The following is a 57,671-nucleotide window of genomic DNA, read 5'->3' as shown; positions in this document are numbered from 1 at the left end:
GATGCTCAGCTCGGGTGTTGCCTATGCCCAAGCCGTGCAGCTTGCCAAGGCGACTTTTGCAAATTATGGCTTACGTGACCTGTTTGAAAAAGCATCTGTTAAAGTACTGGAAGGAAATAAACTCTCCAATGCACTTCAAATGGCAAAAGGTGTAAAAATAAAACGTAACTTTATGCAATCTTTGGCTCTGGGGGAAGAGTCAAGTGAAGTGGCACAGATCCTGGACAATACCTCTGCACTATATGCCGAAGAGAATGAAGACAAACTCAAACTGCTTCTTAGTCTACTTGAGCCCTTTATGATGCTCTTTATCGGTGTGGTCGTGGGGGTCATCGTGTCAGCGATGCTTCTACCGATCTTTACTATGACACAAGGATTACAATAAAATGGCGAATGTAAAAAAACTTGCACTCTACCTACTGCTTACACTAAGTCAGATGCATGCGGATACGATAGGGGGAGAAATTTCCCTTGGTTTTTTCAATCATCAGCCTAACGGCGATGCTTCTTATAAAGGAAGCGCTACAGATATGGAAGAAACGCTAGGCTTCAGTGAGGAACAGGATATCTTTTTAAAAGCGTATTTGGAACATCCTTTACCTGTCATTCCCAATATAAAATTGGGATATACCACACTTTCACATGAAGGGAGCAGTAGTGTAGATAACTTTACATGGGGAGATACTACCTATAATGGTACGATAGCCAGCAGCTTGTCGCTTGACATGACGGATGTCACACTCTATTATGAATTTCTTGACAATTGGGCTGAAACGGATGCCGGACTTACCCTGAGATATATCTCTGGAGATATGGATGTGCACAGCGTGGAAGGGAGTAATGTTGCAGACTTTTCAACCTGGGTACCGATGCTCTATGGTAAAGTACGTTTTACACTACCTGTCACGGATCTCTCTTTTCAGCTTGAAGCCAATGCCATCAGTTATTGGGATATCACCGCTTATGATTATGAACTCTCTGCCCGCTATACCCTGGCTATGGGAGTAGGTCTGGAAGCAGGATATAAGGCATTTCACCTGGACAGTGATGATTTGATCAATCGATTCAATGCAGACATGGACTTCTCAGGTCCCTATGCTGCTGTTCTTTGGGATTTTTAATGGCTAAACAACGTTTTAGAGAGATCAAACAAGGGAAGGTCCAAGAACAGACACCCAAAGTGAATTCTTCATCAGATCAGAATAATTATGCATCCGTAGGATTGAAAATCAAAGCTTTTTTGACCGATGCCTTCATGCTTCTTATGCCTATTATGTATGTTGTTTTTTATCTTGTCATGGATGGCAGGGAAGATTTTGCCGAACACAAACTCCTGGGGTGGTTCTATATACTTCTCCCCTTGATCATCGTGCAGACGCTTTTTATGTATAAGACGGGGCAAACACCAGGGTATCGTGCCTATCACATTACACTGATTGATGATCATACCAAAAAGAAACCTGCTCTTTTTGTCATCCTGTTTAGAAATCTGACTGCGATTCTTTCTTTGTTCACCTTTCTGGGTTGGGCACTGATGTTTTTTAGAAAAGACAACAAAACACTGCATGACCTCTTGTCTGCAACGGCAGTTGTAAACAAAAAATGAAACCAGCCAACACATTACTTTCACCGCTTTTAGGGGGATACTACTTTTTTTACTTTGCCCTTGTGGGTGTCTATGTCATCTTCCTGCCAAAAGTATTGTTGGATCTGGGATATACCCCTATGGAAGTGGGTATCATTTTTGCAGCTGCGCCCTTCATGCGCTTTTTACTGCCTTTTGTTTTTCGACACTTTCTCTCTTTAAGCCCTAAGGTCTACCAACTTTCCTTGTTCTTTACCTTTGTAGGTACCTTGCTTTTCTTGGCCACGGTACATGATTTTTGGGTTTATCTTGCTGCAAACCTTCTCTTTGGTGCCGCGATGGGGATCTCTCTTCCCTATGTTGAAACCATTGCTCTGGCTTCTCTGTCCAGACACATTTACGGCAAAGTACGACTGTGGGGTTCTCTTGGGTTTATGGGTATTGCGCTATGGTTGGGGAAAGTACTTGAATCACCTTATGAAGCCCTCTATTACTTAAGTGCAGTGGCATTCTTAACCCTTCTTTTTGGTGCTATGCTTACAAGATATGACACGATCTCCCATTCTTCAGCACAAGATGATGCCTCATTTTCACTCACAAAATATTGGGCATTTTGGGTTTCTATCTTTTTAATGCAAGTGGGTTTTGGCGGCTTCTATAACTTTTTTACCATCTACGAAACCGCACATGGGATCTCACTTGAAATGACAAGTTGGATGTGGAGTTTTGGCGTGATCTGTGAAATTTTTATGTACTATTTCCAAGGTCCTCTTCTGCAAAGAAACCTGCTTCGTATCTTGCAGTTTGCTACACTGATAACCGCACTCAGGTGGATGATATTGTATCTCTTTCCAGACTCGATCACATGGACCTTTGCATCACAATCTTTACATGCCATCGGTTTTGCACTCTACCATACTGCAGCCATCACCTATGTGTTTTCACTCTATACCCAGAAAAAACTTGCACAACAGTTTTTTCTGGGTATCTCATTTGGGTTAGGGGGTTCAGTGGGTGCTGTACTTTCCGGTCAAGTCTATGGAGAATATATTTTCTTAATCGAGTCTCTTATCACTTTTATTGCATTTGCCGTCTTGATAATACATCAACAACGTAAAGCGCGTGTAACCATATGAGAGGAATCACAACTGCCGTCATCTTTGCAGGTGGGAAAAGTTCTCGTATGGGCGAAGACAAGGCTCTGCTGCCTTTTGCTCATTACCCTACACTGACTGAGTTTCAACAGGATAAACTCAGTACCCTATTTGACAAAGTATATATCTCGGCAAAGGAGAATAAATTTGATTTTGACTGTATAGTGATCAAAGACAACTATAAAGAGAGCTCTCCTCTTGTGGGGCTCATCTCTATTTTTGAAACACTAAAAGCAGAAGAGGTTTTTATTTTAAGTGTGGATGCACCCTTCGTCAACAAAGAGACCATAGAGAAGATCTTGAAACATAATGAAAGCAAATTCGATGTGATCGTAGCACAAAGTCCAAGTGGTGTTCAGCCTCTCTGTGGACTCTATAAAAGGTCACTCTTGCCTTTGGCCTATACACAATTAGAAAAAGAGAATCATAGATTGGGTGATCTGCTACGCCTTGCCAATACACTCTTTGTAGAGTTTGATGAAGATGCTCCCTTTACAAACCTGAACCATCCCAGAGAATATCAAGAGGCCCTTAAAACTTTTAAAAACCATTAATGGCTAGTCTGTTTGTCCCTCTATCATCTGCATCATCAGTTTTCGAGAGAAGAAGACAAACTTTTCGAACAGTGAGCTATGATACTTGTCTTTATGATAAATCATCAGGAAATCTCTTTTACACTCAAAGTCTTTTACAGGCACTTTATAGAGTTTCCCTTCCTCGATTTCATTTTTCACTGAGATCTTTGAGATACAGGTCAAACATTCACGGTTCATCAAAATACTTTTAATGGACTCTGTATGTCCAAGTTCCAAGAAAATATTCAGATCGTCTACTTTATCTTTAATATAACCCAAAAAGACGTCTCTTGTACCAGAACCCTCTTCTCTAAGTACCCATCTTTTGTGTTGCAGTTCATCGATTGTACATGGTTTACAAAGGTTCTTGTCTGCTGTGACAACAACCAGTTCATCTACCCCTATTTTCTCTTTCACTATCTCTGAACCTGGCACTAGCCCTTCCACAAAACCTATATCAATCGTTCCCTCTTTGATCATATCTGCGATCTCTTTGGTGTTACCCTCTTTGAGCGTGATCTTCACATCAGGATAAGAACTCATATAACTACAGATAATGGCAGGCATCAAATAGTCCACGATGGTGGTACTCGCACCTACCCGGATCATCCCCTTGTTTTCTGAATTCTTAAATTCATACTCAATGTCTGAAAGCTTTTTAAAGATGGGATCAATCTCTTTATAAAATGCACGTCCCACTTCATTAAGCACAAGCTTTTTATTGATCCGGTCAAACACAGGTCGACCCAAAATATTTTCTAATTCTTTAATGGACATAGAGATCGCTGATTGACTTAGCTTCATATCTTTAGCCACATTCGTCAAATGCCCAGAGACCACAACATTTAAGAAGATCTCCATTTGTCTAAGTGTTAATTTCATATTTTTCTCTTCTTTAGAATTGATTTACTTCATTAGTTCAATGAATGGTTTGGAAATTATATCAAAATTATAGTAGAATTCTAAAAATGTTATCAATAATTTTGAATAAAAGGATTTTTATGCCGTTTTCTCCACAAAAACGTAAAGGTACCCTAAGTGGTATTTTCTTTGTTGCTATCTTCGCTGCAGCTGCAACATTTATCTCAGATTTCCCTGCTGTAAAGGCCTTGGGTATCTCACCGCTTGTGATCGGTATCGTCATGGGTATTTTTTATGCCAACACTTTGCATAACCAAACTCCCGAAGCATGGCAAGGAGGGATCACTTTTTCAGCGAAAAAGATTCTTCGTTTTGCGATCGTTTTCTATGGTTTTAGACTTACCTTCCAAGAGATCATCGATGTAGGGTTGGCAGGATTCCTTGTTTCTCTTATCATGCTGGCTTCTACCTTTATCCTCGGTACATGGTTAGGGCACAAAATCTTCGGTATGGAGAAAGATACTTCTATGCTGACCGCTTCAGGAGCATCAGTATGTGGTGCCGCAGCGGTACTTGCTACTGAGCCTGTACTGAAATCTGAAGAGTATAAAGCTGCTATTGCGGTATCGATGGTTGTACTTTTCGGTACGATCTCGATGTTCCTCTACCCTGTACTCTACACGGCGATCATTGAACCTGCAGCTGGATTCCTTCATATGACTGCAAAAGAGTTTGGTATCTACGTAGGTGGTACGATCCACGAAGTTGCGCAAGTGGTTGCGGTACCTGCTTCCGTACCTGGTGCACCTAAAGAGATGGCTGATGCGGCTGTGATCGTTAAGATGACAAGGGTTATTATGATCGCTCCAATGCTGATCATTCTTGGTATCTACTTAAGCTACTCTGCTAAAAAAGAGGGGGGTGCAGGTGAAAAAGTGAAACTTGTGATTCCTTGGTTTGCAGTTTACTTTATCGGTGTGGCAGGGTTCAACTCACTGCATCTTATACCTACAGATATTGTAAGCCTTATCAACGAGATCGATACTTTCCTTCTTACTATGGCAATGACTGCGCTAGGTATGGGAACACGTTTTGCGAAGTTCAAAGGACTTGGACTCGCACCGGTCTATACGGCATCAGCAATGTTCGCATGGCTGGTACTTGGTGGATTTGTCGTTACTAAAGCGGTTTGTTCGGTATTTTAATACTGAACAGATCGATCCTTATCTATCCCCTTCTTCTATAACTGAGGGCCTCTAATATATCTGATCTTTCTATCAACGTGTGAGCATTCAAATCAGCGATCGTTCTGGCTATTTTTTTCACTGATGCAATACTTCTATGTGAAAGTGCAAATTTACTGATGGCATTCTCTAAAATCTGACTTGCATTATTCCCTAAGAGACAATATCTCTCTATCTCCTCTTCACTCAATTTTCCATTGAGACGTTCCTGTCCACGTGCTTTTTGCATCTTAAATGCTTCAAGTACTTCTTGGTGCATCTGGGCAGAGCTGATGTCGCCTTTATCCTTACTATCTACTTCCTGCATCACAATAAAAAGGTCTATACGGTCCAAAAATGGGTCAGAGAGTTTGTTCTGGTAACGCTTTATCTCCACTTCACTGCATCTGCAAGCTTTACTTTTGGAAAGAAGATTACCGCAAGAACAAGGGTTCTGCGCGGCTACGAACATGATATCCGCTTCATACTCGATCTTGGCATTGACCCTGGCGATGTGTACTTTTTTATCTTGAAGTGGTTCTCTAAGGGCTTCAAGGACTGCTTTGGAGAAGTGGGGAAGTTCATCGAAGAAGAGTATCCCCTTATGTGCCAAGGCCACCTCTCCTATCTTGGCTACAGAGGAGCCTCCACCGAAAATAGATGCAGAGGTGGCTGTGTGATGAGGAGACCGTATAGGGCGCAAGGCTGAAAAGCTTGGTGTTACGCCATCTAAAAACTGATGTTTGGCTATGGAAAGTATCTCTTCTTCAAAGAGTGGAGGCAAGATATCTTTGATACGTTTGGCTATCATACTCTTACCACATCCCGGATTTCCTTCCATCAAAAGATTATGCATTCCGGCTGCTGCAATGAGCGAAGCTCTTTTGGCTATGGATTGCCCTTTGACATCACTAAAATCACTTTCATATTTTCTTTCGAAATAATACGATCTCTCTTTCAGTGTTAAACATTCAGATTTGTAAGAAAATGCCTGTACATTTGCTTTAAAGTTCTTGCTCTTCAATATCCCCATCGCCTCATTAAGTGAATCTACCGCAATAAAATCTACCCCAGAGATATGACTCAAATAGGGAATGGACTCTTTAGGAACAATGGCCCGTCTGATCAAGCCTTGTTCCTTAAGAGATAAGACCAACGGGAAAAGCATGGAACTTGTTTTCACCTTTCCATCCAATCCAAGTTCACCAAATACAAAAAGTCCTTCCTCGTCTACTACGGTTTTATGCATAGCAATGAGCAATGCCATAGCCAAATCCAAGTGGGTCCCTGACTTCTTGAGATCCGAAGGACTCAAATTAATCGTAATCTTTAGCGGAGGAAAAACAAAGTCATTGGTAAGCAGTGCAGACTTTGTTCTCTCTTTTGCTTCCTGAATGTCACTGCTGGCTAAACCTACGACCGTAAATCCCGGAAGCCCCTTGGTAAATGTGGCTTCGACTTCTATTACCTGTGCATTCACACCCTCAAGTGTTGCACAGGTCAATCTATTCACAATAGCCTCTTTTTTGGGTCTTTGTTTTCCTTGGTTCTCTTGCTTTTGAGGTGGGGTACCACTATCCGTTTTTGCATTCATACAATCATGATGCACTAATTTTGAAAAAAAGGTTGAAAATATGTCAAATTGTAATATAATTGGGTTTACATACATACAAAGGAATGACATGGAGTATATTGAGCAAGCCATGACGCGTGCCGAAAAAAGTAACTGTAAAGGAGACATCATTTTTTTTCAAGCACTAAGAGAAGTGCTCGATACGATACAACCGCTGATAGAAAAACATCCCGAATATCTGCATCAAAATATCATAGACCGTATTATGGTTCCCAATAGAGAGATTCACTTTAAAATAGAATGGATGGATGATGACAATATCATCCATGTCAATAACGGGTACAGAATTCAATTTAACAATGCTTTGGGCCCTTACAAAGGCGGTGTACGTTTTCATCCTTCGGTCAATCCGGATATCTTAAAGTTTCTTGCTTTTGAACAGATCTTTAAAAATGCGATCACCGGACTTCATATAGGAGGTGCAAAGGGTGGAGCCGATTTTGATCCTAAAGATAAAAGCGATAAAGAGATCATGAAGTTCTGTCAAGCGTTTATGTCTGCTTTTTATAACAGTATAGGTGCAGACATTGATATCCTGGGTGGAGATATCGGTGTAGGGGCCAGAGAAGTGGGCTACCTTTTTGGACAATACAAACAGCTCACCAACTCTTATGACAGTATCATCACCTCTAAGCCCCTTTCCCTAGGTGGAAGTTTAGGACGTACCGAGGCAACAGGGTATGGACTAATCTATTTCACACAAACCTTCCTGGAGGATATGGGAGAAACACTCAAAGGTAAAATCTGTACTATTAGCGGCAGCGGTAATGTCGCGATCCATGCGATAGAAAAACTTTATGAGATCGGTGCCATTCCTGTCACCTGTTCAGATTCCAAAGGTGCTATCCATGACAGTAACGGTATAGACCTTGAACTTTTAAAAAAGATAAAGCTAGAAAGAAGGGCTTCACTGGAATATTATGCACTCGAAAGAAAGAAAGCCGTTTATGTGAAAAGAGAAAGCTATAAGGAGGGATGCAGTTTTGTATGGGACATACCCTGTTTTGCAGCATTTCCTTGTGCCACACAAAATGAATTAGGTGCAAGCTCTGCAAAATTACTCATAGACAATGATGTGAAGATCGTTGCGGAAGGTGCAAATATGCCTACCACACCTGACGCTATCAATCTTTTTACAGAGAACAACATTCTTTTTGCCCCTGCCAAAGCAGCCAATGCCGGTGGTGTAGCCGTCTCTGTATTAGAGATGAGCCAAAACAGTTCACTGAATTATTTTTCCTTTGAAAAAGTAGATGAAAAACTGCGAGACATTATGTCAAATATCTATAGTGACCTTAAGAAAACATGTGATGAACATAAGCTCGATATGGATCTTATCTCTGCTGCTAATATTTTAGGATTTAAACGTGTCGCTGATGCGATGATCATGCAAGGGGTATAAATAATACATTTTAAAGGAAGCATTTTCCAAAAAACTGGAAATGCTTTCAAAAAGTGTCAGAAGTCGTAAGGTTGTGCTTTGAATTTTACAGGTGTACGTGAAGTACTCCGAAAAATTCAAAGTTCAAGATTGCTGCTTATGCCTCTTTTAATCTTCGTTTCCACTCTTTTTCGAATTTCTTTCTCTTCATATAAGAGAGTTTTTCAATGAATACTTTTCCATCCAAATGATCTATCTCATGTTGTATGGCAATAGCAAGAAAGTCATCATCTTCTATCATATGCTTATTACCCTCTCTGTCAAGATACTCTACTTTTACATGTTTTGCACGTTCAACTTCTTCATAGATACCCGGAACAGAGAGGCATCCTTCTTGAAATTTTTCTGAACCATCTTTTTCAAGTATCATAGGGTTGATCATCTCTAGTGTATTTTCTTTAGGCTGATCATGTTCTCCGTCTGCACCCTCTAAAGGAATGTTGATGATCAGTGCCCTTATATCAACACCGACTTGAATGGCTGCGAGACCTACACCGTTACGTGCACGCATCGTATCATACATGTCATCAAGAAGATCATGCAATGTACCATTAAAAGACTCTACCTCTTTTGAAATAAGTTTGAGCCTTTTGTCCGGATATACTACTATTTCTCTAACCATATACCGTCTCTATTATATAAAGCTTTTTGTGAGTACTTTGTCTATAAGCCCGTATTCCAATGCTTCTCTAGCTGACATAAAGTTATCTCTCTCTGTATCTTTTTCAATACGTTTGGTTGTTTTACCTGTTTGCTCTGCCAAGATCTCATTCAATGTGTCTTTGAGTCTTTGTATCTCTTGTGCTTGTATCTGGATATCTGTTGACTGTCCTTGCGCACCACCTGAAGGCTGGTGGATCATAATACGTGCATGTGGCAGCGCATAACGTTTACCCTTTGTCCCCGAAGAGAGCAAGAAAGCACCCATAGATGCTGCTTGACCTATACAGATTGTTACAATATCCGGTTTGATGTAGTTCATCGTATCGAACATTGAAAGTCCAGACGTGATCACACCCCCTGGAGAGTTAATGTAAAAATAAATATCTTTATCCGGATCTTGTGCTTCAAGAAAAAGAAGTTGTGCCACTACAGTAGAAGCCACTTGATCATTGACTTCACCACTTAGCATAATAATACGGTCTTTAAGTAACCGTGAATAGATATCGTAAGATCTTTCACCTCTACCTGTCTGTTCTACAACGTATGGAATATAACTCATTTTTTGCCTTTAAATAGTATATAGTTAAATAGATTTTTTATCCACTCAACTATACACTCTATAGGTTAACAGAACAAATAACAACTTACGTTGCTATTTGTTTGCTTGTTTTATTTATCTAAACCTAACATCTTACCAAAGAGTTTATCTTCGATCATACCCATCTTCACAGCTGGGAGAAGATTGTTCTCCTGGTAGTATTTGATCACTTCTTGTGGATCTTGACCACTCATCATCGCTTCGTAGTAAATGGCTTGTGATACTTCTTGATCATCTACAGATACATCTTCTTTTTTAGCCAAGGCATCTACGATAAATGTCGCTTTTACAGAGGCTACTGCATCTTCTCTTACTTCTTCACGGAGTGCTTCAACTTTTTCAGGATTGTCTTTGAAAGAGTTAAGTTCCTCTTCACTCATTTGCTGTGCTTTTGCATTGATCTTTGCATCGATCTCTTGTTCAACAATATTGTTTGGCAATGCAAAATCAAATTTAGCCACCAATGCTTCAACCAATTTTGGTTTGAGGTCTTCGTTATAAAGTTTTGAAATCTCTGTTGATTCGATCTGAGTTTTAACTCTGTCAGTCAACATTTCAAGTGTTGCATTCTCTTCACCTTGAAGAAGTTTTTGTGCCAATTCATCGTTAAGCTCTGCTGGTACCTGCTCTTGGATTTCATGAAGTTTTACTTTGAATTCTGCTTCTTTACCTGCAAGGTCAGCTGACTGATACTCTTCCGGGAAAGTTACTGTCACTGTTTTCTCTTCATCATACTTCATACCGATGATCTGTTCTTCAAATCCTGGGATGAATTGTCCAGAACCGATCTTAAGGCTGAATTTTTCAGCTTTACCACCGTCAAATGCTACACCGTCAACAAAACCTTCAAAGTCGATCACTACCATGTCACCGTCTCTTACCATACGTTTTCTTTTGATCTTTTCATAAGGTGCTTGCTGTGAAGCGATCTCATCAAGTTTCTCTTGGATATCTTTTTCTGATGCTGTTGGTCTTTCAAAGGCAGGAAGTACATCCATATGACCTTCCGCTTCGAATACCGGTCTAGTAGAGATCTCTACTTCCACATCAATACCTGAATCAGTTTTTTCATACTTTTTAAAGGTAGGCTGACCGAGCATATCTGCAGGATTGATACCGGCTTCTTTCATACCCGCATCAATAAGCTCTCTGAGTACTTCACCTTCAGCATCCTGTGCAAGCTTGTCACCATGCAGCTTTTTCACTACGTGGGCAGGTACTTTACCTTTTCTGAATCCATCTACTTTCATCTCTTTACCAGCTTGAACAGCCATCTTGTTAATGTTCTCTTCAACAGCACTGTTTTCTATAGTACCGCTTACGATAATATTTGCGTCGTCTACTTTGTTTACTGTAACTTTCACTACAATCCTTTATATATAATTACGTGATTTTATCTAAATAAAGTTGAAATACCAATAAGCGTTAAAATGATAGGAGGAAAAGGGGTTGCTAGAAAAACTCTCCAGAGCGACTCTGGAGAGCTAAAAAATCAAACTATTTATAACTTCTTTTAATGTCTTTTTCTATATTACCAGGAGCAGAGGCTATCTTCATAAACTCTGTCATACTTAAAAGAGGCAGAGAAACCGCCAAATAATATTTAGGGTCCAGCATCACGGCCTTACCCTCTTTGATGATGCTTCTATATGGCAGTATCTGTGCATTATGTACTGCATCGATCTTAACAAGAAACTTATTAGTTCTGCTTCTTAGATTATGCCCGACAAGCGTTGAACCATTAGGAAGTTTAAGGCTATAACTTATATATTTATTGTCTTTGAGTTTTGTTTCCAAATCTTCACCTTCAGCTACTCCGATCGTATCTTCTACATGAGCCATACCCATCATAAACTGATAGTTAGGAAGTTTTGCAAGTTTAAACTCATCTTCTACTGTATAAAGATCACCCAGTGCTTTTTGAAGAGACTTCAATGTCCCGGCAAACTGACCATATTTAAACGTGTCTTGAAGGTATGCTGCACCAAAGTATGATGGATTTTGTACACGCACTTCTTTTTCATTGACAAGTACATTCAAGGTTGCCAACCAAGTGTTTGTAGCTTTTAATTCTTTATTTGTCACTGTAATAACAATAGAACCTTTGATCGGTGCAGTCACAGCCAAAATGGAAAAACCATTGGCTTTCAATTTTGACTGTACTTTTTTGGCATCTTGTGCTTTGGCTGCATAATAGGTACTAAGCACTTCAGGTGCAGGTGCAGATATATCCAGTTTAGTACTTTCAGCTTGTGCAGTAGCCAACGCCAATAAAAATGCTAATATTATGTTGATCAATTTCATCTATGTATCCCTTTTTTTAATTTTTTTCATCACTCTTGCTTCAACTTTCTCGATCAGTCTTTACCGAGTGTTACCACTTCAAAGCCCATCTCTTTAAAGGTTTCAACGACTTCTGCATCGATCGCTCTCATATAATCGATACGTTTTTGGTCTTTAAAGTTGAGTGCATTGATCCAATTATCCACAGATGCATACCCTACGTGAAGTTCATTGCTCCCTTTAGGAATATAGAAGTAGACTGAACATGGTGCGAACATACCTGCTTCAGGCATACCTCTGTTAAAGATGGAGTTTGAAAATTCAAAGTGACAAAGCATAGAGACCCAGTAAGCATCATATTTGTCAAATTCCAGTTCCATATCAGCATATTCAAATTTAAAATCAATGAATCCGGCAATAATAAAATTATGTTGAGAGAAACGTCCGTCATGGTCCATGACAAAATCTTCAACAAATGTTTCTATATCATCTGTTCTTTCAAACTTTTTCACCATTCTTGTCAATCCATTTTTCGGTAATGGCTTCGTATGTTCAAATCTTTTTGATTTCATAGGCTTCATCTCTTTTTCTACCAATGCATCAAAGGAATGTATCATAGCTGTAAACTCTTTCCTTGTCTCCGGATCTTTCTCCCCAATGATGTCCAACATCGTATCTGGAGCAAGGTGTCCATACCAAGTGTTATCATCTTTTTCTTTATCAAGCGTTTTATAGCCAAAGAAGTTAAAGGGAGCATAGGCACCAAAATCCGGGTTTTTAAGGAAAAGTGGTCTAAGTGCTTCTGGATTTACAAGACCATAGAAAGAGATCATCTCCAAAGTTTTCTCTTTGAACATGTTTTGATAATGTACCTGTATATTTTTGTTAGCTTGCACCACAGAATAACCAATTGACTCTGACTTTTTGATCAACGCATCCAACTGGACCGCTTGATTACCTTCATTTCCCCAAAGTTCTGCTGTAAGTTTTGTTTCTGCCATGTTTGAATGCACATCTGCCTGTGCGACTCCAACAAGCATCAAAAATGCCAATATCACTTTATTTAATTTCATACGTCTTCCTTATAGTGTTCAATAGAATCTCTTATGGTAATGAAAATTGCATTAATATGTGTTTAACCATCAAATAAACTGTACTTTCATCAAATTCTCTCTTACAAAGTACTTTTCTGTATCATTTTTATCATTCACTTTTTTGCAAAAACCTCTCTATCATTGCCTCTTTACGCTTTCACTAAATATATCTTAGAGAGCTTTATCATACATTCTACACGTACAAAGCTACACATGCTATAATCCCATCATGTATAGACAAACCCACCAAAATATCCAAAACTGGTACCAAGAATATGGACGACTGGACTTGCCCTGGCGTAATACGGATGAAACCTATTATATCTACCTCTCAGAAGTGATGCTTCAGCAGACACAAGTGAAAACCGTGTTGGAGAAATACTATATTCCTTTTATTGAACGTTTTCCTACCCTTAAGAGTTTAGGTGAAGCACCTCTGGATGATGTGCTAAAGATGTGGGAAGGGCTTGGCTACTATAATCGTGCCAAAAATTTACATAAGACTGCTACACTTGTAGATGAACTGCCAAGTGATATAGAGGAACTCATTAAACTTCCCGGCATAGGTCAAAATACTGCACATGCAGTGGCAGCCTTCGCCTTTAACCAACCGGTTCCCATTATGGAAGCCAATGTAAAACGTATACTTTGCCGTTTACATCAACTCATCACACCCACGGATAAAAAACTTTGGGAAATCGCTTACGACCTGGTAGACAAAGTCAATTCTTTTGACTACAACCAGGCGATGATGGATATAGGGGCAACCATCTGTTTGCCTAGAAATCCAAAATGTGAGATCTGTCCTCTCGGTGACATCTGTAAAGGAAAGGAAGAACCTACACGATACCCTACAAAAAAAAGACGTGTGGTCCCCACCAGAGAACAGAATATTCTCATCCGTGTATATGAAGATAAACTTTCACTGACGCAAAGAGAAGGTAAATTCCTGCATGGCCTATGGGGATTTGAATCTGTGGAGATCCCAGAGTGTGCCTCTGAGTATCTAGGTGAAGTCACCCATGCCTATACACACTTTAAGCTCATCTGCAAAGTCTATGTCTATTATGAGCATAGTCCTGAAAAATCTGACTACTTCAGTGAAGATGAAATACAAAAACTCGCTATCTCCAAAGTGGATGAGAAGATTGTTAAATTGTTTTTAGCTACAATGTGAAAAATAAATGCATCCGTCATTCTCGGGCTTGACCCGGGAATGACACATAGGCAGGATATACCATGATGAATAAAGAAGAAGAATTTGAACAAGCTGTAACCAAAGTCCTTGAACTTTTAGGAGAAGATCCGAAACGTGAAGGATTACTTCAAACACCCAGCCGTGTGGCCAAAGCTCTGAAGTTTCTTACAGAGGGTTATGACCAGGATCCAAAAAAAATCCTTAATCAGGCTCTTTTCAGCACAAGCAATGATGAAATGGTACTCGTACGTGACATCGAATTCTACTCTATGTGTGAACATCACATGCTACCTATTATAGGGCGTGCACATGTGGCATACATACCCGACGGAAAAGTAGTGGGTCTCTCCAAGATCCCTCGCATCGTCAATGTCTATGCCAGACGTTTACAGATACAAGAACAGATGACAGAACAGATAGCAGATGCCATTTCAGAAACGATCAAGCCTAAGGGTGTAGCAGTAGTCGTTCATGCACGTCATATGTGTATGGAAATGAGAGGGGTCCAAAAGATCAATTCAACGACAGTCAGTTCTGCACTACGCGGTCTCTTTAAAAGTGATGAACGTACCAGAAATGAATTTTATAACCTTATTAATACACCTACCCCTTCAAATTTTTAAACCAAAACGGACACTCTCCGTATTTGGCTCTTGTTACTTGCCTATACATTCTATAGACAGCCCCTATTTAAACGCTCTCTTTAGATATAAATCAGAGTAGAATCATCCTCTTTCACTTAGAATTTATCTTAATTTAAGAATAACATCGTATTATGCGTTAAACCAATTAGGACTAAAATAGTCTTAATTAAAATGAGTATCGTTACAAACAAAAAATTAAATAAAATTGAATGGATTTTGTTCTATTCAAAGGAGAAAATGAATGAAGGTCTATTTAGACAATAATGCAACAACTATCGTTGACCCTCAGGTCTTCGCTGAGATGGAACCTTACTTTGTACAAAAGTACGGCAATCCAAACTCATTACACATATTTGCAAGTGATACACACCCTGGTATCAAATCCGGTATGGAAAGAATCTATGCGGGTATCAATGCTCCTAGAGAAGATTCTGTTATCATCACTTCTTGTGCAACAGAGAGTAATAACTGGGTACTCAAAAGTATCTATTTTGAACAGATCCTGACAGGTAAAAAGAACCATATCATTGTGTCTGAAGTAGAACACCCTTCTATCATTGCCACTGCGAAGTTTATAGAGAGTATGGGATGTAAAGTCACGTACCTTCCTATCAACCATGAAGGACTCATAGATGCACAGAGTGTAGAGGAGAGCATTACTGACAAAACCGCTCTTGTATCGATTATGTGGGCGAACAACGAAACCGGTGCTATCTTCCCGGTAGAAGAGATAGGTGCTATCTGTAAAAAGCACAATGTACCTTTTCACACAGATGCCGTACAAGCTATAGGTAAAACACCTGTCGATGTACAGTCATTTAATGTTGACTATCTTACATTTTCAGCACATAAATTCCATGGACCTAAAGGTGTAGGTGCCCTCTATATGAAAAAAGGCAAAGAGCTTATGCCTCTGCTTCATGGTGGTTCACAAATGGGTGGATACCGTTCAGGTACACTCAATGTGCCTGGTATCGTAGGTATGGGTAAAGCAATGGAACAGGCTATCGATGCCCTTGACTATGAAATGTCAGAGATCAGAAAGATGAGAGATGCTTTTGAAGATGAACTCCTCAAGATCGAAGATACATTTGTTGTAACACCAAGAGAAAAAAGAACACCAAACACCATCCTTATCTCATTTAGGGGTATCGAAGGTGAATCGATGTTATGGGATCTTAGCCGTGCAGGTATCGGTGCAAGTACAGGTTCAGCTTGTGCAAGTGAAGATCTGGAAGCAAACTCAGTAATGGAAGCTATCGGTGCAGCAGAAGACCTGGCACATACAGCTATCCGTTTTTCACTGAGCCGTTACACGACACAAGATGAGTTAGACTACACACTCAAAGTAGTTAAAGCAGCTGTCATAAGACTTAGAGGTATCTCAAGTTCATATGCATATGCACCAGAAGGTCATGAGAGTGGATTAGACTCTCATCACCATTAATAGATAAAAATTTAATAAAGGATATAAAATGGGTATAGATAGTTTAGTAGGCGGTACCATCTGGGATGAGTACAGCAATAAAGTAACAGATTTAATGAACAACCCACAAAACATGGGTGAGATCACAGAAGAAGAAGCGGAAGCGATGGGTGCTAAACTCATCGTTGCTGACTTTGGTGCAGAGAGTTGTGGAGATGCCGTAAGACTTTACTGGGCAGTTGAGCCTGAAACAGACAAGATTCTTTCATCTAAGTTTAAAAGTTTTGGTTGTGGTACTGCTATTGCCTCTTCTGACACGATGGCTGAACTTTGTAAAGGTAAAACAGTTGATGAAGCAGTAAAGATCACGAATATTGACGTTGAAAAAGCAATGCGTGATGATGCAGATACGCCTGCAGTTCCACCGCAAAAAATGCACTGTTCTGTTATGGCTTATGATGTGATCAAAAAAGCTGCTGCACAATACAAAGGTGTAGATATAGAAAGCTTGGAAGAGGAAGTGATCGTGTGTGAATGTGCACGTGTAACCCTCTCTACACTGCAAGAGGTAATTCGTCTAAATGACCTTACAACAGTTGAACAAATCACAGATTACACAAAAGCGGGTGCATTTTGTAAATCATGTATCAAACCTGGTGGACACGAAGAAAAAGATGTGTATCTTGTAGACTTGTTGGAAGAACACGAAAAAGAAAAAATGGCTGCTGGTGCAACACTTGGTAATGAAAGTGGTGCCGGGGCTGATTTTGCCAAAATGACTATCGTTCAACGTATCAAAGCGGTGGACAAGGTAGTAGATGAAAATATCAGACAAATGCTTGTCATGGATGGCGGTGACATGGAGATCCTGGACATCAAAGAGAACGGTGAGAACTTTGACATTTATATCCGTTATTTAGGTGCATGTTCTGGTTGTGCAAGTTCAAGTACAGGTACACTTTTCGCGATAGAAAATATCTTAAAAGAGAAACTGGATGAGAATATCAGGGTTTTACCAATCTAATCTCTCTTCCTTTTTCATTTTACACCTGAGGCTTTTGCCTTAGGTTCATTTAAAACTAAATTATCCATTTGAAGATCATCAATCATTTCAAAATTACCTACATTTCTTTTAATTGATTAATAAATATACAGAAACAACTATATTGATTGAATTATCTAGGTTATACTAACTTTCCATAGCATTAATTCCTAATCTATGGGCGTTAAAACAGATAAATTACAATTTTTTTATTGTAATCTCCTTTTTGAATACAACACTCGTCATCTGTTTTAACGTTTTTTTATGCATGGGTACTTTTAAAATGCATGCACTTCCTCTTTTTTGAACACTTCTTATTACAATCTACACAAAGTGCACACTAAACGTATATAGTAGCCTATAATTCATCAGTAAGAAAGGATGATGATGCAACAGCTTAACCCTATAGACATCACACCGGAAATACTTTTTAATCAAAGAAGAAGTTTTTTAAAGTTGGGTGCTGCCTCTATTATAGCTTCATCAACACTGATGGAACTTATGGCAAAAGAGAATCTTCCTCTCCCTAACCTCACATTTAAAAAAGATCCAAATAGAGATCATTTGAAATTGAATACATTTAAACAAATCACTTCTTATAATAATTTTTATGAATTTACCACCAGCAAAAGAGGGGTTAAAGCTTTAGCCAAAGATATGAACACTGAAGCATGGACGATAACCATAGACGGACTGGTCGAAAAGCCGCTTACATTAGATGTGGAAGAACTTATGAAGAAGTATGCTTTAGAGGAGAGGATCTATAGATTTAGATGTGTGGAAGGCTGGGCAATGGTCGTACCATGGATAGGATTTGAATTACAAAAACTCATACAGGATGTCAAACCTTTAAAAAGTGCAAAATATGTACAATTCTGGACCAAATATGATGAAGAAATGTTTCCTGATCAAAGAAGAGGAATATTTGCTACACTCACTTACCCCTATACTGAAGGCTTGAGAATGGATGAAGCATTGAATCCTTTAACCCTTTTAGCCGTCGGTCTCTACGGTAAAACATTAGAAAACCAAAATGGTGCCCCTATCCGATTGGTCGTACCTTGGAAATACGGTTTTAAATCCATCAAATCTATAGATAAAATCTCATTTATAGAGAAGCAACCTCTCAATACCTGGCAGAAGGAAAATCCAAAAGAGTTTGGATTCTATGCCAATGTAAATCCTGAGGTTGACCACCCCAGATGGTCTCAAAAGACAGAACGTGTACTGGGAAAATTTGTGAAACAGAGAACTTTGCTTTTCAATGGTTATGAAAAAGAGGTAGGAGATATGTATAGAGAGATGGATTTGAGAAAAGAGATATGATAAGAGGCCTCATCTTTTTGCTTTTATTAATACCTTTTATCTATTTGGTATTAGAACTTTTCATTTTTCAAAGGGCCATTGACCCCATAAAATATATCTATACGGTTACAGGGGCTACAGCCATTACACTATTATTCTTTACCACAACCCTCTCCTTATGGTTCAAAAAACTTATTAAATACAGAAGAATGATAGGTCTATTTGGTTTTTTTTATGCTTTTTTACATATGTGTAATTTTTTTATTTTAGATATGAATGCAGACCTTCTCTTTGCCTTTAAAGAGACGATTGATAAGCCTTTTATCTATTTGGGAATGATCTCTTTTTTACTCTTGTTCTTCATGGCAGCTACTTCGACAAAAAAACATTTCAGAAAATACCGTAAATACCACAAAGTCCTCTATATCGTTCTCATTTTAACCACTATCCATTTTGTCATGGCACAAAAATCTTTATCTGTGTCACAGTATGGATATTTGAGTATTATGTTTGTTATAGCCTTCTATAAGATCAAAAACATTTTAGTGACAAAAAGAACTTAATCACAGACACGTACCTTATCTACCATCAGCTGTAGAGTCACTTTCCCTCTAAAATGGTTCTCGTTTACGGTATAAGTGATATCCACTATTGATCCTATTTCAAATATTTCTCGTGTCTTGAATTTTACACCCTGCATCACGATTCCTTCTTGGGCAAAAGAGAAACGTAAATGTTCTCCCTCTTTACCCATCGTGTCTGCCTGGAGTATCTCTACATTCGTAGAGATAAACTTCGGTGTGCTGTTTCCCTGTCCGTAAGGTTCATACTTTTTTACTATGTTTGTCAAATTAAAAGAGATCGCAGAAAAATGTAAGTTTCCTACAATTTCAGGATCAAAGAGTTCTTTCACATAATTACCTTCACCAAAGTTTCTCTGTACTTCTGTTTTAAAGGATTCTAAGCTCTCTTCTTTTAAAGAAAGACCAATGGCTGCCTGATGTCCTCCAAACTTCTCCAGATGCATTCTAGTACTGTCTACGATAGCAAAGAGATCACACTCTCCAAAACTTCTACCACTTCCTTTAAGTAATCCTTCCTCACTTTGGGTAAGTATGATACAAGGTTTTTCACATGCCCGTGCAACTCTGGCTGCTACAATGCCTACCACACCCTCATGCCACCCTTCACCGACTACAATGATCACTTCGTCATCATGATCCACCTGTATCATAGCTTTTTGTGTAATAGACTGTTCGGTAGCTTTTCTAAGGGTATTGAACTCTATGAGACGTTCGAGTCTTACTCTAGCATCATAGATGTTGGTTGAAGTTAAAAAATCTACGGCGAAAGAAGCATCATCCATCCGCCCTGCACTGTTCAGTATAGGTGCAAGAATAAACCCTATATCTTCTGATGTGATCGTCTCTTTTTGACTCTCTTCAAGAAAAGCTCTGATCGCCGGTCGTTGACTCTTATTGAGTGCTTTTATCCCTGCGAGGACCATCGCTCTGTTAATGTGCTGAAGAGGCATCATATCTGCAATAATAGCAATAGAGACCAATTCCATATATCCCATCATGTCAATTTTGATATTGAGTGCATTTTTGAGTGAAGCAATAAGATACCAGGCAATTTGAGCACCACACACATCTTCATAAGGAAAGGTGCATGATTCTTGTTTTTGGTCTATAATTGCATAGGCTTCTGGCACTTCGGGTGCTAAAAGATGATGATCTGTAATAATGAGATCTATGCCCTCTTCTTTACAAAGTTGGGCTGCATAAACAGCAGAGATACCATTATCTACTGTAATGGCTAGATCTGTACCAAGTATACGAGGTATGATATTTGCAGAGAGTCCATACCCATCTCTAAAACGGTTAGGTATGATCCACTCTATAGGATACTCAATTTCATCGAAAAAAAGTTTCATCAACGTTGTAGAGGTGACGCCATCTACATCATAGTCACCGATAATGGTTATTTTTTCTCTGTTTTGCATGGCAGAAACAATACGTTCTGTCGCTCTGTCCATATCTTTGAATAAGGAAGGTTGAGGAAGATCCCGCAAAGAGAGGAAACCCTCTTCAAAGCGCTTATTTAAAATTGAATCTAACCCTGTGAGTGTTAATGGTTGGACCATCTATTTTTTATGTTGAACTGCTGCATTTACAAAAGCCAAAATCGATGGGTTGGCATTTTGAAGTCTAGAAGTAAATTCCGGGTGGAATTGCACACCCAAGAACCAAGGATGATCTTTCACTTCTACGGCTTCTATCAGTCCACCAGATTCACCTGTAATATCCATACCCTTTGCTTCTAATGCTTCTCTGTATTTAGGATTCGCTTCATAACGGTGTCTATGTCTTTCAAAAATAATACGTGAATCATAGGCTGCTCTCAGATTTGAACCCTCTTTCGTTTCACATTCATATTCACCAAGACGCATGGTTCCACCCATCGGAGATGTCGTAGTTCTTACTTGTTTTGAACCACTCGCATCTATGAATTCATCGATAAGATAAATAATAGGATTTGGGGTATTTTCATCAAATTCTACTGAATTTGCGTCTTTGATACCGAGTACATTTCTGGCAAATTCTACCATTGCCAGTTGCATACCAAGACAAATACCTAAAAATGGTATTTTATTTTCTCTTGCGTACTGGATAGCTTGAATTTTACCTTCAACACCACGTCCTCCAAAACCGCCTGGAACCAAAATACCATCACAATCATTTAAATATTTTTGTACACCCTCATCTTCAACTTTTTCACTGTCCACCCACTTGATCTCTACTTTTGTATCAAGATGTGCACCTGCATGAATAAGTGCTTCTGTTAAAGATTTATAAGATTCTTTAAGATCCAAATATTTACCTACAAATGCTATCTTCATACTCTCACTAGGCATAATGATCTTGTGTACCAAATCTCTCCACTCATCCATCTTAGGTTGACAATTTTCAAGATCCAATTGCTTACAGATAGGTGTTAACATATCTTGATCCAAAAAGTTCAAAGGTACTTGATAAATTGTTGGTGCATCTGCAGCAATGATCACAGAATCTTCATCTACATCGCAGGAATAGGCTATTTTTCGTTTAATTTCAGTTGAAACAGGTACTTCAGCACGCAGTACTAGCATATGAGGTGCAATACCTATACGTCTAAGTTCTTGAACAGAATGTTGTGTCGGCTTTGTTTTAAGTTCCCCGGCAGCTTTGATATAAGGTAAAAGAGTGACATGGATGTTCATCACCTGTGTTTTGCCAAATTCATGTTTCATCTGTCTAATGGTTTCTAAAAATGGCAAACCTTCGATATCACCCGTAGTACCGCCCAGTTCTACGATAAGAATATCTTTATTTTCACCCGCTTTAACAATACGATCTTTGATCTCGTTTACAATATGAGGAACGACTTGGATCGTTTTCCCAAGATATTTTCCTTTACGTTCATTTTCAATAACCGTTTTGTAAACAAGTCCCGTTGTAAAGTTATTGTTTTGTGTTAATGACGTGTCTAAAAATCTTTCATAATGACCCAGGTCAAGATCTGTCTCTGCTCCGTCTTTGGTCACAAAAACTTCACCATGTTCCAGAGGTGACATGGTGCCAGGGTCAACATTGATATAGGGGTCAAGTTTCAATACGCCTACACGTTCTCCTGTATGTTTTAATAATGTTCCTACACTTGCAGCTGTAATACCTTTTCCTAAAGATGAAAGTACCCCACCTGTAACAAAAATATATTTTGTTTTATTTTCACTCATATAACGCTTTTCCTTTTATGCCACAATTGGCATGATGATTGTAATAAAATTGTCGTCTTTAACAATAAATGGCAATGACGGTTCGTTGAATTCAATAGTAAAATCATTTTTATTGGTTTGTGAAATAAAATCCAAAATATATTTACTGTTGAAAGAGAGTTCGAATTTATCATTTAAACCCGTATTGAGTTCTAACTCCGTTTTAGCTTCTACATTATCTGCACTTAATGAGTTAAAAATAATGGTATCAGATAAAAGTGTCATTTTTATTTCTTGTGAAATAGTTGTGATCATTTTTATCGCGTCGATCATTTCTTTTTTTGGAAGTGTGATCTGATGTTTGGTCGTCGCTGGAATAATACGTTGATAATCCGGGAATTTTCCATTGATTAACCTTGTATAGAAATAGTAATTTTCATTTGCAATAATAAGGTTTGTTTCATCAAAAAAGATATCGATTTGATCTAAAAAAAGTTTTTGAATTTCCAAAATAGCTTTTTTAGGGACAATTAAAGAGAGTTCTTCATTATTATTACCTGGTATGGTTGTTATGGCCAATCTTCTGGTATCAGTACCTACTAGATCGGTACCATTATTTTTTATATTGATCAAAGCACCATTAAGTTCAAACTTTGGATTGTTTGTATCGATTGCTGGAGAGATTTTTTTAAGATTTTGAATGAGACTTAGAGAATCTAGAGAAATTTGGGGTTTATCATTGATTGTTGGGAATGATGGATAAGAGTTAGGATCAAATGTCGGAAGTTTAAATTTAGAATTTTTTTGTTTGATAATGAGTGTATTGTCTAAAAGTTCTAATGTAATTTCATCGTCTTTAAGTATACGTATAATATCGAGAAGTTTTTTACCGTGTGAAGTAAATGATCCTTCTGCTTCTATATTAATATTATCAGTAACAATTTGTAAACCTATTTCTGAATCTGTAGCTTTAATAATACATTTATCGTTTTGTGTGGAAAACAATATATGTGAGGTTATTTGACTTGCATCTTTTTTTTCTAAAAAAGGTTGTAAATTAATGAGTATAGATTCTATAATTTGTTTTTGTGCTCTTATCTTCATTGACTCTCCTTATTTTTAATAAAATTAGTACGTAGTAGTAGTGTGACATGAATATGTGAAAAACTACTTTATTGCTGCTGTGACCGTTATTTAAATGGATGTCTAACTTTTTTTCAACATTCACATTTATTCACTTCTAAAATTATATCTTTTTTTTATTCAAGTTTTCTATGATGAAATATAGTTTATAGAGTATCACTTTGAGTATGTGTATTTACTTTGTTGGAGAGTTCCTCTAAAATGACTTTAAAATTTTCATCACTTTCTATAATTTCATTGATTTTTTTCATCGCATGTGAAATAGCTGTATGGTCTTTCATTCCAAAATATACAGCAATTTGAGGCATTGAGTTGGGTGTAAGGTTTCTTGCCAAATAAATGGCAATTCTTCTGGCATTGACCACATTTTTTGTACGTTTTTTTGATTTCATATCAGAAGGTTTGATATTGAGCTCTTTAGAAATAATTTTTACAATTTCATCTATCGTAATATTCTCTTTTTTCTCTTTCAGTTGATCTTTGATGGCATTTTGTGCAAAATCAAGTGTTATCTCTTGGTTAAGCATAGAAGAAAGTGCGTTAAGTTTGATAATGGTTCCTTCTATTTCACGTATATTGTCACCCATATGTGTAGCGATATAATTGACGATCTCATTATCGAGTTTGATACCGTCAAGTTCACATTTCTTCTGGATGATGGCAATTTTTGTTTCTAGTCCAGGCGGTTGTATATCTGCCATAAGTCCCATTTCAAAACGGCTTCTCAGTCTATCTACCAGTCCGGCGATTTTATTGGGTTGTCTGTCTGAAGTGATAACAATCTGTTTATTATTGTTATAGAGTTCGTTAAAGGTGTGAAAAAACTCTTCTTGGGTTTGTTCTTTTCTGCTGAGAAATTGTATATCATCTATAAGAAGAAGATCACACTCTCTAAACTTGTCTCTAAACCTGTCCATCGTTTGAGAACGTAGATGTGAAGTAAAAGAGTTCATAAATTGTTCCAGTGTGGTATAGATAACCGTTTTTCCCAGATCTATATGATAATTACCTATGGCTTGGAGAAGATGGGTTTTACCCAGTCCTACACCACCATAAAGAAAAAGAGGGTTATAGAGTTTACCAGGTTTTTCTGCTACGGATTTTGCAGTAGTATAGGCAAATTGGTTGGAATTTCCCACGATAAAACTTTCAAAGGTCAAAGAGGGATTGAGGTAAGTACTTTTAGAATGGCTTTTTTCGCTAGCCTGTTTTGCAGCTGGTGCTGAACGTTGATCTTTTTGTTTACCCACGGTAATTTCTATTTCTGGTTTTATTTCGTTTTGCAATTCAAAAAGATGCATGAGTTTTTCAGTATATTTACTTTTGATCCATTTTGCAATGATCATATTGGGGGCATTAAAATAGACAATATTACTTCGAGAACGTTTGGTATCATAGGTAAGGTTTTTAATATATCGTTCATATTCTACTTCACTGATCTCTTTTTTCAGTTCAAAAAGTACTTTCTGTCCTATATTCATCTGTGCATGCCTTTGATATTTTTAAATGTGTGAATAAATTTTCACAGTTTTAAGAAGTTAAAATTCTCAATGTGAATAACTTATAACATTTTAGCCAACTTAAGCTAAAATAGCGTTATTAAACAGAGTTGAATAATTTTATTCACTATGTGAACAAAGGTGTGAATGAATATTTTAGGAATAGACCCCGGAAGCCGTAATTTAGGGTATTGTATCATATATTGGGATGGAAAAAAGTTTTCACTTATTGAAGCAGGTTTACTCAAAATAAAAGCAAAAGAACTACAGGAACAGATCGTTGAGCTTGTAGAGGGTATAGACGTCATTTTAAAGGCACATAAAGTGGATGAAGTGGCCATTGAAGATATCTTTTTTGCTTATAATCCCAAGTCGGTTTTAAAGCTTGCACAGTTTAGAGGAGCACTTTCATTAAAGATACTTCAAGAGGTAGGTTATTTCTATGAATATACACCATTACAGGTAAAAAAAGCAGTTACAGGAAATGGAAAAGCAGATAAAGAACAAGTTGCTTTTATGGTAAAAAGATTGTTCGGTATCAAAAAGGAGATCAAACCTTTGGATATCACAGATGCTATGGCTATAGCACTGACACATCTTCAAAGGGTGAAATTACGAAAAAAATCTAATTAGAAAGCGGCCGTGCATTTTTTTTTACAGAGATCATACGCTTTTTAGGTACAGTAAATGTAGCCTTTTTATTTCCCACCACGGATTCTTCAATGATCTTATCATACAGATAGATGTCATTTTTAAAATAAGCCAAACCATCTTCTTCATACACGGTAAAATAAAGCATATGTATAGGTACGGTTTGTCTGAGTCCAATAATCTTTGGCTCATTGCTTTCAAGTATTTCATCTATCTCATTTTGAGAATAACTCTTTCTTACGTGTTCAAGCAGCAAGGATACAAGATCAAAAGGTTTCTCCAGACGCATACATCCGGAACTATAGATCTTATAACGTCGAGAGAGAAGTGATTTATTATCTGTATCATGCAGATAGACATCGTATTTGTTGGGAAACATGAACTTCACTCTTCCTAGGGCATTGTTGTCACCCGGAAACTGTACAAAACGGTAAGGCACCTTTTCCTCACTTTTTTCATAGGGGGCGAGCATCTCTGGTGTGACCTCAACCTCTTTTTTGCCTCTAAATGCATGTATATTGTTCTCTTCCAAATACATAGGATCTTTTCTAAACACAGGTATTAGATCCCGTTTTACCAGATTATCGGTAATGGTCCATGTGGGGTTGAGCACCATATAGCGTATCGCATTGGAGAAAAGAGGGGTTGGTCTGTCTATGCGACCTACTACAATACCTTTTTTCATGATTTGTTCACCCTCTTTATAGTATCGCAAATTAAAATCGGGGATATTCACTTCAATATACTCATCTTCAAATTGTTTTGGATAGAGTTTTGTTTTGTCCAAATTTGTAATGATGGCCTGTATATTATTTTTTGCAGGAAGATTAAGATAATAGGTCGTTGTTCTGTCAACCATACCGGTCACTTTGATAAGGTAACGTTTTTGGTAAGTCATAACAGCTCTTTTAAGCGTTTGATCAAACTTATTGTCAATAGGTGCTTTTTTAGGGTAATCTCCAGTGATCTGCAGGCGTCTCTTTATCTCTTTAATACGACTTGATCTGTCACCTAGTTTTAAAGTTTTCTTACTATATTTTATCTTTGGAAATTTATCCATCCTACGATAATCATTTAAAAGTGTAACGAGTTTTCTATATCGTTTTTCCATTGGAAGCAAAGAAGTTAGATACGCATAGAGTGTATCGTTTTCTATAGCAGAGATAAGTTCGTCATGATCTGGAAATGGTTTAGGTTCCATTTCCCATCTGGCTGTAATATCATCACTTTGTTCAAGGCTGTTCAGTTTTTCCTGTACCATGTTCCAGTCTACATCACCCTGAACAATAAATCTGACTAAACGTACGAATGAACTGGTAAGTACAAGGTCAAGTTTTGCATAGGCAGAGGCTTGTTTTGCTTGGCTGATCTCTCCATTGTCAAGCTGATAAAAGAGATGTTTGATAGATATTTGATCAAAGGATTTATTTTTATAGTTAAAAAGAGGATCATTGAGTGCTTGTATCAAATGACTTGTTCTTGTCTTGTTTTGATTGCCGATCCATAAAGGTTTATCACCGGTTTGTGCATAAATATCTTGAATGATAGGTTTATTTTGACCACTGATACGTGTTTGGAGTCCTTTTTGGATATGTGCAGAGATATTGTCAATTGAAAGTGCTTCTGCATGAAGAGGATTTAGTGTCAATAGTAAGAATATAAATAGTGTTAAAAAACGCAAAAAAGTGCTCCAAAATTTAAAATATAAAGTATTATGAAAACGTATTATAGTGAAATTTAGTGTAATTTTAATTGTAGTAGAAAAGAGTGAATTAAGTGAGAATTTATTGAGGGCTAAGACCTAGGGCTTAGCTCCATTTTAGAATGTATAGGTAAATCCTACATTGATAGAATCAGCCAGAACATCTTGATTTGGTAATGCACCATCAAATCCTGTGTCATCATAGAGGTTTGTATAGTCTACGAATACACTTATATTCTCAACCACTTCATAGTTTGCACCTAGACCCCACTGAAAACCAGATTCAGATAAGCTTTGTCCACCATCATAATCTACTTGCCCGTATCCAAGCAATCCATAAAGTGTAATTCCGTTCATTGGATACATAGGTTTAAGATAAATGGCGGCATTTTCAAGGCAATCTGTAAGTCCAGAATACCTACCTTCTACACCGATATATTGGTTAAAGTTATATCCTGCCAGTAAAAGTACTGCGTCTCCATTTGCCTCAGGACTATTATCAGGATCTATATTCATATAAGCATAACCTAGACCTGTATAAAATGAGCCTGTAGACTCCTCTACCATTGGAGTTTCTACTACTGGTTCTACTATTGCGATATCTCCACCCGCTGTTGCGAATGCACTCATTGTCAAAAACGCTACTAATGAAAGATTGAATTTTTTCATTTACTACTCCTTGTATGAGATATATACACTGTTAAAGTATATCATAAATGTATATCATATTATCATAGATAATGTCAATTTATTTTCTATAATTATACTTTTGAAATAGATGACCATATTGCATCTATGATTTTTGTTTATAATTTTTATCTATGAGTTTCAAGTATTTTAAAGGGGTGACTTCTTTCATTGCTTCAGCCAGCCATTGTATCTGGAACCATGCTGCACCGGAATCTCTAAGGTCAAAATAGTTTTTAAGACTTCTGATATTAAATGTGACCACCATATCTACTTTCCAGTTATCTGAGACAATGTGTTTAAATCCATCTCCCACATTTCTTTTTTTCTTTCCGTTTTCCAATGCTTTAAAGAGTGCTTCAGCATTGTCTTTGTTTTCTTCTATGAAAGGTATAGAAGATTTTGCTACGGCAGTCTGTATGAAATCACTGTCTCTTTGATATTGAAAATATAATTTATCATAGATCGCTCTGATCTCAATATTTAAATACGCTTTGTCTGTAATGACGAAGAGGTTTAAAGTGAGAAGTGTTTCAAAAAAGAAGGCAAAACCGTCTTCTGCCTCAATTGAAGCTACAAAAGCATTGATAACGCTTGACATGGTGTAACGTGTACTTCTCACAGAAATAGCTTGAAGTCTGTGTCTTGCATGTTCCTGAAGCACACCTCGTGAAGTTCCCTGTATCAAAAAGCTTAAAGACGCATGTTCGATAATGGAGTGATGGTGATGTACCCACGCAAGGTTTGAAAGCAGATCTGAATCCTCGATATTATTGATGGCATCCGTATCTAAATCGTCCATTGCATGCTTTACACATGCATTTTCACTGTTTTCAAAACTATCATAGCATGTTCTTGCAGCTATCTCTGCAACACCAAGGCCAGATTGTTGCAAAAGTGTAACTTTAGGTTTTTCATACTCTATGTGATACATTTCCATTGTTTCCATGGGCTCACTCCATCATAATTTAGATACAATTATATCACTATAAATTTAGAGCAATATAAGGATTAAGCTGTGAGACCCGATGAACGATTTTTTAGTTTCGAAAAAGATTTTAGAGACCCTTATGCAAGAGACAGAGATAGAGTAGTCCACTGCAGCTCTTTTAGACGGTTAGAGTATAAAACACAGGTTTTTTTGAACCATGAGGGTGACTATTTTCGTACACGATTAACCCATTCACTTGAAGTAAGTCAGATAGCCAGAACACTTTCACGTATGTTGGAGCTCAATGAGACCCTTGCAGAAGTGATTGCACTTTCACATGATCTGGGACATACACCGTTTGGGCATGTGGGTGGAGACGAGTTAGATAAACTTCTCAAGGCAGATGGCAGACCATTGGGCTTTGAACATAATTTTCAGTCGTTCAGGGTTTTGACCAAACTGGAAAAACGTTATAAAGAGTTTGATGGGCTTAATCTCACGTTTGCTACGCTCGAAGGGGTACTTAAACACTCCTATCCTTATAAAAAACCTTTTTTAGACGGATTAGATCCCCATTTTGATTTAGAAAAACATCCTTCACTTGAAGCGATGGTAGTGGATCATGCAGATGAGATAGCCTACACCTCACACGACATAGATGACGGTATCAAATACGGACTCATTACTTTTGATGATCTGTTAAAAGATGAGCTTTGTTTAAGAGTGGATGAAGTGGTACAAAATGAGGGCGTTACACGAGAAGAAAAACTCTATAGACACCGTTTTGTAGCAGGGCTTATTAAGCTGCTTGTAGAGGATTTTATAGATAATTCAAAGGATGGTGCAAAAAAATATCGAGAAGAAACACCTATTTGTGTGACCATCGATGCACAAGAGAAATTACCTGTAGGATTTTCAAAAGAGACAGGAATACAGCTTAAAAAACTCAAAAAACTGCTACATCAGAAACTTTACAGACATCAAAAAATTGTACGTAAAATGCACGCAGGGAAACAGTGTATTCAAGGACTCTATAAAGCATTTACAGAAGATACAGATCTACTTCCTCCCTATCAAAAAGAGCTTTTTGAAGTACGTACAAAAGAACGGGTCATTGCAGATTATATTGCAGCAATGACGGACCGTTATGCGATGAAAACGTATCATGAAATGTACGGGTTTTCACTATAATACATCAGTGTAAAATAGATGTCTTGATAGATATTAAGAGAGTGATTTAGGTAATTTTTTACATAAAAATCTCTTATATAGTAAATTTTGGGTATAATTCGCGAAAATTACATAGGGCAAGAGGCCTTATTTCAGGACATTTTATGCAAAAAATTAAAAACATTGCGGTTATCGCTCACGTTGACCACGGTAAAACTACACTTGTGGATCAATTACTTCAGCAATCAGGAACATATGCTGCACACCAAGAGGTGCAAGAAAGAGCAATGGACTCTAATGATATCGAAAAAGAAAGAGGAATTACGATTCTTTCTAAAAACACGGCTATTACTTATGGTGATCACAAGATCAACATTATTGACACCCCGGGTCACGCCGACTTTGGTGGTGAAGTTGAGCGTGTACTTAAGATGGTAGATGGTGTATTGATGCTAGTTGATGCACAAGAAGGTGCGATGCCACAAACAAAATTCGTTTTGAAAAAAGCGGTTGAACTTGGACTTATTCCCGTTGTTGTGATCAACAAGATCGACAAAGATGGAGCAGATCCGGAAAGAGTACTTGACGAAATGTTCGACCTTCTGGTTGCGCTGGATGCAAATGAAGAACAATTAGAATTCCCAGTCCTTTATGCAGCAGCAAGAGATGGTTATGCAAAATGGGAAATGGAAGATGAAAACAAAGACATGACACCACTTTTCGAAGCGATTTTAGAAAAAGTACCATATCCACAGGGTTCACCGGACAACGATACACAGGCACAGGTATTTACCCTTGATTCAGACAATTTTGTTGGACGTATAGGTATTACACGTATCTTTAACGGGAAAGTGAAAAAAGGGGATGAGTATCTTCTCGTTAAAGCAGATGGTTCTAAATCAAAATCTAGAGTTTCTAAACTTATCGGATTTAAAGGACTTGATCGTATCGAGATCCAAGAAGCTGAAGCAGGTGATATTGTAGCGATCGCAGGGTTTGCTGACATTGATGTGGGTGACTCTATCTGTGATCCTGTAAATCCGGTAGCACTAGACCCTATGCATGTTGAAGAGCCTACACTTTCAGTTATCATGTCGGTCAATGACGGTCCTTTGGCAGGTACAGAAGGTAAACACGTCACCTCTAACAAGATCCGTGAAAGACTTGAAAAAGAGATGGAAACAAACATTGCTATGCGTATGGAGCCTACAGGTGAAGCAGCATTCAAAGTATCAGGCCGTGGGGAACTACAGATCGGTATTTTGGCTGAAAATATGAGAAGAGAAGGGTTTGAATTCCTTCTTGCACGTCCTGAAGTTGTTGTGAAAGAAGAAAACGGTGTAAGAATGGAGCCATTCGAACACTTGGTTGTAGATGTTCCGGAAGAGTTTCAGGGGGTTGCCATTGAAAAACTCGGAAAAAGAAAAGCTGAGATGACTTCACTCACACCTATGCCAGACGGTACTGTAAGACTTGAATTTGAAATTCCTGCACGTGGACTTATCGGATTTAGAAATGAATTTTTGACAGACACTAAGGGTGAAGGTATCATGAACCACTCTTACTTAGAGTACAGACCTTATTCTGGAACTGTTGTTAGTAGAACACCGGGTGCATTGGTTTCTATGGATAACGGTGAAGCCGTAGCCTTCTCTATCTTTAACCTTCAGGCTAGAGGTGTGATGTTCATTAAACCACAAGACAAAGTATACTCGGGTATGGTTATCGGGGAATCTGCAAGACCGGGTGACTTGGATGTGAACCCGCTTAAAGGAAAGCAGCTTACAAACATGAGAACTTCGGGTGCTGATGATGCCATCAAGCTTGTACCACCAAGACCTATTACCCTTGAAAGCGCAATGGAATGGATAGAAGATGATGAACTTATCGAAATTACTCCTATCTCGATCAGAATCAGAAAGAAATATTTGGATGAGAATATCCGAAAGAGAATGGCAAGAGACAAAAAGAACGCTAAATAGTTCTTTTCTGGCACTAAATGCCGATACCCCTGTCGCTAAAGCGTAAGTGGGGTATATTTCACTCCATCTCTGACTGAACGGCTTCGTTCCGTTTGGTCATATACTTTAGCGTAAGCTTCTTCACTTTCCTTACCCCATTCAAGCATATCTATAACAAACTAAACGACCATGAATCTTTCACTATATTTTGAAAATAATTTTATAGATTATTTCCTATCCGTAATCCGCTTATCCAGGCGAAGTGAAAGTTAAATCCTCCCCTGTCTCCATCGACATCGAGTATTTCTCCTGCAAAGTAAAGATTGGGTACGAGTTTTGATTCCATCGTTTGCGGGTTTATTTCAGTGGTGTTGACACCGCCTGTGGCGACTTCTGCACCTTTGAACCCTTTGGTATCGTTGATGGAAAGTTTGAGGTTTTTGATAGCGTAGACAAGTTTGCCTATCTCTTTTCTGTTTAAGTCATTTTCTTGTTTGGCTTTACACTTCGACTGTTCTAAAATGATTGAGATGAGTTTTTTGTTTATGACACCGTGAAGCCATATCTCTATAGGTTTTTCACTTCCCTCTTTTATGCGACCTAGCAGTAAGTTGGTGAGTTTTTCTTTGCTAAGTTCTGGCATGAGATCCAAGTTGAGTTCACAATAGTCATAATTTGCCAGTCTTGTACTGACCTCCCGGCTAAGATCCAGGATGGCCAATCCGCTGATTCCATAGTTTGTGAAAAGCAGGTCACCCTTTTTCTCTGTGATGTACTCACCGTTGGCATAGAGTTGTGCCACTCCGGACACTTTCACTCCTGCACAGGCTTTCACCCATGTTTCATCTGAACAGAGTTGGACGAGAGAAGGGTGACGCGGTATGAGACTATGTCCCATCTTTGTGGCAAAGGCATATCCGGAGTTCGAACCCCCAAGTTGTGGTGCGGCAGGTGAACCTGATGCCAAAAGGAGTTTTTTGCAACGCTTGATTCCTTGAGATGTTTCTAGAGTAAAAGTATCACCTTCTTTACTTAAGGATGTGACTCCACAGTCACATAGTATCTGTACGCCTGCCCTTTTGGCTTCATACTCAAGCATTTCAACCACGGAACTGGCTTGCAATGACATAGGAAACATTTTGCCTTCTTTTCCTTCGATGAGCTCAAGTCCTATGGATGTGAAAAACTTTTCTACTACGTCAAAGTCATATCCTTTTAATATTGCGTCTATAAAATCAGGATTTTCTCCATGAAAGCGATGTAAGGCGATGTATTTGTTGTCTATGTTACATTTTCCGTTACCAGAAACAAGTATTTTTTTGCCGATTTTGCTGTTTTGTTCCAGTAATAGTACCTTCTGCCCTGTTCTTGCAGCAGTGATAGCAGCGACGAGCCCTGCTGCCCCCGCACCTACAACAATCATATCCGCCATTTTCATCCTTTAACCCGAACTATGCTGGATTATAACCTATAATCTGTTATAACATCAAAAATAAATTAAAGAATAAGGATGATCATGTCAGCATTAGTAGAATTCAGTATGTTCCCAACGGAAAAAACCCAAAGTAAAAGTGCCTTTGTAGCAAGAGTCTTAGACATTGTAGATAAAAGCGGATTGGCGTACCAGCTTACACCTATGGGTACGATCATAGAAGGTGAAACCGTAGAAGAAGTTTTGGCTGTGATCAACAATGCCTATGAAGAACTCCAAAAAGATTGCGGTCGTGTCTATAGCTCTATAAAGATTGATTGGCGTGATGGTCCAGTGGGTAGACTGGGTAACAAAGTAGGTTCTGTTGAAGAAAAGCTAGGACGAAAACTTCGTTCTTAACACAACTGGTTGTTTGAGCCATCTGCTGAAGAGGACACAGTGTTAACGTAGTTTTTAGGGCTTTGCTCTAAAAGCGTTCTCCTTAATGGTAAGGGAAGTTAAACAGCTAAAATTAGATATAATACGCCCAATTTCTCATAAGGATCTTTAAATGTGTGCTGAAAAGATACAACGTTTAATACAGGCTAGTATACTGGGCTTTGTTATGGGTTTGGCAGGTTCTGGCATGTATGCAGCTGCATTTATTTTGCAATTTGCCATGATGGTCACGCTTGTTATCGCAGGATTGACAGGCTTCTGTCCAGGGCTCATTATGCTTAAAAAGATTTTCCCTGCGTGTAAATGTGAAGAAACCAATGAAAAGGACAACAACTAATGTCAAATATATCATATAAAGATGCCGGTGTCGATATCGATGCGGGTAATGAGTTTGTAGAAGCGATCAAGAGCGATGTAAAATCTACTTTTGATAAAAATGTCATCGGCGGTATCGGTTCATTTGCAGGTGCCTATGCACTTCCGACAGGTTATAAAGAGCCAGTCATACTTTCTGCAACAGATGGCGTGGGTACGAAGCTTCGTATCGCCATAGAGAGCGGTAAACTTGATACCGTAGGTATCGACCTTGTAGCTATGTGTGTCAATGATCTTATCTGTAACAACGGTACACCGATGTTCTTCCTAGACTACTATGCAACGGGTAAATTGCTTCCTGAGAATGCAAAAGATGTGGTTGCTGGTATCGCAGAGGGTTGTCGCAGATCTGAATGTGCGCTTGTAGGGGGTGAAACAGCTGAAATGCCTGGCATGTATTCAGATGATGACTTTGACCTTGCAGGATTTGCAGTAGGTATAGCAGAACGTTCAGAGATGGATACGGTTGCCAATGTGAAAGAGGGGCAGGTCCTTATTGCTATGCCAAGCTCTGGAGTACATTCAAACGGGTATTCATTGGTGAGAAAACTTCTCTTTGACAAGTTGGGTATGAGTCTTGAGACAGAGTTTGAAGGCAAACCGCTTGTAGAGACCCTGCTCGAACCGACACGTATCTATGTAAAAGAGTATAAAGCCAATAAACACTATGTGAAAGCCTTGGCCCACATCACAGGAGGAGGGATTGTAGAAAACCTTCCTAGAGTCCTTCCTGAGGGTATGAGAGCTATTGTAAACAAAGATGCCATAAAAGTATTGCCTATCTTTGAATTCATGAGCAAGTATGTTGAAGAAGAAGAGATGTACAGAGCCTTTAATATGGGTGTAGGAATGGTATGGGTTGTAGAACCTGAAAATGTAGATGCCGTACTTGCAAATACAGACGGTTATGTCATCGGTGCACTTGCACATGGTGAAAAGGGTGTGGAGATGGTGTAATCACCCTCCTTGCTTCTAAAATATTTGACAGGTGAGATACCCGGTCGAATATTACTCAGTTTTGCACACCCCTTTTTCTATACACTCTCTGTCTAACTCACCACTTTTCCATTTTTTAAGATACGCTTTGAGGTTTGAGTGAACAACACCTTGCAGCATATAGAGTCCTATAAGGTTTGGCAAGGCCATCCCCAAGATGAGAAGATCGGAGAATTCTAACAGCGTGGAAGCGCTGGTGACTGATGAGATGACGGTAAATGAAACAAAGATCAGTTTATACAATAAAGTATATTTTTCTCCAAAGAGGTAAGTCCAAGAACGCTCGCCATAATAAGACCATGATATCATCGTGGAAAAAGCAAAAAGTACAATGGAAAATGACAAGATAACAGGGAACCATGAAATCACCGTTCCATAGGCTGCTGCTGTAAGCGCCGCACCCTGTTTTGAAGCGACAAGGTTCGCAAACTCGCCACTAGGGTCATAGACCCCTGTAGTGACGATCACAAGCGCTGTCATACTACAGATAACGATGGTATCTATAAAGGGTTCATAAAGCGCTACCATCCCCTGTCTGACAGGGTATTTGACTGAGGCAGTAGAGTGTACAATGGCAGCTGAACCTATACCCGCTTCACTTGAGAAGGCAGCACGTTTAAAACCTTGTACAAGAACACCTATAAGGCCACCTGCAGCGGCAGTAGGAGCAAAGGCTTCATGAAAGATGGTTGAGATAGCACCAGGCACTTGAGAAGCGTTTGTGAGGAGTATCCATAAGGATGCGGCCAAATAGATAAATACCATTGTAGGAACGATCTTCTCTGCGGTACTTGCGATCCGTTTAATCCCTCCGATAATGACAAATCCTACAAGTGTGGCCAAGATAAGACCAAAAACGATCGGATACTCTTGAAAGAAAGGGATACGTTCTGAGAGTGCACCCATGGCTTGTGAAGTTTGGAAAGCATTCCCTGCACCCAAACTGCCTCCTATAGCAAGCACAGCAAACATCACAGCGAGTACTTTTCCCAGTTTGATATAGCCTTTAGAGGCCAGCCCTATGGAAAGATACTGCATCGCTCCACCCATGATACGTCCATCAGGTCTTCTCTCCCTATAGATCTGTGCAAGGGTCACTTCTGTAAATTTGAGTGTCATGCCAAAGAAGCCTGCCAAGATCATCCAGAATGTAGCTCCAGGACCTCCTACCGCAATGGCAATGGCAACCCCTGCAATATTCCCAAGTCCAACTGTGGCGGATAGGGCGGTTGTCAAAGACTGGAAAGGAGTGATCTCTCCTACGTCGTCAGCGGTCTTATATTTGCCAGTGATGATCTTAAAGGCATGACCGAACATACGTGCATTAATAAAGCCAAAACGAAAAGTAAGAAAAAGTCCTCCAACGATCAGCCATGCAACTATAAAGGGCATATTTGTACCTTCCATGCTGCCGAAAAAGATGTCAAAAAAGAATAAAGAGCCCAAGAGGCCATTGATTTGTTCAAATATACTGTTCATATGTTAACCCTGCCATGTAGATGGAACTATTATACTCATTCACGGTTAAAGTACCTCTAATATAGGGATTAAAAGCATATTTTTCATTTTTTTTCTAAAATCTATTGACAAATGAAAGTCTTTTGACTATAATTGCGTTCCTTTTTATAAGGTAACGGAGTGTAGCGCAGTCTGGTAGCGCACCTGGTTTGGGACCAGGGGGTCGAAGGTTCGAGTCCTTTCACTCCGACCATTTAGGTATTTAACATTATAATAATAAGTAATCATTTAATTATGGTGGGCGTAGTTCAGTTGGTAGAGCGACAGTTTGTGGTACTGTTTGTCGCGGGTTCGAGTCCCGTCGCCCACCCCATTGGTAATTAAACAGGGTAACCACCCAAATGATGAAGCGCTAGTGGCTCAATTGGATAGAGCATCAGACTTCGGATCTGAGGGTTAGGGGTTCGAGTCCTCTCTGGCGTACCATTTAATGTATCAGTTTTGGTATTTATTATTATATTTTTTGTGCACTCGTAGCTCAGCTGGATAGAGCATCGCCCTTCTAAGGCGAGGGTCTTAGGTTCGAATCCTAACGGGTGTACCACTTACTTTTTATTGTTTTGTAAAACAATCACATGCGGATGTGGTGAAATTGGTATACACGCCAGACTTAGGATCTGGTGCTTTACGGCGTGGAGGTTCGAGTCCTCTCATCCGCACCACTTATAAAGTCCTTTTTCAAGGCATTTAATCATTTTTAGGTATGAGAAGATAAATTTTACTTGAATATTTCTGTATAGCCCTTTGATTAGTATGACTTTCTTTTTTCCTCAAATTTTTTCAACTCTTTATTATATTCTTCTTTGAGCTGTTGTCGCATAATTTCATATTTATTCTCTCTTAAGTGTTTAATCTCTGTTGATAATGCTTCAATTTCCTTATTTTTTTCGTTGATGATATTGATATATCTATCGCAATTTTTCTCTATGGTAGTTGTATAGTAATGGTGGTAGATCATGGGTCTTTTTCTTGGCTTTTTTCTTAGTTTTCCCCTTGGTTTTTTGGTAATTTTTTTTGCTTTAATGAGATTTGGCAGTATCTTGGGTTCAAGGTCGGGATCTATCACTTCTGCACTCATACATGTATGGGTACTAGTAAACAGTATTAGGGTAGCTAGCAGTATATTTTTCATCTTTTCTCTCTTTTTCTTTCGCTTCTCATATATCTTCATCTATTTTAATAGATTTAGAATTAAAACCATTACTATAATTAACATATGTCAAAAATTATTGTATACTTTACATAGTAAATATATATTTAGGATTTTATGATGGACAAAAGTTTATTTTTCTTTATTCTCATAGGTATTGGATTTCTTTATTTTATCACCAACTTTGTAGGTGATATACAGGAAGATGAGAAATTTCAAAATGAAGAGTATAAGCAAAAGCACCAATTTGATCAGTATCAAAGTGTTGATAGTATAGGGCGGGAAATACTTGATATGACCGATGCACCTGTAAATATACAAGTGCAAGCATGGAATAATTCTGAGTTGAAAGCAGAGTTTTTAGAGCTTTTTCCTGATTTTTCTGAAATGAAAATATTTGTAAAAGAGAGACTGAGAGGAGAGATCCTAAAGGTAAAACTTATTGCTTCTATTGATCATGTCGAAAGTCAATATTTTTCTGGGGCAATGAATGCAGAACAAGCCAAGCGAGAGCTTAGCTCATTGAAATAGCCGAGGTTAACGACAAGGATCAGACATTCTGTTTCTGTCTGCATAGAGATAGACTTCTACACGTCTATTAAGTGCTCTGTTTTTGGCAGAGTCATTCGGTACAATGGCTTTATTGTACGAACATCCTTTTGTGTATGGTCTTCCATTTACAGCAAGAATATTGCTTACAGTAGCTGCACGTCTTTTAGAAAGATCAAGGTTGTAAGAGTAGCTTCCTACATTATCGGTAAATCCTGCTACACCTACAATGGTTTGAGGATAGTTACGTAAAACTTGTGCCACTTTGTTGACTTTGTGTTTTGCATTGGGTTGTAGTCTTGATGATCCTGTAGCAAACATCATACGATCTCTAAATATGATTTTTACATGATCATTGAATTTTGAAACAACGATGTCTCTACGTGGGTCAAGTGCAGCTAGAGGGTCATTGTTGACTCCAGTACCGAGTGCACGCGCAACTTCATTGGCTTGTTGGTCCATACTGTAGCCTACAGCTCCACCCACAGCAGCACCTAAAAGACCACCAATGATGGCACTTTTTGCATCACGGCTACCTGTATTATAACCGATCACAGAACCCGCAAGTGCACCAGTAGCTACACCTGTTTTTGTACGATTGTAGCTTTGATCTTCAACAAGACCAGGCTGATTGTAACATCCTCCGAGCATGAAGGCCGCTGCAGATGCAGCTACTATTTGTTTTTTTAATTTCATTCTATTTCCTTTTTACTTTTTTAATGACTAAATATTTATTGCCATCCGCCTGTTTCTACGGGTTCCGGATTACTATTGTCTACAGCATTTCCTATACCTGCACCAAGAGCTGTACCTATTAGGGCTCCTACTGCAGCATTTTTTCCACCGCCACTACCTGTATTGTACCCTATGACTGCACCTGCTACAGCGCCAGTTGCCGCACCGGTTTGTGTTGCATTGTTAGGGGCTACTTCTTGTCCTGTACAGCCATTTAATAAGGCAATACTTGTACTTGATACAAGTATGAACTTAAGTATATTTCTTTTCATGTAAATTTCCTTCTTATATTAAATAGTGTAAATTATAACACAGAAATGTGTTATAAAAGTGGTACATTATTTAGATTTTATTTTCTCATGCCATTGCCAAAGGGTTTTTTCAAAACCTATCTGTTTAGACTCATAGTATTTTTTGGGTACTGAAAGGTAGGATTGTTCTACCCATCCACCAAAATCATGGGGATAGAGATATGCTTTTGCATGGGTCTTTATATGAGAGGGAATAGGGTGTATCTCTCCCTCTTTTATAGAGTTTAGCGCAGTGTTGATTGCCATATAAGCGCTGTTAGACTTGGGCGAAGAGGCAAGATAGATAACCAGTTGGGAGAGAGAGATCCTTGCTTCAGGATACCCTATATGTTTAACGATGTTCAGTGTAGAACTGGCAAGATTGAGAGCAGGGGGGTTTGCATTTCCGATGTCTTCACTGGCTAGAATGGCTAGGCGTCTTGCGATGAACTCTGCAGGCTCTCCTCCATCTATCAGTCTGGCAAGATAATAGATAGAAGCATCTATATCAGAACCCCGAATACTTTTGATCATGGCAGAAGTCAGTTCATAGTGGCTTTCGCTCTCAGCACTTCCTGCCTGCATGGCATGAGGACGTATCTGTTTGAGTGTTGCAAGGCTAATGGACTTCTCCACTGCAGCAGCACTCTCAAGCAGGTTTAGCATTGCGCGGACATCACCGCCACTTGAAAAGACGAGGTACTCTTTTGCATCCTCTTCTATGGTGAGATCTTCCAGTTTGATGATCTTTTCAAGATAGGCATGTAGTTCCTTTTCATCTATGGGTGCAAGTTCAAAAAGATGGGAACGAGAACGCATCGCTGCAGTGAGTGAATAGTAAGGGTTTTCTGTGGAAGCTCCTATGATGAGTGCGGCATGGTTTTCCATAAAAGGCAAGAGTACTTCTTGCTGGTTCTTGCTCAGTCTATGGACTTCATCTATGAAAATAAGAGGTTTTTGTAAAGCATTGGTATACTCTTTAAAGATCTTACGCAGATCCTCGATCTTAAGAGTAGTGGCATTCATCTCGTAAAAAGGTTTATCAAGAAGGGTAGCGATCACCCTTGCAAGTGTTGTTTTCCCGCAGCCCGGCGGTCCGTAAAAGAAAGTATGGGAGAGGGTGTCTGTGGTAATGAGCTTTCGTAATATGGCACTGTCACCTAAAAGGTGTGACTGACCTATCAGCGTATCAAGTGTTTTGGGACGATATTTCAGTGCAAGGTTTGGCAAAACTTAATCTTTCTTAGAAAACTTCTTTGATTTGTCAGGGCTTTTATCTTCAAACACTTTTTCTTGTTTGTTTTTCTCTGCCTGTTTCAGGGCATTGGCTTTATTCTTGGCCTCTGCTTGTGTATTGGCTCTGAAACGTTTCATGAATTTATGTATATCATCGTATTCTCTGCGCGTAAAGTAACGTGTTTTGTTCGTAGGTAGATTGTTTAATTCTATCCCTCCGAAGGCGACACGTTTGAGGTCAAGCACTTTTGCTTCAAAATGTGCAAAGAAACGTCTTAACTCTCTGTTCTTTCCTTCAGTGATGGTGACACGAAGCTTTGAAAAGTTCTTTCCCTCTGCTCTTATTTCAAAGTGCGCAAAAGGGGCAAATTCCATACTGTAGATCTTACTTTTTTCATGTGCACCGGCACGGGCATCATCAAGGACAAGCCCTTCTTTCATAGCAGTGATCATCTCTTCAGTGACAGGTTTATCTATTTTCAGGTTATAGGTTCGGTCCAAGCCACTCTCCATAAGGGCCGTTGCTACTTCTGGGGAGTCTGTTAAGAGTAAAAGTCCTTCAGAGGCATAGTCCAGTCTACCTACAGGTACAAAGTGCCTATATTTGCCTGGCAGTTTATGATAGATAGTGGCACGTCCTCTGTCATCTTTTTTTGTGACCAGAACACCTTTAGGTTTGTTGTACACGATGACAGTCAGTTCTGTACTTTTCTTGACCGGCTTACCTTTGATATAGATCTGGTCACCTTCTTCTACTTCATAGCCAAAATCTTTCAAGACTTTTTTGTTTAAAGTGACTTCTCCGTCTTCTATAAGCTTATCTGCTTCTCTTCTTGAATATTTAGTATTATGTGATATATATTTGTTTAGTCTCATTGTTTCTCGTTTTATTTGCTTTTAATGCCGGCATTGATCAAATCATGGATGTGCAATACACCGATGATCTTTCCTGCATCATTTGTGATTGGCAAAAGTTGTATGCGCCCATCTTCTATAATTTCAAGGGCATCACTTGCCAGCAACTCTGTATTAGTATAACTTTTAGGATTCCTGCTGGCATATTCTATAGCCAAGTGTTCTAAGCTGAATCCTTCTTTCATCAGTGCCCGTCTAAGGTCACCATCACTTAAAATAGCGATAAATCTATCTTCTGCATCTACGATAAGTACTGTACCAAGTTTCCCTTCGCTCATGGCGACAATGGCATCTTTCAGGGTAGTAGTATCTTTGATGATAGGCAGATCTGTTGTTCTCATGAGATCTTTTATCTTCACAAAAAGTTTTCTTCCCAGTGAGCCTCCAGGGTGGAAAGAGGCAAAATCCTCTTGTTTAAATCCTCTTTGTTTCATCAGTGCTACAGCCAAGGCATCACCCAGTGCCATGGTCAGGGTAGTGGATGTCGTAGGTGCCGCACCCAGCGGACAAGCTTCCTTCTCTACAGAAATGTCAAGAAAAACATCCGCGTAGGAGCCAAGTGATGAATGCTCATTTCCTGTCAGACCAATAAGTGGAATATCAAAGCGTTTGATATGAGGAAGAATTTTGGTCAATTCTTCACTCTCTCCACTACTGCTTATAGCAAGCAGGGTATCGCTTTTTCCTATCATTCCCAAGTCGCCATGCAGTGCTTCTGTCGGATGTAAAAAGAAACTTGATGTACCTGTACTTGCGAAAGTAGCGGCCATTTTGGCACCTACAAGACCGGACTTTCCTACACCCGTAATGATGAGCTTTCCCTCTGTTCTCAATATAAGTGAAATGGCATCCAGAAAATTCTGGTCCAGACGTTCGGCAGCTTTGTATAGTGCATCTGCTTCTGTGTGAAAAGTTTCTTGTGCAATTTTAATGAGATCCATAGTTCAGTCTTTATATATTTTTAAAGGATTATAGCATAATTAGCAGGGGAGAGGAGATGTTTGTTCTTCTTTCAATGAAATAGATAAAGTAAATAATCATATCTCCTGCCTAAAGGCAGAAGGTTATTAGATGATGAAGATCGTAGGAATAATAAGCGGATATCTTTTTTTAGTGCGAACCACATGTTTTCTCACTACATTACGAATCTCATTTTCAATATCTCTATGGTTTTTCAGTGCTTCAGGTTTCATGTTAAGCATCATAGTCTCAAGCAATACTTCGATCTCTTTTGCAAACTTTTTATCTTCTTTGTCCGGTACCAGTCCATGACTTGTCACCACTGGTTTACCAACAACTTTCTGGTTGCTTTGACTTATCTGTGCTACCACATTCACGATACCGTCTTCAGCCAGTTTTTGTCTGTCAAGGACCACATCATTTTCAATCGTCATATTGTTTTGATTATCGATATAGGTTTTACCGCTCTTGACTGTTTTCACTTTTTTAAGGTACTTCGTGGTGATCTCTACTTGATCCCCATCACTCATAAGCAAGATATTTCTTTCATCTACACCACACTCCACAGCTGTTTTAGCATGCTTAGCGATATGGTTATATTCACCGTGAACAGGCAAGAAGAATTTAGGTTGGATAAGTCTCAAAATGAGCTTTTGCTCTTCTTGTGATGCGTGACCAGAAACATGAATGTCTCCAAACTCTTTATAACGTACTGTTACACCAGCTTTGATAAGCTTGTTCATGAGGCCCGAAACTGAAGCTTCATTTCCTGGGATCGCTGAAGCAGAGATGATGACGGTGTCTGATGGTTTAAGTTTGATGTGTCTATGCTCATCCGTTGCCATACGGTTCAATGCAGCCATGGTTTCCCCTTGAGACCCCGTAGTGACGATAAGTACTTCATGGTCAGCATATTTTGGTACTTCGTGTACCTCGATGAAGTGTTTTTCTTCAATGTCTACAAAACCAAGTGCTCTATTGGTTTCAACATTTCTCTCCATTGAACGACCGATAACACAGATCTTTCTACCGTGTGTTACTGCTCTTTCCATTGCCTGGAAGATACGGTGTACATTGGATGAGAAGGTGGACATGATCACTCTCCCTTTTGCAAGGTCAAAGAGTGAGTCAAATGTTTTTCCAACCACTTTTTCACTCTTTGTGAATCCTGGGTTATGCGAGTTTGTAGAATCCGAGAAAAGACAAAGTACACCTTTTTCCCCGTAATGGGCATAACGACGTAAGTCCATAGTATAGTTATCTACAGGTGTGTGGTCTACTTTAAAGTCAGCCGTATGCATAATGATCCCTGCAGGTGTCTCAATAGCAAGCGAACAGGCATCGATGATAGAGTGGGTATTATGCAGCCATTCTATCTTCATATCACCGATTTGATACTGTTTTCTCAGTGTGACAAAGTTAAATTTATTTGTGTGTTTACTCAGTCCATGTTCATTAAACTTGTTTTCTATCATTGCAAGTGCAAGCGGTGTTGCATAGATAGGGAATTGTAATTCTTTAAACAAGTAAGGCATTGCACCGATATGGTCTTCGTGACCGTGCGTGATGATGACATACACATCTTTTGTTTCTTTAAGTGTATGCAAGTAAGAGAAATCAGGTACCAAGATATCTACACCGTGCATTGTTTCATCAGGGAAGCTCATACCCACATCGATGATGATAGCGGTAGTCTCTGTTTCAAGTACAGCCATGTTCCCACCGATTTCACCTAGCCCACCTAGTGGAGTGAAACGTATTTTACCTTTTGCTGACATATCAATCTTTTTCCATGGATTCATGGTAGCGTCTTTCACGCGGGCATTTTCGTCGATAGAAGCTCTCATTGTATCATTGACAGTAGTTACATTTTTTCTTCTGCCTCTGTTTTTATTGCCGCCTGGCTTACCACCTGGCTTACCACCAGGTTTAGCACCCGGCTTACCACCTGGTTTATTGCTTGGGTTTGGTTTTCTATTTGGATTATTTCGGTTTTGGTTAGGGTTGTTCCTATTAGGGTTTGGCTTTCTATTTGGGTTTTGCGCGTTTCCTTGACCCTCTGTACTGGCTACATTCCCATCAGGTGTTCTGTTAGGGTTTGGTTTTCTGTTTGGGTGAGGTTTCCTATTTGGATTTGGGTTATTTTCACCCTGCATATTTGGTCTGTTTTGTCTATGCGGATTTGGCTTTCTATCTCTGGGTGTTCTTGGCCCTTGATTTTGAGAGTTTTCGTTGTTCTGATTGTTGTTTTGCATCTAAATTATCCTTTAGTTCATTATATATGTGATGATAAATAGATGTCCCAGCTTCATGAGGTCGTAAGTTAGAATCAAGTTCCAACTTTGCGAAAATGTTATTGACAATATCTTTAGAAAAAACTGCCATAAGGTTTTTAGAGAGTTTTTTACGCGGTTGCGCAAATGCGATCTTTAAGAACGCTTCAAACTTCTCGTCATCCAGTGACCGATTCTTCTCTATTAAAAGCACGGCGGAAGTAACGTTTGGAGGCGGCACAAATGCTTCGGGCTCAACTTCGAAACAAAGTGTCGCTTTTCCTACACTTGCAGCAAGAACAGAAAGAGCAGAAAACTCTTTCTGTTTGACACTTGCAGCAAACTTAACAGCTACTTCTTTTTGAACCATCACCAGAATAGACTGGCAGTGTTCATCTTTAAATGCTTTTAAAATAATATTGGTTGCGATATAGTAGGGCAAGTTGGCTACCAGATGATAAGGCTCATCCAACAGACTTCCTGACTCCCAACGCTCAAGCACATCTCCACACCGTAATTCAAAGCGCCCTTCGTGGATAGGTTCTTTGAATTCAGTCGTAAGATGCTCACATAATCTTTTATCAACCTCAAATGCTGTGACATTTCGAACTTTTACAAGTTCTTTGGTTAAATCACCTAAGCCAGGCCCAATCTCTGCGACTTTTAAATCGTCATTGGGCATCGCTTGGATGATTTTATGAAGATAGATATCATTCTTCAAAAAGTTTTGACCAAATTTTTTACTGGCAAATTCGGCTAAATTTTCAATAATCATACTATAATCTACCTTTATACTTCATACTAATCCCGAGTTTGGGATAATTTTTGTATAATCTTATCATAATTTTGAGAGGAACACGGCTAATTAGATGGATTATTTTGCAAAACGTATCATACCTTGTCTGGATGTAGATAACGGACGGGTAGTGAAAGGTGTTAATTTTGTTGGTTTGCGTGATGCAGGAGATCCTGTTGAAGTGGCCAGACGTTACAACGAAGAGGGTGCAGACGAGATCACTTTTCTGGATATCGGTGCGAGTCATGAAGGACGTGACACGATTGTGGATGTGGTGAAAAAAGTAGCGCAGGAAGTTTTTATTCCTCTGACTGTAGGAGGAGGGATCAGAGAGCTTTCTGATATCTATAGCCTTCTCAATGTAGGTTGTGACAAAGTCAGTGTGAATTCGGCAGCCATTAAAAACCCGGCATTCATAGAAGAGGGTGCAAAACGTTTTGGATCTCAGTGTATTGTAGTGGCGATAGATGCCAAAAGAGTTTCAGAAGACACATGGCATGTCTTTACCCATGGTGGACGTAACGATACGGGTATCGATGCACTGGAATGGGCAAAAGAAGCGTATGAAAGAGGTGCAGGTGAATTGCTCGTCACCTCTATGGATGCAGATGGAACCAAAGCAGGTTTTGATAATAGCTTAAACAGAAAGATCAGTGATCTTGTGAATATTCCGGTGATTGCATCAGGCGGAGCAGGGACGATGCAGCACATTGAAGAGGCATTTACGATCGGACATGCTGATGCTGCTTTAGCGGCTTCGATCTTCCACTTTAAAGAGATTGACATTATGGAATTAAAAAGCTATCTTAGAGGGAAAAATATCCCAGTGAGAATGTAGTCATGATCATTTGTGCAGGAGAGAGTGAGCAGTTTAATTTTGCTTTACCCGTTGGCATTGGGTTGACAGACGTAGCGATTAATTTAACGCGTTTATGTCTGTCTCAAAAACCAAAATTTTTATTGTTCGTAGGTACGGCAGGTTCTTATGGAGAAAAGAAAGTGTTTGACATTATAGAATCAAAGACAGCAGTGAACATAGAAAACAGTTTCTTCACAGGGGGGTCCTATACCCCTATAGATAATATGGTTTCCACGGCTGAAGATGTTTCACGTGAAACAATTGTGAACAGCTCCAATTATATTACGACGGATAAAAGCATAGGAAAAGCGTATCTTTCCAAAAATATACATTTGGAAAATATGGAATACTATACCGTATTGAAAGTAGCAAAATCTTTTGATATCCCTGCAGCAGGTATTTTTATAGTGACAAATTATTGTGATGAAAATGCACATAAAGACTTTATGGACAACCATAAAGAAGCAATGCTTAGATTGACCAAGTATATAAAAGAAAGTAAATAAATGAAGAAAATAATACAAGATCTGACAAAAGAAGAATTAAGTGAGCTGATAAAGCCTTCTTTTCGTGCAAAGCAGATATACAACTGGATCTACCATAAATATGCAGATTCGTTTGAAGAGATGAAAAATCTTCCAAAAGAGATGAGAGAAAAACTGGATGAAGAGTATACTCTTACCCCTCTCAAAACAGTCATGGTACAAAATTCTAAAGACGGAAGCCGTAAATATCTTTTTGAACTGCATGATAAACATACTGTGGAAGCAGTACTACTTTTAATGAGAGATAAGGAGTATCATGAAGATGGCTCTGTAAAGCATCAGGAACGCTATACGATCTGTATCTCATCTCAGGTAGGGTGCAAGGTCGGGTGTGCTTTTTGTTTGACAGCAAAGGGTGGTTTTATGCGCAATCTGACAGCGGGTGAGATCGTTGAACAGGTACGAATGATCAAAAAAGACAATGCGATCGATGCCAACCGTCGTGTCAATATTGTCTATATGGGAATGGGTGAACCGCTTGACAACCTGACAGAAGTGGCAAAGTCCGTAAAGATATTCGCAGATCCGGAAGGTATGGCAATAGCGACACATAGACAAACCATTTCTACTTCCGGACTCAGTACCAAGATCGAAAGACTTGGAAAGATGGAACTAGGCGTGAACTTGGCTATCTCTTTACATGCAGTTGACGATGAGCTGAGACAACAGTTGATGCCTATTAACAAGGCGTACAATATTGAGTCTATCATCACTGCAGTGAAAAACTTTCCTGTCAATGACAGAAAAAGAGTGATGTTCGAGTATCTTGTCATCAAAGATGTCAATGATGATATCTCTGCAGCAAAGAAACTTCTCTCTCTTCTGGATGGTATCAAGGCCAAAGTGAATTTGATCTATTTTAATCCGTATGGAGGGACTGAGTTCAAACGTCCAAGTGAAAAAGATATGAAAGAATTTCAGGAGTATTTGACTAAAAGAGGTTTGCATTGTACCATACGCGAATCTAAAGGATTGGATATATCAGCAGCTTGCGGCCAGTTAAGAGAACAAGAATTAGGAGGTGAAGTCTAATGCCTAGTTTAGAGATCTTTATGTTAGGATTTATTGTCCTGGTAGCGGCTATAGGTGTAGGTTGGTTTATCTATGATTCCCGGAGTGACGAGGAGAAATAATCTCTTTCATTTTTTTAATTTCTTTGTTCACAACAAAGCAGAAGACGAACACAAAACATGCACCTCGGCATATTTAAAATAAAAGTGTGGGAACCTGACGTGGGCTAGGATATTCTATCTTTGTTAATATTCTTGGAGGGGTTTACATTCCCCTTTTATGCGTTAAATACTCTTTTTTCTTTCTCACAGATCAGATCTCTCATCTGAGAAAAATCACTTTTGCTCTCTATATGAAATCTTGAACCCATAGTAAAGGTCAAACTCTGTGCATGTAGCATCAGTCTGCTTGCACCCATCTCTCTTATACGCTCTTCCGGACTGAGTTCCTCCTCGAGGTAGGCATTGGCAGCTTCAAAAGTCGTACCATAGATAGGATCACCCAAAATAGGATGTTTCACGTGAAACAAATGGACCCTTATCTGATGGGTTCTCCCTGTATGAGGATAACAGGCTACAAGCGTAGCATCCAGTGTTTCATCATACTCCAAAGGAATAAAGTCAGTGTGTGAAGCCTTCCCTTCATCAGAGATAAAGACCTTGTGTTTGGTTTGGCTATAGTCATTGTTTATCTTGATACGCTCGCTCGAAGAAAAGGGTTCTGTGAGTTTTCCATCCACCCATGCAAGGTAAGACTTTTTAATGCTTCTGTCTTCAAATGACATCTTTAAAAAGGATTCGGACTTTTTATGTTTACTGGCCAAAAGCAATCCGGATGTTTCCATATCTATACGGTGTACAGCATTGGCATTATCACCGGCAACACTACGAATTTCATCGAGGAGAGAGTAAGGTGTTGCCATGGTATTGGGGTGGACTAAAACACCGGAATATTTTTCAAAGACCATAAAATCTTTATTGTGAAATAGAGGTTCTTTCCCTTGTGAAGCAGGCTTAAAATAGACGACTTCTACTTCTCCTTCTATGGACTGCCCTGTATTAAATATGGATGCACCATTGATAAGTAATCTGCCTTTTGCAAGTACACGTTGTGCTTGACCCTGGGTAAAGTTAAAGGTACGCATGATAAATAGAAAAGCGGGCATTTTCTTTGGTACAGTAAACTTCTCTTTAACAAATGGCATCTTTTCTTCACCTTTTTAGAAAATAGATTGTTGACGCTTGGTCATACGACTCAGCATTTAGTGCTTCGCTTGTACTGCATTTTAATGCGTGATTACAGCAGTTGGCTCATACGACTAGTCGTATTATTAACTGCTATTTTGGTAGAATTGTATCAAATTTTTATACACATAAGGGTATGCAATGGTAGAAAGATACGCAAGAGAAGAGATGACAAAACATTGGACACAACATGCAAGATATGCAGCATGGCTTGAGGTTGAAAAAGCAGCTGTGAAAGCATGGAATAAACTGGGGCTTATTCCTGATGATGATTGTCAAAAGATCGTGAAGAATGCTACATTTTCAGTAGAAAGAATCGAAGAGATAGAAGCGGTTACAAAACATGATCTCATTGCTTTTAATACAAGTGTCAGTGAAAGTCTTGGAGAGGAGTCTAGATGGTTTCACTATGGTATGACATCTTCAGATGCAGTGGATACAGGTGTTGCACTTCAAATGAAAGCTTCACTGGAAATCATCATTGCTGATACAAAGATGCTTATGGAGTCGATCAAGAAACGTGCCGAAGAACACAAAATGACTCTCATGGTAGGAAGAAGCCATGGTATCCATGGTGAGCCAATTACATTTGGTTTGACTTTGGCCGTGTGGTATGATGAGATGGCTAGACATCTTAAGAACCTTGAGGAGACCATGGAAGTGATCGCTGTCGGTCAAATCTCTGGAGCCATGGGTAACTTTGCACATGCACCACTAGAACTTGAAGAGTTAGCCATGGCTGAACTAGGTTTAAAACCTGAGCCTTGTTCAAATCAGGTGGTACATAGAGACAGGTATGCAAGATTGGCAACGGCTTTAGCGCTTATGGCTTCTTCTGTAGAAAAATTTGCAGTACAAGTGAGACATTTGCAAAGAACAGAAGTATATGAAGCTGAGGAGTTTTTTGCAAAAGGTCAAAAGGGATCTTCTGCTATGCCGCATAAACGAAATCCGATCCTTACAGAAAATATCACCGGTCTTGCCAGAATGATCAGAGCTTATGCTGCGCCAGCAATGGAAAATGTAGCACTTTGGCATGAGAGAGATATCTCTCACTCATCTACTGAAAGATTTTGGCTTCCTGATGCGTTTATCACTACAGACTTCATGATGCACAGAATGAACAATGTCATTGCAAACCTCACAGTCATGCCTGAGAATATGATGAAAAACCTTAACCTTACTGGTGGACTTGTTTTCTCGCAAAGAGTACTGCTAGAGCTTCCTAAAGCTGGTGTAAGTAGAGAAGATGCGTATAGAATTGTTCAAAGAAATGCTATGAAAGTATGGGAAGAGATCCAGCAGGGCAAACCATCTACTAATGACGAAGGTGAATCTTTATACTTAGGGCACTTACTTGCAGATGAAGAATTAAGATCTAAACTTTCTGAAGAGCAGATCAGAGAATGTTTTAACTTTGATTATTACACAAAAAATGTAGATGCTATTTTCAAAAGAGTGTTTAAATAGAGTGTATCGTGGACACTTTGTCCACGGTAAAATATAGATATTCCGCATGACTTTTCACACCTTTTTTTCTTATAAACAACCCTTATACTTAGGGGAACCTCCCTCCCAGACAGTCTTTCAAATACTATCACAAAATCTTATAAAAAAGATGTCTAAAAATGATGCAACATTTCAAAAATACACAAGGTAAATTTGAGTAAAATCGGATTAATCATTGTCATGAAATATGATGAGAAAGCAACACACAAGGACAGGGAAAAGATGATCAGAGTTGTTAAACGAAATGGTAGAGTAGAAACTTTAGATGTTGGTAAGATTCAGAAATATACTGCCGCTGCGGTAGAGGGCCTTGTAAGGGTAAGTCAAAGTGAACTTGAAGTGGATGCCAAGCTACAATTTCGTGACATGATCTCTTCTGAAGAGATACAGCAAACACTTATTAAAACAGCTGTTGACAAGATAGACATTGACAGACCGGATTGGACGTTTGTTGCTGCCAGACTTTTCCTTTATGATCTTTACCATAAAGTAACGGGCTTTACAGGCTATAACCATTTACGTGAACATTTTGAACGTGGAGAGAAAGAGGGACGTATTGTCCTGGGACTTAAAGACAAATATGATCTTGACGATCTTAACGATTATATTAAGCCTGAACGTGATCTACAGTTCACCTACCTGGGTATTCGTACACTCTATGACAGATATTTGATAAAAGACCGTAGCGGGGTACCTATTGAATTGCCTCAGCAGCTTTTTATGGGTGTGGCAATGTTCTTGGCACAAAATGAATTTGACTGCCAGACATGGGCGAAAAAGTTTTACGATATTTTGAGTAAATTTGAAGTCATGGCCGCAACACCGACATTGTCAAATGCAAGAACACCGAGACACCAATTGAGTTCTTGTTATATCGGGTCAACACCTGATAATATTGAAGGTATCTTTGACGGATATAAAGAGATGGCATTGCTTTCCAAATTTGGTGGAGGGATCGGTTGGGACTGGTCACTGGTCCGTGGTATGGGTTCATACATCGATGGACACAAACATGCTGCCGGGGGTATCGTGCCTTTCCTTAAGATAGCCAATGATGTTGCTATAGCTGTAGATCAGCTTGGTACACGTAAAGGGGCTATTGCTGTTTACATAGAGCCGTGGCATGTTGACATCCGTGACTTCCTTGACTTGAAGAAGAACTCAGGTGAAGAGCGTCGTAGAGCACATGACCTTTTCCCTGCGATCTGGCTCAATGATCTCTTTATGAAAAGAGTTGAAGCAGATGAAATGTGGACACTCTTTGATCCATTTGAAGTGACAGAGTTGACAACCCTTTATGGTGAAGAGTTTGAAGCACGCTATATAGAACTTGAAAACTCTGATGACAACATTACTAGAGAAAGAGTCTCTGCGAAAAGTCTTTGGAAAGAGATGCTTAGGTCTTATTTTGAAACAGGAAACCCATTCCTTACATTCAAAGATACAGCGAACAGAGCAAACCCTAACAAGCATGCAGGTATCATTAGAAGTACCAACCTCTGTACCGAGATTTTCCAAAATACAGGACCGAATACCTATAAAACACGTTTTACCTTTGAAGATGGAACACAAGAAGCCTATGATGAAAATGAGATGCTTACTGTAGACAACGGAACAACAAAACCGGCTAAAAAAGTGACAGCACTAGACAGTCTTAACGGTAAACAGATATGGATCGTTGACAAAGAAAAAACGGATGGTGATACAGCGGTATGTAACCTTGCTTCTGTCAACCTTGCTAACGTACATACAAAAGAAGATCTGGAGCGTGTCGTACCAACGGCGATCCGTATGCTTGACAATGTGATTGACTTGAACTTCTATCCTTTGGCAAAAGTAAAGAAGACCAATGAAAAGTCAAGATCGATAGGCCTTGGTGTGATGGGTGAAGCTCAAATGCTTGCAGAGGCACAGATAGAGTGGGGAAGCCATGATCACTTCACTAAAATAGATGAAGTGATGGAGTCCTTCTCTTACTATACGATCGAAGCATCAAGCAATTTGGCATTGGAGAAAGGATGTTATCCGAACTTTGAAGGTTCTGACTGGTCTAAGGGTATTTTCCCTATTGATAAAGCAAATGAGAATGCTTGTAAACTTGTTGACAGAGGGGGCCTCTTTGGATACAGCCATGACTGGCAGGGGCTGAAAGAAAAGGTTAAGAGCGATGGGATGAGAAACGGTTACCTTATGGCTATCGCACCGACAAGTTCTATCTCTATTTTGACAGGTACAACACAAGCCATCGAACCGGTCTATAAAAGAAAATGGTTTGAAGAGAATCTTTCTGGACTTATCCCGGTGGTCGCACCTAATCTTTCCGCTGATACATGGCAATACTATACGCCTAGTTATGATTTGGATCAAAACCTCCTTATCAAAGCAGGAGCGATCAGACAAAAATGGTTAGACCAGGGACAAAGTTTGAATATCTTTATCACACTGGACAAAGCGAGCGGTAAATACTTGAATGAGATTTATATGAATGCGTGGAAGTTCGGATTGAAGTCTACCTATTATCTAAGATCTCAGTCTCCTGAATCTTCTAATGATATTGAAGATAGATCACAAGAGTGTGTAGGTTGCCAGTAGTTCTTTTATCTCATTGAATCTTTCATCGGACGGCTTCGTTTCGTCCGGTCACTTACCGATACTTAAATCAAATATTTTATTAATGCAATTTTTACAATGGATGTTCCAAATTCTATGTCCAGTCATCCTAGGGTTTGACCCGGGGAGCCAAAATTCAAACTACTTTATATTTCCAAATTTATTTATAGCTAAAACGTGTAGATTCCCGTGTTGAGTAGGAGAATGACGAGAGCTAAGATAGGATAAATCCATAGAATCAATAATAGGCTATCTAACTCACAAAATAACACACTTTAAACCCTTTTTTAACCTCTGATATGGAAAAAATAAAAAAACCTCTTATTTTGGATGCTAAAAAGAGGTTATTCTGACGATAAAACTATAGTATTTATTAGTCATTCAGGTAGAGTTGTCCTGGTCTTACTATTTAAGATGTTTTGTTACAGTTCAATTATTTTTTTGCATAGTACAATTTTTTTCTCTATTGTTGTCCTTACCTATAGATTTCACAATCATTACACACACAAAGAATATAATAGCACTATGAAAACCACTGAGGTTACTCCTCCCTCCCTTTTTAAGCCTCGATGGTTTTCTAGATAGCTTTTGATTTATTTTTATATGGTATTCTCATATTATGTGAATAACCTCCCTTAAGACAGTCCAAAATGTACAAAAGTTATCTTGTTTTAGAAGCTTGAGTCTATCAAAAATAACACTGTCCATATAAAAATCATTTCTTTGATGGTTACTGACGGGCAGACTTCACACTTACTTCATGCAATGAAGTTATACTCGCAACAAGAAAGTCATGAAGGACTCTTATCCCTTTTTGATACTTCAGGCTTTCTAGGTAGCTTTTCACATTATATGTCATCTTTGTTTTCCCTAAAGATGCATCTCCCTTTTCAAATATATTTCCCATGAAAAGTTACCTTTTAGTTGTTACTTCTTGAGCTAATCACTTAAATGACATCATTCTTCTTCCTTTTTTTATACTTTCACCCTGCTGCATCATAGGTTACAAAACAGTCAATATTTTTTTAGATAAATTAAGATTTTTTTTAGCTTAAAATCTCAGATTTTGAAATATAATTCTAATATGGATAGAAAGATAAAACTTCCAGAGAAACTGTTTGTATAGCAGTGATTTAAAAAGAGGAGAGGGCAGGATGACCTTTCAAGAGATTGAGTTTGCTTTGAAAGCAAACAGGGTTGGGGAAGAGGATATGCAAACGCTTATACATTATTGTAGAACTAAAGGTACAGATTATCAGATACTAGACGATATGCTTGTTGAGATGGGGTATGAGAAGGTCTTCACTGATGAATTTTTTGGATGGGCGGATGCAGACGATGAATACGATGATGACATTTATGATCATGAGTATTTGGAACGAACCCCACATAAACATAAATGGGAAGAATAAACACTCCTGTGGAAATGTTTATGTTTCTTAGGGTATATGGCAGATCTTTAGCAACTCTCCTCACTGAAGTGGACGATGTAGTTTGAAGGTCTATCTGGCACGGACTCAGGCAGTCATTTAAGTTTGTATTTTTATCAATCATTCATCGACTTATTCTAACTAAATAATCAGCCAAAATGTGTATAATGTTTTAAATTAATCGTTAAAAAATTTATCAAGGTATACAGATGGAACGAAAAAAAATATACAACCCTGACTCTAAAGAAACAACAAATGAACGTAAGATATTTGGTGGAGATCCTACCGGAATATTTGAACTGAATGACATCAAATACCAGTGGGCCTATAACCTATGGGAAATGATGTTAAATAACACTTGGTTCCCTAAAGAAGTGGACATGACCCGCGATGTGAATGACTATAAAAACCTGACTGATTCAGAAAAGTCTGCATACGATAAAGTACTGGCACAACTCATCTTTATGGATTCTTTGCAGACCAATAACATCATTGACAATTTGAACCCTTTTATTACTTCTCCCGAAGTCAATCTTATCTTGGTAAGACAGGCCTTTGAAGAGGCGCTACACTCTCAGAGTTATGCGGTAATGGTAGACAGCATCTCTACAAACTCTGATGAGATCTATGAGCTTTGGAGAAGGGACATGATGCTCAAGTCTAAAAATGATGCTATAGCCAAAGTCTATGACGAGCTTACAAGTAATCCAACAGATGAAAATATCGTAAAAGCGATGTTCGCCAATCAAATTCTTGAAGGTATCTACTTTTACAGTGGTTTTGCTTACCTCTATACATTGGCACGTTCAGATAAAATGCTTGGAACAGCACAGATGATACGTTTTATTCAAAGAGATGAGGTGACACACCTTCTTTTGTTCCAAAACATGATCAACTCTACCAAAAAAGAGAGACCGGAGCTTTTTACAAAAGAGCTTATTGATGATGTGTATGAAATGTTCAGATCCGCAGTAAAACTTGAGTGTGAATGGGGAGCCTATATTACGCAAGGACAAATACTGGGACTTACAGATGACATCATCACACAGTATATTCAATATCTTGCTGACAAAAGATTACATGCAGTAGGACTTGAGAAAATCTATAATGTGGAACATCCTATTAAATGGGTAGACAACTTTTCACAGTTTAATGATCAAAAGACAAACTTCTTTGAAGGGAATGTAACGAACTATTCCAAAGGAAGTCTGGACCTGGATGACTTTTAGGCCCTCATATGTTAATCATGCCTAAAACCATGGAAGTTGTCACTTTACAGCTTCCTTCTTACAAACGGTATCAGGAAAACCTGGATACACTGCTTTTCCATCTGAAAGAACATCAAGACAAACACATTGTTGTAGCACCGGAAGTCTTTTTGACTGCACACGATTATGAGCATATGGCAACGGCTGCAAAATTTTCTGCCAATGCACTTAAAACGCTTAAAAAAGAGGTGAATGATCAGATAGTAGTATTCACACTTATTCTTGAAGAGGGTGAACATTTTATTAATCAGGCAGTGGTGATCCATAAGCATAAGATCGTGCATAGACAAGAGAAGGTAAAACTCTTTAAACTGGGGGATGAGGACCTCTATTTTTTAGCAGGGAAAAAGAAGAAGATCAAACCTTTTGAGATCGAAGGCGTGAAGTATGCCATACTGATCTGTTTTGAGTTACGGTTTAAAGAGTTATGGAAGCAGGTAGAAGGTGCAGATGTAGTGTTTGTCCCCTCAAGATGGGGAAAGCCGCGTAAAACACACCTGGAAGTACTCTCTCGTGCACTGGCAGTGATGAATCAGTGTTATGTTGTCGTTTCAAACTCTAGTGATGAAGATATGGCAAGTTCATCGTCTATCATTTCACCGACGGGTGAAGTAACGATGAATGATGCGTTAGAAGCGGTAGAGGGAAGCATCGACTTCAGAGAGATCAAAAAAATGCGTCGCTATATAGTGATGAACTAGAAAATCTGGCATCTAAGATAAGCACAAAAGCCTTTTTAACGAGATTTTAGATAGAATTTCTGCATTATTTGGGATGAGGGAATTTAATTGATGATAAAAGAGAGACAGCGACAAAATCTTGTTGTAGAGATCGAGAAACACTTTGCATTGGATGAGCATGTCAGAGAGGCATTTTTGGCTGTTGACAGAGAGACTTTTGTCCCTTCTCAGTTTAAACATCTTGCTTACCAGCTCGAAGCTCTCCCTTTGGCTGCAAGTCAGTGGATATCCTCTCCTCTAACGGTCGCTAAAATGACACAGCATTTAGAACTTGAAGGGGTTGACTCTGTTCTTGAAGTCGGCTGTGGAAGCGGTTATCAAGCAGCGATACTCAGCAAGATCTGTCGCCGTGTCTTCACCATAGAGCGTATCGATGAGCTTCTCAAGGAGGCAAAAAGCCGTTTTTCTTCCCTTGAAATGCACAATATTATTACACGCTTTGATGATGGGCAGAGAGGATGGAAGCAGTATGCTCCATTTGAACGTATACTCTTCTCTGCAACGGCCAAAGAGATACCTGAGGTACTTTTTGAACAATTGGCTGAAGGCGGTATATTGGTGGCTCC

55 protein-coding genes and 5 tRNA genes (2 of these 60 running past the window's edge) are annotated in these 57,671 nt (G+C 38.9%); 34 read left to right on the top strand and 26 right to left on the bottom strand.

Annotation, left to right across the window (positions count from 1 at the left end):
* The 5 genes in view from LDM93_RS08840 to mobA are tightly spaced (at most 1 nt apart) and all read left to right on the top strand, a layout consistent with a single transcriptional unit that may run on beyond the window.
* Positions 1 to 385, top strand: partial view of a type II secretion system F family protein gene (locus LDM93_RS08840; RefSeq protein WP_223892031.1) — the 3' end only. The gene continues 830 nt to the left of window position 1, outside the view; the window shows 385 of its 1,215 coding nt (coding positions 831-1,215); its start codon lies off the left edge, out of view; it ends in the stop codon at positions 383 to 385.
* A 1-nt stretch (position 386) separates the two neighbouring features.
* On the top strand, positions 387 to 1,121 hold the full coding sequence (locus LDM93_RS08835; RefSeq protein ID WP_223892030.1) for a TIGR04219 family outer membrane beta-barrel protein: 735 nt from the start codon (positions 387 to 389) through the stop codon (positions 1,119 to 1,121).
* The gene (locus tag LDM93_RS08830) at positions 1,121 to 1,606 is read left to right on the top strand and encodes an RDD family protein (protein ID WP_223892029.1); all 486 of its coding nucleotides are present in this window, start codon (positions 1,121 to 1,123) and stop codon (positions 1,604 to 1,606) included. The genes LDM93_RS08835 and LDM93_RS08830 overlap by 1 nt, the downstream gene beginning before the upstream one ends.
* The gene (locus tag LDM93_RS08825; RefSeq protein ID WP_223892028.1) at positions 1,603 to 2,721 is read left to right on the top strand and encodes an MFS transporter; all 1,119 of its coding nucleotides are present in this window, start codon (positions 1,603 to 1,605) and stop codon (positions 2,719 to 2,721) included. The genes LDM93_RS08830 and LDM93_RS08825 overlap by 4 nt, the downstream gene beginning before the upstream one ends.
* Positions 2,718 to 3,293, top strand: a complete 576-nt coding sequence (gene mobA / locus LDM93_RS08820) for a molybdenum cofactor guanylyltransferase MobA (RefSeq protein ID WP_223892027.1) — start codon at positions 2,718 to 2,720, stop codon at positions 3,291 to 3,293. Before LDM93_RS08825 ends, mobA begins: the two co-directional genes overlap by 4 nt.
* Positions 3,294 to 3,296: 3 nt before the next feature.
* Here mobA and LDM93_RS08815 read toward each other — a convergent pair whose 3' ends face one another.
* Positions 3,297 to 4,196, bottom strand: a complete 900-nt coding sequence (locus LDM93_RS08815; protein WP_223892026.1) for a LysR family transcriptional regulator — start codon at positions 4,194 to 4,196, stop codon at positions 3,297 to 3,299.
* A 119-nt stretch (positions 4,197 to 4,315) separates the two neighbouring features.
* Between LDM93_RS08815 and LDM93_RS08810 the strand changes: the two genes are divergently transcribed.
* Entirely contained in the window at positions 4,316 to 5,380 is a 1,065-nt protein-coding gene (locus LDM93_RS08810) for a YeiH family protein (RefSeq protein ID WP_223892025.1), read from the top strand.
* Between the two features lie 22 nt (positions 5,381 to 5,402).
* On the opposite strand, the gene LDM93_RS08805 is transcribed toward LDM93_RS08810, so the two are convergent.
* Positions 5,403 to 6,992, bottom strand: coding sequence for a YifB family Mg chelatase-like AAA ATPase (locus LDM93_RS08805; protein ID WP_223892024.1), 1,590 nt, complete (start codon positions 6,990 to 6,992; stop codon positions 5,403 to 5,405).
* An 88-nt stretch (positions 6,993 to 7,080) separates the two neighbouring features.
* On the opposite strand from LDM93_RS08805, the gene gdhA reads away from it, so the two are divergent.
* Complete coding sequence (gene gdhA / locus LDM93_RS08800; protein ID WP_223892023.1) at positions 7,081 to 8,433, top strand: NADP-specific glutamate dehydrogenase; 1,353 nt, start codon at positions 7,081 to 7,083, stop codon at positions 8,431 to 8,433.
* 136 nt (positions 8,434 to 8,569) lie between these two features.
* Here the strand turns inward: gdhA and def are convergent, their stop codons facing one another.
* The 5 genes from def to LDM93_RS08775 form a co-directional block, all read right to left on the bottom strand.
* The gene (def, locus tag LDM93_RS08795; protein ID WP_223892022.1) at positions 8,570 to 9,094 is read right to left on the bottom strand and encodes a peptide deformylase; all 525 of its coding nucleotides are present in this window, start codon (positions 9,092 to 9,094) and stop codon (positions 8,570 to 8,572) included.
* A 12-nt stretch (positions 9,095 to 9,106) separates the two neighbouring features.
* Positions 9,107 to 9,694 (bottom strand): ATP-dependent Clp endopeptidase proteolytic subunit ClpP, encoded by a 588-nt coding sequence (gene clpP / locus LDM93_RS08790; RefSeq protein ID WP_223892021.1) that lies wholly within the window; start codon positions 9,692 to 9,694, stop codon positions 9,107 to 9,109.
* 110 nt (positions 9,695 to 9,804) lie between these two features.
* A complete protein-coding gene (gene tig / locus LDM93_RS08785) occupies positions 9,805 to 11,097 on the bottom strand; it encodes a trigger factor (protein WP_223892020.1) in 1,293 nt (430 codons plus the stop codon).
* A gap of 133 nt (positions 11,098 to 11,230) precedes the next feature.
* The gene (locus tag LDM93_RS08780) at positions 11,231 to 12,037 is read right to left on the bottom strand and encodes a hypothetical protein (protein WP_223892019.1); all 807 of its coding nucleotides are present in this window, start codon (positions 12,035 to 12,037) and stop codon (positions 11,231 to 11,233) included.
* Positions 12,038 to 12,090: 53 nt separating this feature from the next.
* Positions 12,091 to 13,089: a hypothetical protein gene (locus tag LDM93_RS08775; RefSeq protein WP_223892018.1), complete on the bottom strand. Its 999-nt coding sequence runs from the start codon at positions 13,087 to 13,089 to the stop codon at positions 12,091 to 12,093.
* A 250-nt stretch (positions 13,090 to 13,339) separates the two neighbouring features.
* Here LDM93_RS08775 and LDM93_RS08770 point away from each other — a divergent pair, with 250 nt between their 5' ends.
* The 6 genes from LDM93_RS08770 to LDM93_RS08745 all read left to right on the top strand — a co-directional run bounded on the left by LDM93_RS08770 (position 13,340) and on the right by LDM93_RS08745 (position 19,288).
* A complete protein-coding gene (locus tag LDM93_RS08770; protein WP_223892017.1) occupies positions 13,340 to 14,287 on the top strand; it encodes an A/G-specific adenine glycosylase in 948 nt (315 codons plus the stop codon).
* A gap of 65 nt (positions 14,288 to 14,352) precedes the next feature.
* Positions 14,353 to 14,931, top strand: a complete 579-nt coding sequence (folE, locus tag LDM93_RS08765) for a GTP cyclohydrolase I FolE (RefSeq protein ID WP_223892063.1) — start codon at positions 14,353 to 14,355, stop codon at positions 14,929 to 14,931.
* Between the two features lie 262 nt (positions 14,932 to 15,193).
* A complete protein-coding gene (locus LDM93_RS08760) occupies positions 15,194 to 16,399 on the top strand; it encodes a NifS family cysteine desulfurase (RefSeq protein WP_223892016.1) in 1,206 nt (401 codons plus the stop codon).
* Between the two features lie 28 nt (positions 16,400 to 16,427).
* Positions 16,428 to 17,402: an iron-sulfur cluster assembly scaffold protein gene (locus LDM93_RS08755; RefSeq protein ID WP_223892015.1), complete on the top strand. Its 975-nt coding sequence runs from the start codon at positions 16,428 to 16,430 to the stop codon at positions 17,400 to 17,402.
* Positions 17,403 to 17,807: 405 nt separating this feature from the next.
* Positions 17,808 to 18,746, top strand: coding sequence for a protein-methionine-sulfoxide reductase catalytic subunit MsrP (gene msrP, locus LDM93_RS08750; protein ID WP_255586214.1), 939 nt, complete (start codon positions 17,808 to 17,810; stop codon positions 18,744 to 18,746).
* Positions 18,743 to 19,288 (top strand): sulfite oxidase heme-binding subunit YedZ, encoded by a 546-nt coding sequence (locus tag LDM93_RS08745; protein WP_223892014.1) that lies wholly within the window; start codon positions 18,743 to 18,745, stop codon positions 19,286 to 19,288. The genes msrP and LDM93_RS08745 overlap by 4 nt, the downstream gene beginning before the upstream one ends.
* Here LDM93_RS08745 and recJ read toward each other — a convergent pair.
* The 4 genes from recJ to dnaA form a co-directional block, all read right to left on the bottom strand.
* Entirely contained in the window at positions 19,285 to 20,871 is a 1,587-nt protein-coding gene (recJ, locus tag LDM93_RS08740) for a single-stranded-DNA-specific exonuclease RecJ (protein WP_223892013.1), read from the bottom strand. The genes LDM93_RS08745 and recJ overlap by 4 nt on opposite strands.
* A complete protein-coding gene (locus tag LDM93_RS08735) occupies positions 20,872 to 22,503 on the bottom strand; it encodes a CTP synthase (protein WP_223892012.1) in 1,632 nt (543 codons plus the stop codon).
* 15 nt (positions 22,504 to 22,518) lie between these two features.
* Positions 22,519 to 23,586: a DNA polymerase III subunit beta gene (gene dnaN / locus LDM93_RS08730; protein WP_223892011.1), complete on the bottom strand. Its 1,068-nt coding sequence runs from the start codon at positions 23,584 to 23,586 to the stop codon at positions 22,519 to 22,521.
* Positions 23,587 to 23,771: 185 nt separating this feature from the next.
* A complete protein-coding gene (gene dnaA / locus LDM93_RS08725) occupies positions 23,772 to 25,106 on the bottom strand; it encodes a chromosomal replication initiator protein DnaA (protein ID WP_223892010.1) in 1,335 nt (444 codons plus the stop codon).
* A gap of 165 nt (positions 25,107 to 25,271) precedes the next feature.
* Between dnaA and ruvC the strand changes: the two genes are divergently transcribed.
* On the top strand, positions 25,272 to 25,757 hold the full coding sequence (ruvC, locus tag LDM93_RS08720) for a crossover junction endodeoxyribonuclease RuvC (protein WP_223892009.1): 486 nt from the start codon (positions 25,272 to 25,274) through the stop codon (positions 25,755 to 25,757).
* On the opposite strand, the gene LDM93_RS08715 is transcribed toward ruvC, so the two are convergent.
* From LDM93_RS08715 to LDM93_RS08705, 3 genes are all read right to left on the bottom strand, one after another.
* Positions 25,750 to 27,423, bottom strand: coding sequence for a murein L,D-transpeptidase (locus LDM93_RS08715; protein WP_223892008.1), 1,674 nt, complete (start codon positions 27,421 to 27,423; stop codon positions 25,750 to 25,752). The genes ruvC and LDM93_RS08715 overlap by 8 nt on opposite strands.
* 171 nt (positions 27,424 to 27,594) lie before the next feature.
* Positions 27,595 to 28,146 (bottom strand): porin family protein, encoded by a 552-nt coding sequence (locus LDM93_RS08710; protein ID WP_223892007.1) that lies wholly within the window; start codon positions 28,144 to 28,146, stop codon positions 27,595 to 27,597.
* 124 nt (positions 28,147 to 28,270) lie between these two features.
* Positions 28,271 to 29,113 (bottom strand): FAD-dependent thymidylate synthase, encoded by an 843-nt coding sequence (locus LDM93_RS08705; RefSeq protein ID WP_223892006.1) that lies wholly within the window; start codon positions 29,111 to 29,113, stop codon positions 28,271 to 28,273.
* A 69-nt stretch (positions 29,114 to 29,182) separates the two neighbouring features.
* Here LDM93_RS08705 and LDM93_RS08700 point away from each other — a divergent pair, with 69 nt between their 5' ends.
* Together LDM93_RS08700 and typA are read left to right on the top strand one after the other, a co-directional pair.
* Positions 29,183 to 30,286 carry a deoxyguanosinetriphosphate triphosphohydrolase gene (locus LDM93_RS08700; RefSeq protein ID WP_223892005.1) on the top strand — a complete coding sequence of 368 codons (1,104 nt, stop codon included), beginning with the start codon at positions 29,183 to 29,185 and terminating at the stop codon, positions 30,284 to 30,286.
* Between the two features lie 143 nt (positions 30,287 to 30,429).
* Positions 30,430 to 32,247: a translational GTPase TypA gene (typA, locus tag LDM93_RS08695; protein ID WP_223892004.1), complete on the top strand. Its 1,818-nt coding sequence runs from the start codon at positions 30,430 to 30,432 to the stop codon at positions 32,245 to 32,247.
* 199 nt (positions 32,248 to 32,446) lie between these two features.
* Here the strand turns inward: typA and LDM93_RS08690 are convergent, their stop codons facing one another.
* Positions 32,447 to 33,658, bottom strand: coding sequence for an NAD(P)/FAD-dependent oxidoreductase (locus tag LDM93_RS08690; protein ID WP_223892003.1), 1,212 nt, complete (start codon positions 33,656 to 33,658; stop codon positions 32,447 to 32,449).
* A gap of 84 nt (positions 33,659 to 33,742) precedes the next feature.
* On the opposite strand from LDM93_RS08690, the gene LDM93_RS08685 reads away from it, so the two are divergent.
* The 3 genes from LDM93_RS08685 to purM all read left to right on the top strand — a co-directional run bounded on the left by LDM93_RS08685 (position 33,743) and on the right by purM (position 35,428).
* Complete coding sequence (locus tag LDM93_RS08685) at positions 33,743 to 34,057, top strand: MTH1187 family thiamine-binding protein (RefSeq protein WP_223892002.1); 315 nt, start codon at positions 33,743 to 33,745, stop codon at positions 34,055 to 34,057.
* 151 nt (positions 34,058 to 34,208) lie between these two features.
* Positions 34,209 to 34,433 carry a hypothetical protein gene (locus LDM93_RS08680; RefSeq protein WP_223892001.1) on the top strand — a complete coding sequence of 75 codons (225 nt, stop codon included), beginning with the start codon at positions 34,209 to 34,211 and terminating at the stop codon, positions 34,431 to 34,433.
* The gene (gene purM, locus LDM93_RS08675; protein ID WP_223892000.1) at positions 34,433 to 35,428 is read left to right on the top strand and encodes a phosphoribosylformylglycinamidine cyclo-ligase; all 996 of its coding nucleotides are present in this window, start codon (positions 34,433 to 34,435) and stop codon (positions 35,426 to 35,428) included. Before LDM93_RS08680 ends, purM begins: the two co-directional genes overlap by 1 nt.
* Before the next feature lie 51 nt (positions 35,429 to 35,479).
* Here the strand turns inward: purM and LDM93_RS08670 are convergent, their stop codons facing one another.
* A complete protein-coding gene (locus LDM93_RS08670; protein WP_223891999.1) occupies positions 35,480 to 36,946 on the bottom strand; it encodes a sodium:alanine symporter family protein in 1,467 nt (488 codons plus the stop codon).
* A gap of 155 nt (positions 36,947 to 37,101) precedes the next feature.
* On the opposite strand from LDM93_RS08670, the gene LDM93_RS08665 reads away from it, so the two are divergent.
* The 5 genes from LDM93_RS08665 to LDM93_RS08645 all read left to right on the top strand — a co-directional run bounded on the left by LDM93_RS08665 (position 37,102) and on the right by LDM93_RS08645 (position 37,647).
* Positions 37,102 to 37,178 (top strand) — tRNA-Pro (locus LDM93_RS08665).
* Between the two features lie 44 nt (positions 37,179 to 37,222).
* A tRNA-His gene (locus LDM93_RS08660) sits at positions 37,223 to 37,298 on the top strand.
* 36 nt (positions 37,299 to 37,334) lie between these two features.
* Positions 37,335 to 37,411 (top strand) — tRNA-Arg (locus LDM93_RS08655).
* Between the two features lie 41 nt (positions 37,412 to 37,452).
* Positions 37,453 to 37,529 (top strand) — tRNA-Arg (locus tag LDM93_RS08650).
* A 33-nt stretch (positions 37,530 to 37,562) separates the two neighbouring features.
* A tRNA-Leu gene (locus LDM93_RS08645) sits at positions 37,563 to 37,647 on the top strand.
* An 86-nt stretch (positions 37,648 to 37,733) separates the two neighbouring features.
* Here the strand turns inward: LDM93_RS08645 and LDM93_RS08640 are convergent.
* Entirely contained in the window at positions 37,734 to 38,117 is a 384-nt protein-coding gene (locus LDM93_RS08640) for a hypothetical protein (RefSeq protein WP_223891998.1), read from the bottom strand.
* A gap of 138 nt (positions 38,118 to 38,255) precedes the next feature.
* On the opposite strand from LDM93_RS08640, the gene LDM93_RS08635 reads away from it, so the two are divergent.
* Positions 38,256 to 38,666: a hypothetical protein gene (locus tag LDM93_RS08635; RefSeq protein WP_223891997.1), complete on the top strand. Its 411-nt coding sequence runs from the start codon at positions 38,256 to 38,258 to the stop codon at positions 38,664 to 38,666.
* Positions 38,667 to 38,672: 6 nt separating this feature from the next.
* Here the strand turns inward: LDM93_RS08635 and LDM93_RS08630 are convergent, their stop codons facing one another.
* The 7 genes from LDM93_RS08630 to rsmA form a co-directional block, all read right to left on the bottom strand.
* Complete coding sequence (locus tag LDM93_RS08630; protein ID WP_223891996.1) at positions 38,673 to 39,380, bottom strand: OmpA family protein; 708 nt, start codon at positions 39,378 to 39,380, stop codon at positions 38,673 to 38,675.
* Positions 39,381 to 39,415: 35 nt separating this feature from the next.
* On the bottom strand, positions 39,416 to 39,691 hold the full coding sequence (locus tag LDM93_RS08625) for a YMGG-like glycine zipper-containing protein (RefSeq protein ID WP_223891995.1): 276 nt from the start codon (positions 39,689 to 39,691) through the stop codon (positions 39,416 to 39,418).
* A 66-nt stretch (positions 39,692 to 39,757) separates the two neighbouring features.
* Complete coding sequence (locus LDM93_RS08620) at positions 39,758 to 40,939, bottom strand: replication-associated recombination protein A (RefSeq protein ID WP_223891994.1); 1,182 nt, start codon at positions 40,937 to 40,939, stop codon at positions 39,758 to 39,760.
* 3 nt (positions 40,940 to 40,942) lie between these two features.
* The gene (locus LDM93_RS08615; protein ID WP_223891993.1) at positions 40,943 to 41,821 is read right to left on the bottom strand and encodes a pseudouridine synthase; all 879 of its coding nucleotides are present in this window, start codon (positions 41,819 to 41,821) and stop codon (positions 40,943 to 40,945) included.
* An 11-nt stretch (positions 41,822 to 41,832) separates the two neighbouring features.
* Positions 41,833 to 42,801 (bottom strand): SIS domain-containing protein, encoded by a 969-nt coding sequence (locus LDM93_RS08610; protein WP_223891992.1) that lies wholly within the window; start codon positions 42,799 to 42,801, stop codon positions 41,833 to 41,835.
* A gap of 126 nt (positions 42,802 to 42,927) precedes the next feature.
* Positions 42,928 to 45,075, bottom strand: coding sequence for a ribonuclease J (locus LDM93_RS08605; protein WP_223891991.1), 2,148 nt, complete (start codon positions 45,073 to 45,075; stop codon positions 42,928 to 42,930).
* Positions 45,011 to 45,868, bottom strand: coding sequence for a 16S rRNA (adenine(1518)-N(6)/adenine(1519)-N(6))-dimethyltransferase RsmA (gene rsmA / locus LDM93_RS08600; protein WP_223891990.1), 858 nt, complete (start codon positions 45,866 to 45,868; stop codon positions 45,011 to 45,013). The genes LDM93_RS08605 and rsmA overlap by 65 nt, the downstream gene beginning before the upstream one ends.
* A 94-nt stretch (positions 45,869 to 45,962) precedes the next feature.
* On the opposite strand from rsmA, the gene hisF reads away from it, so the two are divergent.
* Genes hisF through rlmN form a run of 3 tightly spaced genes read left to right on the top strand, consistent with a single transcriptional unit; the run spans position 45,963 to position 48,325 of the window.
* The gene (gene hisF, locus LDM93_RS08595; RefSeq protein ID WP_223891989.1) at positions 45,963 to 46,727 is read left to right on the top strand and encodes an imidazole glycerol phosphate synthase subunit HisF; all 765 of its coding nucleotides are present in this window, start codon (positions 45,963 to 45,965) and stop codon (positions 46,725 to 46,727) included.
* A gap of 2 nt (positions 46,728 to 46,729) precedes the next feature.
* Positions 46,730 to 47,254 (top strand): purine-nucleoside phosphorylase, encoded by a 525-nt coding sequence (locus tag LDM93_RS08590; protein WP_223891988.1) that lies wholly within the window; start codon positions 46,730 to 46,732, stop codon positions 47,252 to 47,254.
* Entirely contained in the window at positions 47,255 to 48,325 is a 1,071-nt protein-coding gene (gene rlmN / locus LDM93_RS08585) for a 23S rRNA (adenine(2503)-C(2))-methyltransferase RlmN (protein WP_223891987.1), read from the top strand. It abuts the gene before it with no gap.
* A gap of 256 nt (positions 48,326 to 48,581) precedes the next feature.
* On the opposite strand, the gene LDM93_RS08580 is transcribed toward rlmN, so the two are convergent.
* Positions 48,582 to 49,508: an RluA family pseudouridine synthase gene (locus LDM93_RS08580; protein ID WP_223891986.1), complete on the bottom strand. Its 927-nt coding sequence runs from the start codon at positions 49,506 to 49,508 to the stop codon at positions 48,582 to 48,584.
* A 181-nt stretch (positions 49,509 to 49,689) separates the two neighbouring features.
* On the opposite strand from LDM93_RS08580, the gene purB reads away from it, so the two are divergent.
* On the top strand, positions 49,690 to 51,018 hold the full coding sequence (gene purB / locus LDM93_RS08575; RefSeq protein ID WP_223891985.1) for an adenylosuccinate lyase: 1,329 nt from the start codon (positions 49,690 to 49,692) through the stop codon (positions 51,016 to 51,018).
* Between the two features lie 261 nt (positions 51,019 to 51,279).
* Positions 51,280 to 53,649: a ribonucleoside-diphosphate reductase subunit alpha gene (locus tag LDM93_RS08570; RefSeq protein WP_223892061.1), complete on the top strand. Its 2,370-nt coding sequence runs from the start codon at positions 51,280 to 51,282 to the stop codon at positions 53,647 to 53,649.
* A 748-nt stretch (positions 53,650 to 54,397) separates the two neighbouring features.
* On the opposite strand, the gene LDM93_RS08565 is transcribed toward LDM93_RS08570, so the two are convergent.
* A complete protein-coding gene (locus tag LDM93_RS08565; RefSeq protein WP_223891984.1) occupies positions 54,398 to 54,574 on the bottom strand; it encodes a hypothetical protein in 177 nt (58 codons plus the stop codon).
* Positions 54,575 to 54,821: 247 nt separating this feature from the next.
* Here LDM93_RS08565 and LDM93_RS08560 point away from each other — a divergent pair, with 247 nt between their 5' ends.
* The 4 genes from LDM93_RS08560 to LDM93_RS08545 form a co-directional block, all read left to right on the top strand.
* A complete protein-coding gene (locus tag LDM93_RS08560; protein WP_223891983.1) occupies positions 54,822 to 55,079 on the top strand; it encodes a hypothetical protein in 258 nt (85 codons plus the stop codon).
* Between the two features lie 227 nt (positions 55,080 to 55,306).
* On the top strand, positions 55,307 to 56,326 hold the full coding sequence (locus tag LDM93_RS08555; protein WP_223891982.1) for a ribonucleotide-diphosphate reductase subunit beta: 1,020 nt from the start codon (positions 55,307 to 55,309) through the stop codon (positions 56,324 to 56,326).
* Between the two features lie 8 nt (positions 56,327 to 56,334).
* Positions 56,335 to 57,066 (top strand): carbon-nitrogen hydrolase family protein, encoded by a 732-nt coding sequence (locus LDM93_RS08550; protein WP_223891981.1) that lies wholly within the window; start codon positions 56,335 to 56,337, stop codon positions 57,064 to 57,066.
* 90 nt (positions 57,067 to 57,156) lie between these two features.
* On the top strand, positions 57,157 to 57,671 hold the 5' portion of the coding sequence (locus LDM93_RS08545; RefSeq protein WP_223891980.1) for a protein-L-isoaspartate(D-aspartate) O-methyltransferase. It continues 121 nt past the right edge of the window; the window shows 515 of its 636 coding nt (coding positions 1-515); its start codon is at positions 57,157 to 57,159; its stop codon lies beyond the right edge, outside the window.

Source organism: Sulfurovum sp. TSL6 (genome assembly GCF_019972115.1).
Lineage (GTDB): Bacteria > Campylobacterota > Campylobacteria > Campylobacterales > Sulfurovaceae > Sulfurovum.
Note: the sequence above shows the minus strand (reverse complement) of the source record. Positions and strands in the feature narration are given on the sequence as shown.

Bases quoted from the DNA above. Each gene is read 5' to 3' on its own strand.
- LDM93_RS08835 (WP_223892030.1), top strand. From the start codon at position 387: ATGGCGAATGTAAAAAAACTTGCACTCTACCTACTGCTTACACTAAGT.
- LDM93_RS08830 (WP_223892029.1), top strand. From the start codon at position 1,121: ATGGCTAAACAACGTTTTAGAGAGATCAAACAAGGGAAGGTCCAAGAA.
- LDM93_RS08825 (WP_223892028.1), top strand. From the start codon at position 1,603: ATGAAACCAGCCAACACATTACTTTCACCGCTTTTAGGGGGATACTAC.
- mobA (WP_223892027.1), top strand. From the start codon at position 2,718: ATGAGAGGAATCACAACTGCCGTCATCTTTGCAGGTGGGAAAAGTTCT.
- LDM93_RS08815 (WP_223892026.1), bottom strand. From the start codon at position 4,196: ATGAAATTAACACTTAGACAAATGGAGATCTTCTTAAATGTTGTGGTC.
- LDM93_RS08810 (WP_223892025.1), top strand. From the start codon at position 4,316: ATGCCGTTTTCTCCACAAAAACGTAAAGGTACCCTAAGTGGTATTTTC.
- LDM93_RS08805 (WP_223892024.1), bottom strand. From the start codon at position 6,992: ATGAATGCAAAAACGGATAGTGGTACCCCACCTCAAAAGCAAGAGAAC.
- gdhA (WP_223892023.1), top strand. From the start codon at position 7,081: ATGGAGTATATTGAGCAAGCCATGACGCGTGCCGAAAAAAGTAACTGT.
- def (WP_223892022.1), bottom strand. From the start codon at position 9,094: ATGGTTAGAGAAATAGTAGTATATCCGGACAAAAGGCTCAAACTTATT.
- clpP (WP_223892021.1), bottom strand. From the start codon at position 9,694: ATGAGTTATATTCCATACGTTGTAGAACAGACAGGTAGAGGTGAAAGA.
- LDM93_RS08780 (WP_223892019.1), bottom strand. From the start codon at position 12,037: ATGAAATTGATCAACATAATATTAGCATTTTTATTGGCGTTGGCTACT.
- LDM93_RS08775 (WP_223892018.1), bottom strand. From the start codon at position 13,089: ATGAAATTAAATAAAGTGATATTGGCATTTTTGATGCTTGTTGGAGTC.
- LDM93_RS08770 (WP_223892017.1), top strand. From the start codon at position 13,340: ATGTATAGACAAACCCACCAAAATATCCAAAACTGGTACCAAGAATAT.
- folE (WP_223892063.1), top strand. From the start codon at position 14,353: ATGAATAAAGAAGAAGAATTTGAACAAGCTGTAACCAAAGTCCTTGAA.
- LDM93_RS08760 (WP_223892016.1), top strand. From the start codon at position 15,194: ATGAAGGTCTATTTAGACAATAATGCAACAACTATCGTTGACCCTCAG.
- LDM93_RS08755 (WP_223892015.1), top strand. From the start codon at position 16,428: ATGGGTATAGATAGTTTAGTAGGCGGTACCATCTGGGATGAGTACAGC.
- msrP (WP_255586214.1), top strand. From the start codon at position 17,808: ATGCAACAGCTTAACCCTATAGACATCACACCGGAAATACTTTTTAAT.
- LDM93_RS08745 (WP_223892014.1), top strand. From the start codon at position 18,743: ATGATAAGAGGCCTCATCTTTTTGCTTTTATTAATACCTTTTATCTAT.
- recJ (WP_223892013.1), bottom strand. From the start codon at position 20,871: ATGGTCCAACCATTAACACTCACAGGGTTAGATTCAATTTTAAATAAG.
- LDM93_RS08735 (WP_223892012.1), bottom strand. From the start codon at position 22,503: ATGAGTGAAAATAAAACAAAATATATTTTTGTTACAGGTGGGGTACTT.
- dnaN (WP_223892011.1), bottom strand. From the start codon at position 23,586: ATGAAGATAAGAGCACAAAAACAAATTATAGAATCTATACTCATTAAT.
- dnaA (WP_223892010.1), bottom strand. From the start codon at position 25,106: ATGAATATAGGACAGAAAGTACTTTTTGAACTGAAAAAAGAGATCAGT.
- ruvC (WP_223892009.1), top strand. From the start codon at position 25,272: ATGAATATTTTAGGAATAGACCCCGGAAGCCGTAATTTAGGGTATTGT.
- LDM93_RS08710 (WP_223892007.1), bottom strand. From the start codon at position 28,146: ATGAAAAAATTCAATCTTTCATTAGTAGCGTTTTTGACAATGAGTGCA.
- LDM93_RS08705 (WP_223892006.1), bottom strand. From the start codon at position 29,113: ATGGAAACAATGGAAATGTATCACATAGAGTATGAAAAACCTAAAGTT.
- typA (WP_223892004.1), top strand. From the start codon at position 30,430: ATGCAAAAAATTAAAAACATTGCGGTTATCGCTCACGTTGACCACGGT.
- LDM93_RS08690 (WP_223892003.1), bottom strand. From the start codon at position 33,658: ATGGCGGATATGATTGTTGTAGGTGCGGGGGCAGCAGGGCTCGTCGCT.
- LDM93_RS08685 (WP_223892002.1), top strand. From the start codon at position 33,743: ATGTCAGCATTAGTAGAATTCAGTATGTTCCCAACGGAAAAAACCCAA.
- LDM93_RS08680 (WP_223892001.1), top strand. From the start codon at position 34,209: ATGTGTGCTGAAAAGATACAACGTTTAATACAGGCTAGTATACTGGGC.
- purM (WP_223892000.1), top strand. From the start codon at position 34,433: ATGTCAAATATATCATATAAAGATGCCGGTGTCGATATCGATGCGGGT.
- LDM93_RS08670 (WP_223891999.1), bottom strand. From the start codon at position 36,946: ATGAACAGTATATTTGAACAAATCAATGGCCTCTTGGGCTCTTTATTC.
- LDM93_RS08640 (WP_223891998.1), bottom strand. From the start codon at position 38,117: ATGAAAAATATACTGCTAGCTACCCTAATACTGTTTACTAGTACCCAT.
- LDM93_RS08635 (WP_223891997.1), top strand. From the start codon at position 38,256: ATGGACAAAAGTTTATTTTTCTTTATTCTCATAGGTATTGGATTTCTT.
- LDM93_RS08630 (WP_223891996.1), bottom strand. From the start codon at position 39,380: ATGAAATTAAAAAAACAAATAGTAGCTGCATCTGCAGCGGCCTTCATG.
- LDM93_RS08625 (WP_223891995.1), bottom strand. From the start codon at position 39,691: ATGAAAAGAAATATACTTAAGTTCATACTTGTATCAAGTACAAGTATT.
- LDM93_RS08615 (WP_223891993.1), bottom strand. From the start codon at position 41,821: ATGAGACTAAACAAATATATATCACATAATACTAAATATTCAAGAAGA.
- LDM93_RS08610 (WP_223891992.1), bottom strand. From the start codon at position 42,801: ATGGATCTCATTAAAATTGCACAAGAAACTTTTCACACAGAAGCAGAT.
- LDM93_RS08605 (WP_223891991.1), bottom strand. From the start codon at position 45,075: ATGCAAAACAACAATCAGAACAACGAAAACTCTCAAAATCAAGGGCCA.
- rsmA (WP_223891990.1), bottom strand. From the start codon at position 45,868: ATGATTATTGAAAATTTAGCCGAATTTGCCAGTAAAAAATTTGGTCAA.
- hisF (WP_223891989.1), top strand. From the start codon at position 45,963: ATGGATTATTTTGCAAAACGTATCATACCTTGTCTGGATGTAGATAAC.
- LDM93_RS08590 (WP_223891988.1), top strand. From the start codon at position 46,730: ATGATCATTTGTGCAGGAGAGAGTGAGCAGTTTAATTTTGCTTTACCC.
- rlmN (WP_223891987.1), top strand. From the start codon at position 47,255: ATGAAGAAAATAATACAAGATCTGACAAAAGAAGAATTAAGTGAGCTG.
- LDM93_RS08580 (WP_223891986.1), bottom strand. From the start codon at position 49,508: ATGCCATTTGTTAAAGAGAAGTTTACTGTACCAAAGAAAATGCCCGCT.
- purB (WP_223891985.1), top strand. From the start codon at position 49,690: ATGGTAGAAAGATACGCAAGAGAAGAGATGACAAAACATTGGACACAA.
- LDM93_RS08570 (WP_223892061.1), top strand. From the start codon at position 51,280: ATGATCAGAGTTGTTAAACGAAATGGTAGAGTAGAAACTTTAGATGTT.
- LDM93_RS08565 (WP_223891984.1), bottom strand. From the start codon at position 54,574: ATGGGAAATATATTTGAAAAGGGAGATGCATCTTTAGGGAAAACAAAG.
- LDM93_RS08560 (WP_223891983.1), top strand. From the start codon at position 54,822: ATGACCTTTCAAGAGATTGAGTTTGCTTTGAAAGCAAACAGGGTTGGG.
- LDM93_RS08555 (WP_223891982.1), top strand. From the start codon at position 55,307: ATGGAACGAAAAAAAATATACAACCCTGACTCTAAAGAAACAACAAAT.
- LDM93_RS08550 (WP_223891981.1), top strand. From the start codon at position 56,335: ATGTTAATCATGCCTAAAACCATGGAAGTTGTCACTTTACAGCTTCCT.